54 protein-coding genes, 3 tRNA genes, 1 other RNA gene and 1 other annotated feature (1 of these 59 running past the window's edge) are annotated in these 57097 nt (G+C 54.4%); of the genes, 33 read left to right on the plus strand and 25 right to left on the minus strand.

What is annotated here, in order from left to right; genetic code table 11:
* Nucleotides 1-695: 695 nt before the first annotated feature.
* The 6 genes from H7K52_RS04130 (at nucleotide 696) to spy (ending at nucleotide 7585) form a co-directional block, all read left to right on the plus strand.
* The gene (locus H7K52_RS04130) at nucleotides 696-1916 is read left to right on the plus strand and encodes an aspartate aminotransferase family protein (RefSeq protein WP_003848361.1); all 1221 of its coding nucleotides are present in this window, start codon (nucleotides 696-698) and stop codon (nucleotides 1914-1916) included.
* On the plus strand, nucleotides 1913-2944 hold the full coding sequence (astA, locus tag H7K52_RS04135; RefSeq protein ID WP_008926171.1) for an arginine N-succinyltransferase: 1032 nt from the start codon (nucleotides 1913-1915) through the stop codon (nucleotides 2942-2944). Before H7K52_RS04130 ends, astA begins: the two co-directional genes overlap by 4 nt.
* The gene (gene astD, locus H7K52_RS04140; RefSeq protein WP_008926172.1) at nucleotides 2941-4410 is read left to right on the plus strand and encodes a succinylglutamate-semialdehyde dehydrogenase; all 1470 of its coding nucleotides are present in this window, start codon (nucleotides 2941-2943) and stop codon (nucleotides 4408-4410) included. Before astA ends, astD begins: the two co-directional genes overlap by 4 nt.
* A complete protein-coding gene (astB, locus tag H7K52_RS04145) occupies nucleotides 4407-5735 on the plus strand; it encodes an N-succinylarginine dihydrolase (protein ID WP_003848358.1) in 1329 nt (442 codons plus the stop codon). The genes astD and astB overlap by 4 nt, the downstream gene beginning before the upstream one ends.
* Nucleotides 5736-5785: 50 nt before the next feature.
* Nucleotides 5786-6781 (plus strand): succinylglutamate desuccinylase, encoded by a 996-nt coding sequence (astE, locus tag H7K52_RS04150; protein ID WP_182629871.1) that lies wholly within the window; start codon nucleotides 5786-5788, stop codon nucleotides 6779-6781.
* Nucleotides 6782-7090: 309 nt separating this feature from the next.
* Nucleotides 7091-7585, plus strand: coding sequence for an ATP-independent periplasmic protein-refolding chaperone Spy (spy, locus tag H7K52_RS04155; RefSeq protein WP_003848356.1), 495 nt, complete (start codon nucleotides 7091-7093; stop codon nucleotides 7583-7585).
* A gap of 74 nt (nucleotides 7586-7659) precedes the next feature.
* Here the strand turns inward: spy and cho are convergent, their stop codons facing one another.
* The 5 genes from cho to H7K52_RS04180 all read right to left on the minus strand — a co-directional run bounded on the left by cho (nucleotide 7660) and on the right by H7K52_RS04180 (nucleotide 11932).
* Nucleotides 7660-8520, minus strand: coding sequence for an excinuclease Cho (gene cho, locus H7K52_RS04160; protein ID WP_039660501.1), 861 nt, complete (start codon nucleotides 8518-8520; stop codon nucleotides 7660-7662).
* Nucleotides 8521-8586: 66 nt separating this feature from the next.
* Entirely contained in the window at nucleotides 8587-9477 is an 891-nt protein-coding gene (yddG, locus tag H7K52_RS04165; RefSeq protein ID WP_008926175.1) for an aromatic amino acid DMT transporter YddG, read from the minus strand.
* Between the two features lie 60 nt (nucleotides 9478-9537).
* Complete coding sequence (gene nadE / locus H7K52_RS04170; protein ID WP_182629749.1) at nucleotides 9538-10362, minus strand: ammonia-dependent NAD(+) synthetase; 825 nt, start codon at nucleotides 10360-10362, stop codon at nucleotides 9538-9540.
* A gap of 133 nt (nucleotides 10363-10495) precedes the next feature.
* Nucleotides 10496-11683, minus strand: coding sequence for a multidrug effflux MFS transporter (locus H7K52_RS04175; RefSeq protein ID WP_182629750.1), 1188 nt, complete (start codon nucleotides 11681-11683; stop codon nucleotides 10496-10498).
* A gap of 75 nt (nucleotides 11684-11758) precedes the next feature.
* Nucleotides 11759-11932 (minus strand): hypothetical protein, encoded by a 174-nt coding sequence (locus H7K52_RS04180; RefSeq protein WP_008926177.1) that lies wholly within the window; start codon nucleotides 11930-11932, stop codon nucleotides 11759-11761.
* 49 nt (nucleotides 11933-11981) lie between these two features.
* Between H7K52_RS04180 and osmE the strand changes: the two genes are divergently transcribed.
* Nucleotides 11982-12317: an osmotically-inducible lipoprotein OsmE gene (gene osmE / locus H7K52_RS04185; RefSeq protein WP_003848350.1), complete on the plus strand. Its 336-nt coding sequence runs from the start codon at nucleotides 11982-11984 to the stop codon at nucleotides 12315-12317.
* A 65-nt stretch (nucleotides 12318-12382) separates the two neighbouring features.
* Here osmE and H7K52_RS04190 read toward each other — a convergent pair whose 3' ends face one another.
* From H7K52_RS04190 to hxpB, 6 genes are all read right to left on the minus strand, one after another.
* A complete protein-coding gene (locus tag H7K52_RS04190) occupies nucleotides 12383-12790 on the minus strand; it encodes a DUF6515 family protein (protein ID WP_039660377.1) in 408 nt (135 codons plus the stop codon).
* Nucleotides 12791-12978: 188 nt separating this feature from the next.
* Nucleotides 12979-14370, minus strand: a complete 1392-nt coding sequence (locus tag H7K52_RS04195) for an L-cystine transporter (protein WP_003848346.1) — start codon at nucleotides 14368-14370, stop codon at nucleotides 12979-12981.
* A gap of 150 nt (nucleotides 14371-14520) precedes the next feature.
* The gene (locus H7K52_RS04200; protein ID WP_003848345.1) at nucleotides 14521-15111 is read right to left on the minus strand and encodes a metal-dependent hydrolase; all 591 of its coding nucleotides are present in this window, start codon (nucleotides 15109-15111) and stop codon (nucleotides 14521-14523) included.
* Nucleotides 15112-15251: 140 nt separating this feature from the next.
* Nucleotides 15252-16013, minus strand: a complete 762-nt coding sequence (kduD, locus tag H7K52_RS04205) for a 2-dehydro-3-deoxy-D-gluconate 5-dehydrogenase KduD (protein WP_003848343.1) — start codon at nucleotides 16011-16013, stop codon at nucleotides 15252-15254.
* A gap of 16 nt (nucleotides 16014-16029) precedes the next feature.
* Nucleotides 16030-16866 (minus strand): 5-dehydro-4-deoxy-D-glucuronate isomerase, encoded by an 837-nt coding sequence (gene kduI, locus H7K52_RS04210; RefSeq protein ID WP_182629751.1) that lies wholly within the window; start codon nucleotides 16864-16866, stop codon nucleotides 16030-16032.
* A 174-nt stretch (nucleotides 16867-17040) separates the two neighbouring features.
* On the minus strand, nucleotides 17041-17709 hold the full coding sequence (gene hxpB / locus H7K52_RS04215; protein WP_182629752.1) for a hexitol phosphatase HxpB: 669 nt from the start codon (nucleotides 17707-17709) through the stop codon (nucleotides 17041-17043).
* Between the two features lie 145 nt (nucleotides 17710-17854).
* Here hxpB and H7K52_RS04220 point away from each other — a divergent pair, with 145 nt between their 5' ends.
* Nucleotides 17855-18391 (plus strand): YniB family protein, encoded by a 537-nt coding sequence (locus tag H7K52_RS04220; RefSeq protein ID WP_003848337.1) that lies wholly within the window; start codon nucleotides 17855-17857, stop codon nucleotides 18389-18391.
* A gap of 12 nt (nucleotides 18392-18403) precedes the next feature.
* On the opposite strand, the gene H7K52_RS04225 is transcribed toward H7K52_RS04220, so the two are convergent.
* Together H7K52_RS04225 and ghoS are read right to left on the minus strand one after the other, a co-directional pair.
* Nucleotides 18404-19297, minus strand: a complete 894-nt coding sequence (locus tag H7K52_RS04225) for a fructosamine kinase family protein (RefSeq protein WP_008926180.1) — start codon at nucleotides 19295-19297, stop codon at nucleotides 18404-18406.
* A 78-nt stretch (nucleotides 19298-19375) separates the two neighbouring features.
* A complete protein-coding gene (gene ghoS, locus H7K52_RS04230) occupies nucleotides 19376-19696 on the minus strand; it encodes a type V toxin-antitoxin system endoribonuclease antitoxin GhoS (protein WP_003848334.1) in 321 nt (106 codons plus the stop codon).
* 351 nt (nucleotides 19697-20047) lie between these two features.
* On the opposite strand from ghoS, the gene H7K52_RS04235 reads away from it, so the two are divergent.
* From H7K52_RS04235 to H7K52_RS04305, 15 genes are all read left to right on the plus strand, one after another.
* Entirely contained in the window at nucleotides 20048-20809 is a 762-nt protein-coding gene (locus H7K52_RS04235) for a DUF481 domain-containing protein (protein ID WP_003848331.1), read from the plus strand.
* Nucleotides 20810-21055: 246 nt separating this feature from the next.
* Complete coding sequence (thrS, locus tag H7K52_RS04240; RefSeq protein WP_078804353.1) at nucleotides 21056-22984, plus strand: threonine--tRNA ligase; 1929 nt, start codon at nucleotides 21056-21058, stop codon at nucleotides 22982-22984.
* Between the two features lie 3 nt (nucleotides 22985-22987).
* Nucleotides 22988-23539, plus strand: coding sequence for a translation initiation factor IF-3 (gene infC, locus H7K52_RS04245; protein ID WP_033732471.1), 552 nt, complete (start codon nucleotides 22988-22990; stop codon nucleotides 23537-23539).
* 99 nt (nucleotides 23540-23638) lie between these two features.
* Nucleotides 23639-23836, plus strand: coding sequence for a 50S ribosomal protein L35 (gene rpmI / locus H7K52_RS04250; RefSeq protein WP_182629753.1), 198 nt, complete (start codon nucleotides 23639-23641; stop codon nucleotides 23834-23836).
* Between the two features lie 44 nt (nucleotides 23837-23880).
* On the plus strand, nucleotides 23881-24237 hold the full coding sequence (gene rplT, locus H7K52_RS04255; protein ID WP_003853267.1) for a 50S ribosomal protein L20: 357 nt from the start codon (nucleotides 23881-23883) through the stop codon (nucleotides 24235-24237).
* Nucleotides 24238-24354: 117 nt separating this feature from the next.
* Nucleotides 24355-24480 (plus strand) — a sequence feature (Phe leader region).
* Nucleotides 24360-24404 (plus strand): pheST operon leader peptide PheM, encoded by a 45-nt coding sequence (pheM, locus tag H7K52_RS04260; RefSeq protein ID WP_106120997.1) that lies wholly within the window; start codon nucleotides 24360-24362, stop codon nucleotides 24402-24404. (Overlaps the previous feature by 45 nt.)
* Before the next feature lie 71 nt (nucleotides 24481-24551).
* On the plus strand, nucleotides 24552-25535 hold the full coding sequence (gene pheS, locus H7K52_RS04265; protein ID WP_003853264.1) for a phenylalanine--tRNA ligase subunit alpha: 984 nt from the start codon (nucleotides 24552-24554) through the stop codon (nucleotides 25533-25535).
* A gap of 14 nt (nucleotides 25536-25549) precedes the next feature.
* The gene (gene pheT / locus H7K52_RS04270) at nucleotides 25550-27937 is read left to right on the plus strand and encodes a phenylalanine--tRNA ligase subunit beta (protein ID WP_105099235.1); all 2388 of its coding nucleotides are present in this window, start codon (nucleotides 25550-25552) and stop codon (nucleotides 27935-27937) included.
* Nucleotides 27938-27941: 4 nt separating this feature from the next.
* Nucleotides 27942-28244: an integration host factor subunit alpha gene (ihfA, locus tag H7K52_RS04275; protein ID WP_003853259.1), complete on the plus strand. Its 303-nt coding sequence runs from the start codon at nucleotides 27942-27944 to the stop codon at nucleotides 28242-28244.
* A gap of 178 nt (nucleotides 28245-28422) precedes the next feature.
* A complete protein-coding gene (gene btuC, locus H7K52_RS04280; RefSeq protein ID WP_039660368.1) occupies nucleotides 28423-29406 on the plus strand; it encodes a vitamin B12 ABC transporter permease BtuC in 984 nt (327 codons plus the stop codon).
* 49 nt (nucleotides 29407-29455) lie between these two features.
* Entirely contained in the window at nucleotides 29456-30001 is a 546-nt protein-coding gene (locus H7K52_RS04285) for a glutathione peroxidase (RefSeq protein ID WP_003853255.1), read from the plus strand.
* On the plus strand, nucleotides 30002-30751 hold the full coding sequence (gene btuD / locus H7K52_RS04290) for a vitamin B12 ABC transporter ATP-binding protein BtuD (RefSeq protein ID WP_003853253.1): 750 nt from the start codon (nucleotides 30002-30004) through the stop codon (nucleotides 30749-30751). It begins immediately after the preceding gene.
* A gap of 68 nt (nucleotides 30752-30819) precedes the next feature.
* Nucleotides 30820-31278 carry a C40 family peptidase gene (locus H7K52_RS04295; protein ID WP_105099232.1) on the plus strand — a complete coding sequence of 153 codons (459 nt, stop codon included), beginning with the start codon at nucleotides 30820-30822 and terminating at the stop codon, nucleotides 31276-31278.
* 294 nt (nucleotides 31279-31572) lie between these two features.
* The gene (locus tag H7K52_RS04300; protein WP_182629754.1) at nucleotides 31573-32319 is read left to right on the plus strand and encodes an EAL domain-containing protein; all 747 of its coding nucleotides are present in this window, start codon (nucleotides 31573-31575) and stop codon (nucleotides 32317-32319) included.
* A gap of 79 nt (nucleotides 32320-32398) precedes the next feature.
* A complete protein-coding gene (locus H7K52_RS04305) occupies nucleotides 32399-33850 on the plus strand; it encodes a protein adenylyltransferase SelO (RefSeq protein WP_033762892.1) in 1452 nt (483 codons plus the stop codon).
* Nucleotides 33851-33857: 7 nt separating this feature from the next.
* Here the strand turns inward: H7K52_RS04305 and H7K52_RS04310 are convergent, their stop codons facing one another.
* Both H7K52_RS04310 and ppsR read right to left on the minus strand, forming a co-directional pair.
* Nucleotides 33858-34904 (minus strand): 3-deoxy-7-phosphoheptulonate synthase, encoded by a 1047-nt coding sequence (locus H7K52_RS04310; RefSeq protein WP_008926188.1) that lies wholly within the window; start codon nucleotides 34902-34904, stop codon nucleotides 33858-33860.
* Between the two features lie 152 nt (nucleotides 34905-35056).
* A complete protein-coding gene (gene ppsR, locus H7K52_RS04315; RefSeq protein ID WP_003853242.1) occupies nucleotides 35057-35884 on the minus strand; it encodes a posphoenolpyruvate synthetase regulatory kinase/phosphorylase PpsR in 828 nt (275 codons plus the stop codon).
* Between the two features lie 437 nt (nucleotides 35885-36321).
* Between ppsR and ppsA the strand changes: the two genes are divergently transcribed.
* Entirely contained in the window at nucleotides 36322-38706 is a 2385-nt protein-coding gene (ppsA, locus tag H7K52_RS04320; RefSeq protein WP_182629755.1) for a phosphoenolpyruvate synthase, read from the plus strand.
* A gap of 68 nt (nucleotides 38707-38774) precedes the next feature.
* On the opposite strand, the gene rprA is transcribed toward ppsA, so the two are convergent.
* An RNA gene (gene rprA, locus H7K52_RS04325) (antisense sRNA RprA) lies at nucleotides 38775-38882 on the minus strand.
* 292 nt (nucleotides 38883-39174) lie between these two features.
* Nucleotides 39175-40293 carry an AI-2E family transporter YdiK gene (ydiK, locus tag H7K52_RS04330; protein ID WP_003853236.1) on the minus strand — a complete coding sequence of 373 codons (1119 nt, stop codon included), beginning with the start codon at nucleotides 40291-40293 and terminating at the stop codon, nucleotides 39175-39177.
* Between the two features lie 205 nt (nucleotides 40294-40498).
* On the opposite strand from ydiK, the gene ydiJ reads away from it, so the two are divergent.
* Nucleotides 40499-43552: a D-2-hydroxyglutarate dehydrogenase YdiJ gene (gene ydiJ / locus H7K52_RS04335; RefSeq protein WP_182629756.1), complete on the plus strand. Its 3054-nt coding sequence runs from the start codon at nucleotides 40499-40501 to the stop codon at nucleotides 43550-43552.
* A gap of 33 nt (nucleotides 43553-43585) precedes the next feature.
* On the opposite strand, the gene H7K52_RS04340 is transcribed toward ydiJ, so the two are convergent.
* Nucleotides 43586-43990 (minus strand): hypothetical protein, encoded by a 405-nt coding sequence (locus H7K52_RS04340; RefSeq protein ID WP_033743294.1) that lies wholly within the window; start codon nucleotides 43988-43990, stop codon nucleotides 43586-43588.
* A gap of 388 nt (nucleotides 43991-44378) precedes the next feature.
* Here H7K52_RS04340 and sufA point away from each other — a divergent pair, with 388 nt between their 5' ends.
* Genes sufA through H7K52_RS04375 form a run of 7 tightly spaced genes read left to right on the plus strand, consistent with a single transcriptional unit; the run spans nucleotide 44379 to nucleotide 51040 of the window.
* Nucleotides 44379-44753 (plus strand): Fe-S cluster assembly scaffold SufA, encoded by a 375-nt coding sequence (gene sufA, locus H7K52_RS04345; RefSeq protein ID WP_003853229.1) that lies wholly within the window; start codon nucleotides 44379-44381, stop codon nucleotides 44751-44753.
* 7 nt (nucleotides 44754-44760) lie between these two features.
* Entirely contained in the window at nucleotides 44761-46254 is a 1494-nt protein-coding gene (gene sufB / locus H7K52_RS04350; protein ID WP_003853227.1) for a Fe-S cluster assembly protein SufB, read from the plus strand.
* Nucleotides 46255-46296: 42 nt separating this feature from the next.
* On the plus strand, nucleotides 46297-47043 hold the full coding sequence (sufC, locus tag H7K52_RS04355; RefSeq protein WP_003853225.1) for a Fe-S cluster assembly ATPase SufC: 747 nt from the start codon (nucleotides 46297-46299) through the stop codon (nucleotides 47041-47043).
* Nucleotides 47018-48298 carry a Fe-S cluster assembly protein SufD gene (sufD, locus tag H7K52_RS04360; RefSeq protein ID WP_182629757.1) on the plus strand — a complete coding sequence of 427 codons (1281 nt, stop codon included), beginning with the start codon at nucleotides 47018-47020 and terminating at the stop codon, nucleotides 48296-48298. The genes sufC and sufD overlap by 26 nt, the downstream gene beginning before the upstream one ends.
* Nucleotides 48298-49521, plus strand: coding sequence for a cysteine desulfurase SufS (gene sufS, locus H7K52_RS04365; RefSeq protein ID WP_182629872.1), 1224 nt, complete (start codon nucleotides 48298-48300; stop codon nucleotides 49519-49521). Before sufD ends, sufS begins: the two co-directional genes overlap by 1 nt.
* Nucleotides 49522-49542: 21 nt before the next feature.
* Nucleotides 49543-49959, plus strand: a complete 417-nt coding sequence (gene sufE / locus H7K52_RS04370) for a cysteine desulfuration protein SufE (protein WP_003853221.1) — start codon at nucleotides 49543-49545, stop codon at nucleotides 49957-49959.
* Nucleotides 49960-50014: 55 nt separating this feature from the next.
* A complete protein-coding gene (locus tag H7K52_RS04375; RefSeq protein WP_039660350.1) occupies nucleotides 50015-51040 on the plus strand; it encodes a L,D-transpeptidase family protein in 1026 nt (341 codons plus the stop codon).
* A gap of 79 nt (nucleotides 51041-51119) precedes the next feature.
* Here the strand turns inward: H7K52_RS04375 and H7K52_RS04380 are convergent, their stop codons facing one another.
* From H7K52_RS04380 to H7K52_RS04405, 6 genes are all read right to left on the minus strand, one after another.
* Entirely contained in the window at nucleotides 51120-51356 is a 237-nt protein-coding gene (locus H7K52_RS04380) for a major outer membrane lipoprotein (RefSeq protein ID WP_003853216.1), read from the minus strand.
* A 303-nt stretch (nucleotides 51357-51659) separates the two neighbouring features.
* On the minus strand, nucleotides 51660-53072 hold the full coding sequence (gene pykF / locus H7K52_RS04385; RefSeq protein WP_003853214.1) for a pyruvate kinase PykF: 1413 nt from the start codon (nucleotides 53070-53072) through the stop codon (nucleotides 51660-51662).
* Between the two features lie 345 nt (nucleotides 53073-53417).
* Nucleotides 53418-53494, minus strand: a tRNA-Val gene (locus tag H7K52_RS04390).
* Between the two features lie 11 nt (nucleotides 53495-53505).
* Nucleotides 53506-53582: transfer RNA gene (locus H7K52_RS04395), tRNA-Val, on the minus strand.
* A 3-nt stretch (nucleotides 53583-53585) separates the two neighbouring features.
* Nucleotides 53586-53662: transfer RNA gene (locus tag H7K52_RS04400), tRNA-Val, on the minus strand.
* A 152-nt stretch (nucleotides 53663-53814) separates the two neighbouring features.
* Nucleotides 53815-55188, minus strand: coding sequence for an MATE family efflux transporter (locus H7K52_RS04405; protein WP_003850300.1), 1374 nt, complete (start codon nucleotides 55186-55188; stop codon nucleotides 53815-53817).
* Nucleotides 55189-55391: 203 nt separating this feature from the next.
* Here H7K52_RS04405 and H7K52_RS04410 point away from each other — a divergent pair, with 203 nt between their 5' ends.
* Complete coding sequence (locus H7K52_RS04410) at nucleotides 55392-56051, plus strand: riboflavin synthase subunit alpha (RefSeq protein WP_105099225.1); 660 nt, start codon at nucleotides 55392-55394, stop codon at nucleotides 56049-56051.
* Nucleotides 56052-56271: 220 nt separating this feature from the next.
* Here H7K52_RS04410 and cfa read toward each other — a convergent pair whose 3' ends face one another.
* Nucleotides 56272-57097: the 3' portion of a cyclopropane fatty acyl phospholipid synthase gene (gene cfa, locus H7K52_RS04415; protein ID WP_003850297.1), read on the minus strand. The gene runs 323 nt beyond the window's last position; 826 of the gene's 1149 nt are visible here — the last part of the coding sequence; its start codon lies off the right edge, out of view; the stop codon is at nucleotides 56272-56274.

The raw sequence follows: 57097 nt of genomic DNA on the forward strand, positions 1-57097 counted from the left end.
TTGTTCCAGGGTGACATTAACAAATCCCGTCTGTTCATTTTTAAATCAACGCGTTCAATGCATTAATTATGAGTAACAGGTGTAGAAGAATAAAATTGTAATGTTTTTATTCTAACCATTAGCGTGCATATTAATATCTGAACATATTTTAATGAATAATATTTTTATTCCATATAATCACGCCAGAAATAATCTTTCCAGTCACTGATCAAATTATCGTCTGGTTGCTGATTAATTAATCAGGTTCAGATGCACGGATCTCTGCGTCAGTCGCGATAAATGAAATTATTATGTTAAATCTAAACGATCAGCGTCTTTTGGAAGGATGACTCATCGATCCCGCGCTGCACCAGTGTGAGGCAAACCGCGCTAAAACAGGGCGCCGGCGGGGGTTTTCTGGAGAGATAATTTATCAGCGATCACAAAAGCGATATTTCATCCCGTGAATGCATAATTCCGCTGTTTAAAACCCGGCTATGCCGCTGCAATCAGACAATTATTCACTATATATGCAAATTAAGTGAATATTGATTGGTTGTAAGTTATTGATATTACGTTGTGAAGACCATTTTATGCATTAATTCTCTGGCTGGCACGTTAACTGCACTCTACAGTAGGGCAGCATTACAACATCTTTTAACAATTTTAAAACATAAGCTTTACCCAGCCGGTAAAGTCACGCAGGAGAATGGGTTATGGCACTGCACGTTTCACGTCACGATTTCGATCAATGGATGATGCCGGTTTATGCACCTGCGACCTTTATACCGGTTCGCGCGGAAGGCTCCACCGTCTGGGATCAAAACGGCAAGGATTATATCGACTTTGCTGGTGGCATTGCCGTCAATGCGTTAGGACATGCGCATCCGGCTTTACAACAGGCGTTGCAGGACCAGGCCGCACGGTTATGGCACACCGGGAATGGCTACACCAACGAACCGATCCTGCGGCTGGCGAAACAGTTAATTGACGCCACTTTTGCTGACCGTGTGTTCTTCTGTAACTCCGGCGCGGAAGCGAACGAAGCAGCCCTGAAACTGGCGCGTAAAGTGGCGCATGACCGGGTCGGGCCGCATAAAAGTGGTATCGTGGCGTTCAAAAATGCGTTTCACGGACGCACCCTGTTTACTGTGTCAGCCGGAGGGCAGCCCGCTTACTCAAAAGATTTTGCACCGCTGCCGCCAGAGATTCAGCATGCGCCATTTAACGATCTGGCCGCTGCGGCTGAACTGATTAATGACCACACCTGCGCGGTGATTGTTGAACCGATTCAGGGTGAGGGCGGCGTGTTGCCTGCCGATCCGGCGTTTCTGCGCGGACTGCGTGAACTTTGTGATAAGCATCAGGCCGTGCTGATTTTTGATGAGGTGCAGAGCGGCGTTGGCCGCACCGGCTCGCTTTACGCCTACATGCATTATGGTGTCACGCCGGATGTACTCACCAGCGCTAAAGCGCTGGGCGGCGGCTTCCCGATTGGTGCGATGCTGACCCGCGAAGATCTCGCAATGGTGATGGGCGTTGGCACCCACGGCACCACTTATGGCGGCAATCCGCTGGCGGGTGCGGTGGCCGGTAAAGTGATGGAGCTGATCAATCAGCCTGAGATGATGACCGGTGTCACACAACGTCACGCGTGGATTGTTGCGGCACTGGATGAGATCAACCAGCGTCTGCATCTGTTTAAAGAAGTGCGCGGTCTGGGGCTGCTGATTGGTGCCGTACTGAGCGACAACTTTGCCGGTAAAGCCAAAGAGATCAACCTGGCCGCCGCTGAGATGGGCGTGATGGTGCTGATTGCCGGTGCCAACGTGGTGCGTTTTGCCCCGGCACTGAATATCAGTGAGCAGGAAGTGAAGCTGGGCATGGCTCGCTTTGCCGAGGTGTGTGAGCGTCTGGTCCGAGGGTCCGCATCATGATGGTAATCCGTCCCGTTGAACGCGATGACTTAAGTCAGCTGATGGCACTGGCCGGCAAAACCGGTGGCGGGCTGACCTCGCTGCCCGTCGATAGCGCAACGTTACAGGCGCGTATTGATCGATCGCTGCAGACCTGGGAGGGTACGCTGCCCCGCGCTGAACAGGGCTATGTCTTTGTGCTGGCGGACAGCGAAGATAACCGCGCCGTCGGCATCTGTGCCATTGAAGTGGCTGTCGGCCTGCAGGAGCCCTGGTATAACTTTCGTGTCGGCACGCAGGTGCATGCCTCAAAAGAACTGAATGTCTATGCCGCGCTGCCAACCCTGTCACTGAGTAACGATCACACTGGCAGCAGTGAACTCTGCACGCTATTTCTCGATCCCGATTACCGTGACGGCAAAAATGGCTACCTGTTGTCGAAATCCCGCTTCCTCTTTATGGCTAATTTCCGTGAGCACTTCACGAATCGGGTTGTAGCTGAGATGCGTGGCGTCAGCGATGAGCAGGGGCATTCGCCATTCTGGGAGAGCGTGGGCAGCCGCTTCTTCTCAATGGAATTCAGCAAAGCCGATTTCCTCAGCGGCACCGGCCAGAAATCCTTTATTGCTGAGCTGATGCCGAAGCATCCGCTCTATATTGATTACCTGACGCCAGAGGCGCAGGCGGTCATCGGACAGGTGCATCCACAAACGGCACCTGCCCGTGCCGTGCTGGAGGCGGAGGGCTTCCGCTACCTTAACTATGTCGACATTTTTGATGGCGGCCCGACGCTGGAGTGCGATATCGACCACATCCGCGCCGTGCGTAAAAGTCGTCTGCGCAGCGCTGAACGGGGTGAAAATCCGGCGGATGCGCCACTCTGTCTGGTTGCTAATAACAATTACCGCCAGTTCCGTGTGGTGCTGATCCCGGCCCATGCCGACAGCGACAGCGTGCAACTGACGGATGAACAGATGCGGGCGCTCCACTGTCAGCCGGGCGACAGCCTGCGCGTAGTGACGCTCTGCAAAGAGGAGAAAACAGCATGACGCACCTGATAAAGGGAGAATGGGTAGACGGTGACGCGGAGGTCCTGACGAAAGCGGATCCGGTCAGCGGCGAGACGTTATGGCAGGGCAAGGCGGCATCAGTCGCACAGGTCACGGCAGCCTGTGACGCGGCGCGCGCTGCCTTTCCGGGCTGGGCCAGACGCCCGCTGGCGGAACGGCAGGCGATTATTGAGAAATTTGCGGCCGGGCTTGAGGTTCACAAAACAGACCTGGCAGAAACCATTGCCCGTGAAACCGGCAAGCCACGCTGGGAAGCACTGACCGAAGTCGGTGCGATGATCAACAAAATCGGCTTTTCGGTGAAGGCGTACCATAGCCGCACCGGTGAGCAGCATGAGGGCGAAAGCTCGCTGCGCCATCGTCCGCACGGCGTGCTGGCGGTATTTGGCCCTTACAACTTCCCCGGCCATCTGCCAAACGGTCATATTGTTCCGGCGCTGCTGGCGGGCAACTGCGTGGTCTTTAAACCCAGTGAACTGACGCCGCTGACCGCCGAAAAAACGGTTGAGATCTGGCTGGCTGCGGGTTTGCCTGCAGGTGTACTGGCGCTGTTACAGGGTGGTCGGGAGACCGGTCAGGCGCTGGCAACCTGCAGCCAGATCGATGGCCTGCTGTTTACCGGCAGCGCCCATACCGGCTATCAGCTGCATCGCCAGTTTGCCGGTCAGCCTGAGAAGATGCTGGCGCTGGAAATGGGCGGGAACAACGCCCTGATAGTGGAAGATCCGGCTGACCTGGATGCCGCCGTCAATATTACCGTGCAGTCAGCCTTTATTACTGCGGGTCAGCGCTGCACCTGCGCCCGGCGTCTGCTGGTTAAACGTGGTGATGCGGGCGATGCCTTTCTGCAGCGGCTGACAGAGGTGGCGGGGCGACTGCAGCCGGCCGCCTGGAATGCTGAACCGCAACCCTTTATGGGAAGCGTGATCTCTACCGGCGCGGCAGAGAAGATTATAGGTGAGTGGCAACGGCGGGTTGATGCGGGTGGCGAGGTGCTGCTGGCGATGCGCTGGCCGGATCGTCACAGTGCCATTCTTACACCGGGCATTATCGATTTAACCGGTGTGCAGGGCATTCCGGATGAAGAGGTCTTTGGCCCGCTGCTCGGCGTAATCCGCTATGACACCTTTGACGAGGCGATAGCACTGGCGAACCAGACCCGTTACGGCCTGTCGTGTGGTTTAATCTCGCCTTCACGTCAGCAGTTCGATCAGCTGCTGCTGGAAGCCCGTGCCGGTATCGTCAACTGGAACAAACCGCTGACCGGCGCAGCCAGCACCGCGCCATTTGGTGGCATCGGCGCTTCGGGCAACCATCGCGCCAGTGCCTGGTATGCGGCGGATTACTGTGCCTGGCCAATGGCCTCACTGGAGACGCCGGACCTGACGCTGCCCGCCACATTGTCGCCGGGACTCGATTTCTCCGCGCCGGAGAAGCGCTCATGAAGGCAACCGAAGCCAACTTTGATGGGCTGGTAGGATTAACGCACCACTATGCCGGGCTCTCTTTTGGGAACGAAGCCTCGACCCGCAACCAGCTGCAGCCGTCGAATCCCCGTCTGGCGGCAAAGCAGGGGTTGCTGAAGATGAAAGCGCTGGCTGATATGGGCTACGTGCAGGGCGTGATCCCGCCGCACGAGCGACCCAACATTGCGGTGCTGCGTCAGCTCGGCTTCAGCGGCAGCGATGAGCAGGTGCTGGCGTCAGCCGGGAAAACCGCGCCGGGATTACTCTCCGCCGCCAGCTCCGCGTCGGCGATGTGGGTGGCCAATGCCGCTACGGTTTCGCCGTCCGCAGACAGTCTGGATGGCCGGGTTCACCTGACGGTGGCGAACCTGAACAACAAGTTTCATCGGGCGATAGAAGCGCCAGAAACCGCCTGGCTGCTGCGTTCCATCTTCCGCGACGATCGCCATTTTGCCGTGCACGATGCGCTGCCGCAGGTGGCTATGTTTGGTGATGAAGGGGCGGCTAACCACAACCGTCTCGGCGGTGCCTATGGCGAGCGCGGCGTGCAGCTGTTTGTGTATGGCCGCGACAGCAGCCACGAAGGCAAAGCGCCGCAGCGCTATCCGGCGCGGCAAACCCGTGAGGCCAGCGAGGCGATTGCCCGCCTTCATCAGCTCTCACCCGAAAGCGTACTGTTCGCCCAACAGAATCCTGCGGTGATCGATCAGGGCGTATTTCATAATGATGTGATTGCGGTCAGCAACCAGCAGATGCTGTTCTGTCATCAGCACGCCTTTGTTGATCAGCCTGAACTGCTCGCGCAACTTCGGGCGCGCATCCCCGGCTTTGTCGCTCTGGAAGTGCCGGCAGACCGTGTCTCGGTGAAAGATGCGGTAGAGACTTATCTGTTTAACAGCCAGCTGCTGAGCCGTCCCGACGGCACGATGATGCTGGTATTGCCGGAAGAGTCACGCCAGCATCCGGGTGTGTGGCGCTACCTGTGTGAACAGGTCGAGGCGGATACACCACTGAAATCACTGAAGGTGTTTGATCTACGCGAAAGCATGTATAACGGAGGGGGGCCAGCCTGCCTGCGTTTGCGGGTCGTGCTGACGCCAGAGGAGCAGCAGGCAGTAAATCCGGCGGTGCTGATGAACGATAACCTCTTCAGCACACTGAATAGCTGGGTTGACCGTCATTACCGTGATCGCCTGACCCAGGCCGATCTGGTCGACCCACAGTTGCTGCGTGAGGGACGTGACGCGCTGGATGAACTGACGAAGCTGCTAGACTTAGGAAATGTTTACGCATTTCAGCAGTGAAGCAGGAGGCAGCACAGTCTGCCGTCTGCTCAGGGCGCAAAGGAGGAATGATGCAGGACTTTTTACAGCAAACGCTTTCCGGCGAGGTGCCGCGTAAGCGTAGTGGTGAAACGGCGCATCTTCGCTGGCAGTGGTTGTATCACGGCATACTGTTGATGGAGCCGACGGTGCCGGTTAAACAGGCGCTGGTGCTCTCTGCCGGGATCCACGGCAATGAAACGGCCCCGGTAGAAATCGTAAACCAGCTGGTTAACCCGCTGTTGCGAGGCGAAAAGCCGTTACAGCAGCGCATGCTGGTCATTCTGGGTAATCCCTCAGCGCTGCGCGCCGGTAAGCGCTATGTGCGTTATGACATCAACCGGCTATTTGGCGGACGCTGGCAGCAGATTGATGACGGTGATGAGGCCCGCCGCGTGTTGCGGCTGGAGCAGGCGCTGGAAACCTTCTGGCAGTTGGGTGAGTGCGATGAGACGCGCTGGCACCTCGACATGCACACCGCCATTCGCGGCTCTTATCACCCTCAGTTCGGGGTGATGCCGCATAACGAGCGTCCCTGGCCGCCTGCATTTTTGGACTGGCTGGCCGCTGCCGGGCTGGAAGCGCTGGTGTTTCATCGCTCGCCGGGCGGTACCTTTACCCATTTCAGCTGCGAGCACTTCGGTGCGGCCAGCTGCACGCTTGAACTGGGCAAGGCGCTGCCGTTCGGCGAGAACGATCTCAGCCAGTTCAGCGCGGCGCAGCAGGCGCTGGCTTCTCTGCTCTATGGCGAAGCGATGCCTGTCGCGAGGGTGAAACCGCGTCACTATCGGGTTGCGCAGCAGATCACCCGACTGAGTGAGCACTTTACGCTGCATATGTCGCCGGAAACGCTGAACTTTACCGCGTTTCCTCAAGGGACGTTGCTGGCGGAAGATGGTAATACGCGCTATTACGTGCAGCAGGCGCGGGAATATGTGCTGTTCCCCAATCCCAACGTGGCCGCCGGGCTGCGTGCCGGACTGATGCTGATTGAAGAGGGTGAACAGACTCAGGCGCTGGCGGTGTGATAACCGTTCTTACTGTTGCAGTTCATCGGCGCTAAAAAAATCGACACGAAAAGCGGGAGATCGCCTTCCGCTTTCCAGTCGTAACCATTACGCTCCTCCATGATTTCTGCCAAATTCGCTTTAAATTCATAAACTTTTTCAATTCCTCACGCCTTTCTTCTTATTCTCTTCATGATTGCCCGTTTTTTATCTTTTATGCTTTCACGGCTTTACTCAGGCTCTGAGTAGTTGACGTTCAGCGTCGTATGCTTGTTTCCGAAGACGCGACAGAGTGCTGTCGTCATTATCATGAATTATAAGGACACTATTATGCGCAAACTGACTTCCCTTTTACTGGCTTCTTCGCTGGCGTTTGGTGCAGCCAGCGCCGTCCATGCAGCAGCAGATAACCTGACTCCACCGCCAGCGGGCAGCGAAAAGGCGATGCACAAACCGCCAATGCGCCACGGCATGGAGATGATGTTTAAAGGTCTGAACCTGACCGATGCGCAGAAAACCCAGATGCGCGACATCATGAAAGAGAGCCACAAAGAGATGAAACGTCCGTCACTGGACGAGCGCCGCGCGGCTCACAGCATTATTGCGTCTGACAGCTTTGACCAGAGCAAAGCCGAAGCGCAGGCAGAGAAGATGTCCGCCAACGCGAAAGAGCATGCGCTGAAGATGCTGGAAACCCAGAACAAGCTCTATAACGTGCTGACGCCGGAGCAGAAGAAACAGTACAACGCGAACTTTGAAAAGCGTCTGACTGAGAAAGCCCCGCACGACGGCAAAATGGCGCCGCCAGCAGAACCGGCTGAATAATATTCGTTAAGCGAACGGTCTGAGACCGCCGACGCTGTCCACTGAACGTGAGTGGGCAGCGTCGGCGGTTTTTTTTATAGCGGAAGAATAGGGTAGACACCCGACAGAATCGGGCGGCAGAGGATTTTATAGCCGTCGTGATCAAAACCGCCTTTGGGCCGCTGCAGTTTTCTGGCCTCATCCATGCTGCTCACCGAACCGAGATAGAACCAGTGATCGATAACATGGATCTGCGTCATCTCTTTGCCTTCCTCCACCAGACCTACGGCACCCTGCCACGGCCAGCAGAAAACCCGCACATTTTCCAGTGCCTCCAGCAGCCGATCCTGATGGTCGCTGACCGGCTCTTTACCGCAACAGGCTCCGGCGCAGCGGCGCAGAGCCGAGCGGAAGCAGCCGCGTCCCGCACTCAGTGCTTCCAGACCCAGCAGCCCGTGACAGAGCTGATACTCATCCGCCAGTTGCTTGAGCCGTTCCAGCGCCGCAAAGCGGCTGCGATAAAGTCCAAACAGGTTGGGTGACTGACTGAAATCGAGATCTTTTGCGTAAACCACATTCGGTTTGCCGTCGGTAATCTGCAGCGAACAGAGCTGGCGATTTTTGCGCAGTCGCTTATTGAACAGCGGCTGCTGGGTTTTGATCATCTGCGCTTCCAGCAGCAGCGCACCGAGATCGCCGGCTGTGGGGATCCAGCTTACGCGCCGTGACTGGCGCAGCATTTTCGCCTCGTCCGGCGTGCGGAAATGGGACATCACCCGCGAACGCAGATTGACACTTTTACCGATATAAAGCGGAAGTGACTCACTTTCGCCATGAAAGGTGTAGACGCCAGGATGATTCGGCAGGCCTTCCAGCCATTCACGCAGGTGTTCGGGATATTGATAAATTGTATTCGCGTCGGGTTCGGGGCGAAGAATGGCAGCACGTCTGACCAAAATGGACTCCATTTACTGGTTGTCCATACAGCATAACAGGCAGGTGAAATGATCGCCAGCTGTCTGTTAAAGACGCCGTGTCGCCAGCCAGCAAATCAGCGAGCCCAGTGTAATCATCGCAACGCCCTGCCAGAAAGCCAGCGGCGGCGTCAGACCCAGCCACAGCGATCCCAGCAGAGCCGACAGCACTGGCGTGAAGTAGGACGCGGTGGCCAGCAGCGTCAGATTGCCCTGCTGAATCCCATGATTCCAGGCGGAATAGGCGATAGCAGTGGAGAGGCCGACAAACAGCACCTCCATTATCGGTATCAGATCGAACGTTAACGGCACAGGACGATCGCTGAAGGCATATTTCAGCCACAGCGCCAGCGCGGTCAGGATAAAAAACAGCGTGACGCCGTTCGAGCCGCGGGCAAAACGGCGGGTAAGGTTGTTGTAGACCGCCCATGTCAGGGCGGCGATAAAGGCGAGTGCATAGGCGACAGGGTTGCGCAGTATATTCTGCCACAGTAGCGCGGGCGAGCTGCTGCCACTGCCTTTCATCACCCAGACGATCCCCAGCAGCGACAGCAGCAATCCGGGCCAGAGCCAGACACGGAAGCGCTGCTGATTAAACGGAATCGCCAGCACGATGGTCAGGCAGGGCCAGAGATAATTGATCATTCCCAGCTCCAGCGACTGGGTGCGATCGCTGGCCAGCCCGATAGCCAGCGCCAGGCAGATCTCGTAACCGACAAAGAGGGCACCGCCCAGCCAAAGGTAGAGCGCGGGCAGCGCGCCAGGTCTGGGCAAACCGCGGGTCAGGCAAAGCAGGATCGCCGTGGTGGTGTAGATCAGCGCCGCGCCGCCAGTGGCACCGAAGGCTTCACTGACGCTGCGCAGCAGGCCCACGGTGGTGCTCCAGAGCAAAATGGCGATAAGCCCGATGAGGGTAGCGCGCGAGACGGTGGGAGGCATGCAGCGTTCAACAATTTAAATGAGTGAAGCCTCCTTTGCCGGAGCAAAGGAGGCGCAGGATTACTTCCAGAAGTCGTCGAACACAGTGATCGGCGGACGACGTTTGTGCTCAGTTTTCAGATACCAGCCTTCGATAATACGGGCGCTGTCAGGAGCAATGCTTTTGCCTTCCAGATAGTCATCAATCATCTCGTAGGTGACACCCAGCGCCACTTCATCCTGCAGGCCTGGACGATCATCTTCCAGATCGGCAGTCGGTTTCTTCAGATAAAGATGTTCCGGGCAGCCAAGATGCTTCAGCAGCTGTTTGCCCTGACGCTTATTCAGGCGGAAAAGGGGATTGATGTCAGTACCGCCATCGCCATATTTGGTAAAGAATCCGGTGACCGCTTCAGCGGCATGGTCGGTGCCGACCACCACCCCTTTGGTCATGCCGGCGATGCTGTATTGCGCCTTCATTCGCTCGCGCGCTTTTTCATTGCCGCGCACGAAATCAGACAACGTGATACCGGCATCTTTCAACGCGCGCTCACTGGCCAGCACGGACTCTTTGATGTTCACCGCCAGCGAACGGTCGGGCTGAATAAAGGCCAGCGCGTCCTGACAATCCTGCTCATCCGCCTGCACGCCATACGGCAGACGCACCGCAATAAAGGTGTAGTCGTTATCGCCGCTCTCCTGACGCAGCTCGCTGATCGCCGTTTGCGCCAGCTTGCCCGCAAGGGTTGAATCCTGACCGCCGCTAATCCCCAGCACCAGCGTTTTCAGTCCGCTGTGACGTTTCAGATAGGCTTTAAGAAAATCGACGCTGACACGCACTTCCTGGTCGGCGTCGATAACGGGCTTTACACCCAGTGCTTCAATAATTTCCTGCTGCAGTGACATGAACTTCTCCTCAGGTCAGTGGCCAGTCGGCACGATGCGAACGTTTTAGTAAAGCTAACGTGCCGAAGCGAAAACAACAAGCTTAAGCGGCAACTGATTGCGGCTAAACGTTGCGAAATCAGTGAGTTTTTAATTACGACAGCGGTTTTTTCGCCAGCACGTTAAACATCAGAATCGCCATCATAAAGCAGCCAAAAATGGTGGCGCACATGCTCAGTACCGACGTGCCGCCAATGCCGGTGAGCGGCAAGGTAATCGCACCCAGCGTGAACATGGTGACGCCAATGACTGCAGAGGCGCTGCCAGCACGGTGGCCCTGACTCTGCATCGCCAGTGACGAGGCAGTGGTAGCGATCACGCCGTTGCTGGCGATGGTAAAGAACAGCGCCAGCAGCAGCAGCGCTAACGGTGCGTGTAGTAGCGCGGCCAGCAGCAGCAGGCTAGAGGCGACAAAAGCCAGTGTCAGACCGCCTTTCAGCACCCGATATTCGCCCCACAACGGACAGAGGCGAGCGCTGGTCTGCGAAGCAATGATCAGGCCAAACCCGTTGGCCGCAAAGCAGAAGCTAAAGGCCTGGGGCGACAGGCCATAGAGCTGTTGCAGCACAAACGGCGAGGCACCGATATAGGCGAACATGCCGGACATCATAAAGCCCTGGGTCAGACAGAAGCCCATAAAGGGTCGATGAATGACCACCTGACCGAGTGCCGCGTAGGCGGAGAAAATAGAGCCCTGGTTGCGGCGGGCTTCAGGCAAGGTTTCATGCAGCTTCCAGCGCGCCAGCAGGATCAGCAGAATGGCAATGCCGCCCAGTACCATGAAGATGCCGCGCCAGTCGACTATCGTCATCAGCACACCACCCAGTACCGGCGCGCCGACTGGAGCCAGACCGTTAACCAGCATCAGTAGCGCGAAGAAGCGCGTCAGCTCATGACCACTGTACATATCGCGTGCAATCGCCCGCGACAATACCGCGCCGCCCGCCCCCGCTAATCCTTCAAACAGACGCGCCACCAGCAGTTGGTGGATGTCCTGCGCCAGCGCACAGCCGATTGAGGCGATAAACAGCAGTATCAGTGACAGGGTTAGCGGACGCAGGCGGCCGAATTTGTCACTCATCGGGCCAAACAGCAACTGCCCAAAGCCCAGGCCCAACAGACCGGCGGTCAGACTCAACTGCGCGGTCGCAGTTTCGGTGTGCAGATCCTGCGCCATTTGTGGCAGGGCTGGCAGATAAAGGTCGATACAGAGCGGGCCCAGTGCGGCCAGCAGGCCCAGTGTAATCGCATAAACCAGGCGGTCAGAGTGAGCAGGGGTCATTGTTCCTCGGGATAGTCAGCGATGGGTGAACAGAAGCGGGCATGACAAGCGAACAGCGTCCGAAGGGCGATAATCTCACCGCTCTGCGCGGATACCCATGAGGCAGAGGGTGTCTGAATCGGCGGGGCTATCCAAAACCTGTTTTGGCGGAAAGTATACGGCCGCATTGACAACAAAACAGCCTTCTTTACGAAATCCTGACATTTGATGTACCACTAATTGTTCCTCATAAACTTGATAAATCAGCATTTATGTTCCAGGCTTGTTTCCACATGGACAATAAATGAGGAACAACAAGATGAATAAAGTGATGGGATGTATCGCTGCGGCGCTGACACTGGCTGCACTGTCTGGTTGTACGACTTACGATCGTGCGGAAAGCTACGTGACTAAGCCAGTGGTAAAGGATGTTAAAAAGGGTATGACACGTGATCAGGTTCGTCAGATCGCGGGTGCACCTTCTACTGAAATCACCATGGTCCACGCGCGCGGCACCTGCCAGACTTATGTTCTGGGTCAGCGCGACGGTAAAGCACAGACTTATTTCGTGAGCTACAACGACACGGGCCGTGTGATGAACTACGGCTTCCAGAGCTGTGCGGAATATGACACCGACCCGCAGGTTCAGCAGTAAGTTTTCGTCTCTCTGAATAGTTAACGGCCCGTCATTTGACGGGCCGTTTTTCGTTGTGGCGCTGACTACAATCCTGCCGGGCGCGGCACCTCAACATAATCACCATCTATCTGCCGCTGGTAGAAATGACCTGCCTGCACATAGAAGCGTTTGCCGTTAAAGTCGAGTACCCGCATCTCACTGCTGACCCGCGACTCTGCTGGCGGCTCTACCACCACATATTCATCGCCGTGGCGCTGATAGTAACTGCCATTGAGCAGGTAGTAGGTCAGTCCGCCGATCAGCACCGCCGTTGCGGCTTCAGGCAGAAAGCGAATCGGTCCAGGTCCGCCCCAGTGATGTCCGGGACCGACCCAGTGTGGATCGGGTCCGCCATGTCGACCCCATCCCGGGCCCCAGTCGCCAGGATGGGCGAAAGCCAGAGCGGGTGTCAGAAGCGTCAGCGTCAGAAGCGAGGCGATTATCTTTTTCATCAGGTGTTCTCCTCATAAGACTGGATGCAGAATTCGCCTTTTACCGGGCAAAGACAAGCACTAAAGCGCGGATTTTTCGCCTGTTTACCATGCTTAACGCTTTCTTAACGGCGTCGCCATCAATGGGAGAGATTATGGAGAAGAGAGACGGAAAAAACCTGGCGCGGGCGCGCCAGGTTTAAGGCAGATTAACGGTGCGCCAGCTCGGCGTTGTCGTCACTTTCCAGTACGCGTTTATCGGTCATGCCTAACCAGCGGCTGGTCAGGGAACCTGCGGTCATCGAACCATTGACGTTCAGCGCTGTACGGCCCATATCAATCAGCGGCTCAATGGAGATCAGCAGCGCCACCAGGGTCACCGGCAGGCCCATCGCAGGCAGGACAATCAGTGCAGCAAACGTTGCACCTCCACCAACACCGGCCACACCGGCTGAGCTCAGCGTGACTATCCCAACCAGCGTGGCAATCCACAGTGGATCAAACGGGTTAATCCCGACGGTTGGCGCAACCATCACGGCCAGCATGGTCGGATAAAGACCGGCACAGCCATTCTGGCCGATTGTGGCACCAAAGGATGCCGCGAAGCTGGCAATCGACTCCGGCACGCCAAGACGACGGGTCTGGGTTTCAACGCTCAACGGAATGCTGGCTGCGCTGGAACGGCTGGTGAAGGCGAAGGTGATAACCGGCCACACTTTACGGAAGAAGCGCATTGGGTTGATACCATTAACCGACAGCAGCAGGGCGTGGACACCAAACATGATGGCCAGACCGAGGTATGAGGCGACCACAAAGCTGCCCAGTTTGATGATGTCCTGCAGGTTTGAACCGGCAACCACTTTAGTCATCAGCGCCAGCACACCATACGGCGTCAGCTTCATCACTAAACGCACCAGCTTCATGACCCACGACTGCAGCGTATCGATCGCCACCAGCACGCGCTGACCTTTCACTTCATCATCTTTAAGCAACTGCAGTGCAGCCACACCCAGGAACGCGGCAAAGATCACGACGCTGATGATTGAGGTCGGACTGGCGCCTGTCAGATCGGCAAACGGGTTTTTCGGGATAAAGGAGAGCACCAGCTGCGGCACGGTCAGGTCAGCCACTTTGCCGACATAGTTGCTCTGGATCGCACTGAGACGCGCGGTCTCCTGCACGCCCTGTACCAGACCTTCTGCGCTCAGACCAAACAGGCCGGTGACGAAGACGCCGACCAGTGCTGAGATGGCGGTGGTAAACAGCAGAACGCCGATGGTCAGTACGCTGATTTTTCCCAGCGAAGAGGCATTATGCAGACGGGCGACCGCACTCAGAATGGAAACGAACACCAGCGGCATGACGACCATCTGCAGCAACTGGACATAGCCATTACCGACGATGTTAAACCAGCTAATCGACTCTTTAACCACTGCGCTGTTTTCGCCGTAGATCAACTGCAACACCAGGCCGAACAGTACGCCGATCACCAGACCGGTCAGCACTTTTTTCGACAGGCTCCAGTTATGACGGCTGAAGCGGGAGAGCAATACCAGCAGCACCACAAAGGCCACGATATTAAGCGTAAGAGGAAGGTCCATGCTGAAACTCCAGAGTAATGCGGCCTTCCGTCATGGGAAGGCCGCATAATGTTAATCACGAATTAAGACAGCAGGAATGGTAACAGCAGGTGCAGAGGGTGCCTTATATCCAAATGGCATGGTTTATAACCAAATGGCGTTTTGCGCGGTTTATTGCGCAGTATGACTGGAAATTAATCGCCCGACACCATTTTGTAGCGTATCGAACAGCTGAGATGGCCAGCCGTTTGCACCAAAAGATGGCATCCCTACCGGGAACCACAGCGCATAGCCTACCAGTCCCAGACACAATGCCCGCTCCAGCTGATTGCCCTTCTGGCTGCGCAGAATCGGCAGGCGGAAGCGCCAGCGGCAGGGCCACAGCAGCGGAACCCCGGCGGGCGTCAGCATATCGGCCACTATATGGCTCAGGTAGCCGAGCGTCAGACCCTGCAGCACATCCGGTGGAATCGGTGACGACTGGGGCAGGTTAATCTGAAAAAGCCATAAACCGGCGGCAATCGCCAGCAGACTGTGGGTAAATCCCCGATGGCCGAACGCCCGTGCAATAGGATGAGAGAGCCAGCTGAGTCGCTGTCCCAGCAGAGATTTAGGATGATCGATGTCGGGCAGCAGACAGGTCAGCAGGGCTGAGGGAACAAGATGCCACCAGTCGGCCTGTGCCAGCACGGGTGTCAGCTCAGCACGCTTGGCAAAAATAGCGCTGGCAATGGCAAAAATGATGTGGCCTTCGCCCGTCATGATAGAACCTGGTTACAAAGAAAACTGTCGATGCATCCAGTATAGGGATTTATCCAGTAAATGAGAACATGTGACGCTGTAACGAAGCGTGAATTTTATTAATAAAATGGACAGTGCCAGGACACTGCCCGTTGGGGAAATTAACGCGCCAGCCAGCCGCCATCGACGGCCAGGGTGTAGCCGTTGACATAATCAGACGCAGCAGAAGCCATGAAGACTATCGGGCCCATCATGTCATCAGGCACGCCCCAGCGTCCGGCCGGTATCCGGCCCAGGATCTCTTCGCTGCGGGACGCGTCATTTCTCAACTGCTCGGTATTGTTGGTCGCCATATAGCCGGGTGCGATGGCATTGACGTTAATGCCATGCTTTGCCCACTCGTTTGCCATGAGACGGGTCAGGCCCATCACGGCACTTTTCGAGGCGGTATAAGAGGGCACCCGAATTCCGCCCTGGAAGGAGAGCATGGACGCGATATTGATAATCTTGCCGCCGTGTCCCTGCGCGATAAATTGACGGGCAACCTGCTGAGACAGGAAAAACAGGCTCTTGCTATTGATATTCATCACGTCATCCCAGTCCTGCTCGCTGAAGTCCAGGGCGTCTTCCCGGCGAATAATACCGGCATTATTGACCAGAATGTCAATTTTACCTGCAGCGGCCAGCGCCTGCTCAACCACAGAGGCTACTACGCTGGTCTGCAACAGATCGGCCTGCACCGGCCAGAAGCGGCGACCCAGCGCCTCCACCTTGCTTTGGGTGTCATCCGGGCCGTTACGGTTAACGCCGACAATATCGCAGCCCGCCTGTGCCAGACCCAGCGCCATGCCCTGACCTAAACCGGTGTTGCAGCCGGTTACCATTGCCACTTTACCTTCCAGGCTAAACGTATTCAGTACCATAGTATTTCTCCTCTGCTTAGCGCAGTTCACTGATTTTGACGTGATCCATGTCATCAAAGACCTGATTCTCACCCACCATGCCCCAGATAAAGGTGTAACGCTGGGTACCGACACCGGCGTGAATTGACCAGCTGGGTGAGATCACCGCCTGCTCGTTATGTACCAGCAGATGACGGGTCTGCTGCGGTTGCCCCATCATGTGGAAGACGGCGCTCTCTTCGCTCATATCGAAGTAGAAATAGACTTCCATGCGACGTTCGTGGGTGTGGCAGGGCATGGTGTTCCACAGACTGCCTTCATCCAGTTTGGTCAAGCCCATGGTGAGCTGACAGGTGGGCAGCACATCCGGCACGATGAATTTATGAATGGTTCGGCGGTTCGAGGTCGCGGCATCGCCCAGCGTGGCGGTAGCCGCCTCCTGCAGCGTGATTTTCCTGTCCGGGAAGGTGCTGTGTGCGGGTGCACTGTTGAAATAGAATTTGGCGGGCTGAGACGGATTCAGACTGCGGAACAGCAGGTTGCGGGCACCTTTGCCGATGTAAAGCGCCTCTTCGTGACCGATTTCCCACGCTTTACCGTCCACTTCCACACGCCCCGGTCCGCCAATATTGATCATGCCCAGCTCGCGGCGCTCGAGGAAATAGCTGACGCCCAGCTGTTTTCCCATTTCATCACCCATCGTCACGGGCGCGTTTACCGGCATGACGCCGCCAATGATGATGCGGTCGATGTGGCTGTAAGTCAGGGTGTAGTCATCGGCAGTGAAAATCGTTTCAATCAGGAACTCACGGCGCAACGCATCGGTGTCGAGTTGTTTAGCGTGATCGCTGTGAATGCTTTGACGAATGTCCATCTCAGGCCTCTCTGCAGGTCAGGTTTTTATGCCCCGAATGGGGACGCTTCGGGCATCTTAGGCAGAGTGGTACTGGAATTCAATAAAAATGAAACGTTGTTTTATTTTATTGCGAGTGAGATCAAGTGAGAAGATTGCCAGGCAAAAAAAAGCCCGCATCAGGCGGGCGGTTCTTCATCCCTGCAGATGCTGCAGGCTGAGCTGTGTCAGAGTATCCAGCCGGACATCCGCCAGCGCCCAGCGAGGGTCGTCACGGTATTCAGCGGCGGGTACCACAATTGACCGCATACGCGCCGCTTTGGTGGCGATCATGCCGTTAAAGGAATCTTCCAGCGTGACACAGTTAAGCGGATCGATTGCCAGGCTGTCGGCTGCGTTGAGATAGACCTGCGGATGAGGCTTACTGTAGGGCAGGGCTTCTGCGGAAGAGAGCACATCGAAATAGTGGCGCAGATTGAACATCTCCAGCACCTGCTCAAGCATCCTGAGCGGTGAGGCTGAGGCAAGGCCGATTTTCAGTCCCTGTTCGCGGCACAGTTGCAGCGCCGTTTCCACGCCTGGCAGCAGGGGCCGCGTCTGATCCACCAGCGTCATCGCACGGGCAATAATACGGTCAGTAACCTCCTGCTGCGAAGGACCCTGCCAGGGCAGTGTTTCGTACCACATCCGTACAGTCTGATCGATGCGCAGACCCAGAGTGTCGGGCATTTCACTGCGACGTGACAGGTCAACATCCAGCGTTGAAAAGATATCCAGCTCAGCCTGATCCCACAGCGGCTCAGAATCGATCAGTAAACCATCCATATCAAACAGGGCGGCGAGGACAGGGCGGTGATACGGCATCAGAGTTCTCCTTACAAAGTCGGCTTTACCTTAACATCATTCTCTGCGGGCGCACTCTCTGCCCGATCGACCACGCTTTATTTGGGAAATTTCACCGTTGGCAGGTAGACTGACGGCAAATTGGATTCCAGGTTCAGGAGATATCATGACCTATCAACAGGCTGGCCGTATCGCCATCCTTAAGCGCGTGGCGGGCTGGGTGCTCTTTTTAGTGGCGCTGATGTCGACCATTATTTCTGTGCTGAGCTTTATGTTTAAGCACAGCGAAAAGCAGCCCGGCATTGATGCCGTTATGCTTGATTTCGTTCATGTCATTGTCGATATGCTGCGCTTCAATACGCCGTTCCTGAACGTTTTCTGGCATAACTCGCCGGTACCCGAATTTAACGGTCAGATGAACCTGGGCTTCTGGCTGATCTACATTCTGATTTTTGTCGGGCTGGCGCTGGAGTCGTCAGGCGCGCGGATGGGACGTCAGGCGCGTCACGTTAAAGAGGGCATTGAGGACCAGATGATTCTGGAACAGGCAAAGGGCCCGGAAGGGCGCACCCGTCAGCAACTGGAAGAGAAGGTGCGCGTCCCCCGCCACACCATCTTCCTGCAGATTTTCCCGCTTTATGTGCTGCCAGTGGTGATTGCGATAGCCGGTTATTTTGCACTGTCGCTGCTGGGTTTTATCTGACGGTAAACCTCGTCAGGCCGGCCTGGCCTGACTGTTGCCGAGTGCATCTTCATCCAGCAACTCGCCAATAGCGAACTGTGCATCGCCAGGCCAGTGCCCGCCAAACACGTTAGCCCGGTTCAGCAGATAGTAAAGCTGATAAACGGGCAGGCGCTGTGAAAACCCATCGGGTAACGGCCACACCGACTGATAACCGTCGTAAATCTGGCGGGGCAGGTCGGGGTACCAGCTTAGCATCGCTAAATCACATTCACGGTCACCCCAGTAGCAGGCGGGATCGAACAGCCAGGGGCCCTGGTCGCTGCTGGCGCAGTTAGCGGGCCAGAGATCGCCATGCAGCAGCGACGGTTGCGGATGATGGGACGCGAGCACCCGCTGCACGGAGGCGATAATCAACTCCGTATCGCCGTACTGAATGCCTTTTTCCGCCGCCAGCTGCAATTGCCAGCCAATGCGCTGTTCGGCAAAAAACACCGACCAGCGCCGCAGCCAGCTGTTAGGTTGTGGCGTGGTGGTAATATTATTGTCGAAATCCAGTCCGAACTGGGTCTGCTCGCTCCACTGGTGCAGGCGAGCCAGTTGCTGTCCCAACTGAAACGCGCTCTGTTCATCCAGCGGCTGTGGCCGGATATATTCCAGCAGCAGAAAGCTCTCCTCACGGTGATGACCCACACCATAGACTTTAGGCACCCGAACTGTGCCGGTGCGCGCCAGCAAGGCCAGCTGATCGGCTTCCCAGGTAAAAAGCGAAAGCATATCGCGGCTGTTACTTTTGACAAAGACGTCATGTTCACCGTAGCGGATATGCCAGGCAGGATGGATATCACCACCCGCAAGGGCGTGACGTTGAGTGATTTCGGCGTTGCCTAACTGCTCGCTTAACAGACGACTAATGGCTGACCACATTGGGCTATCCTCGTTATTCGCTGCGTAAGAACGATTGTATTGCCTAAATATTCACCAAAACGCGCACGATTGCACCTCTTATTCTGGCGCGGAGGTGGCGGGGCGAGAATCCGCCGTGTTGCGCAGATACTCTTCAACGGTCATGACAGTCACTTCAGGTTTCTGACCCAACGCGCTTTCACCGGCCGCCGTAACCTGTTGTCGCAGATCTTCAGCCTCCAGTGAACTGACAATGCCATAGCTGTTCGTTCCCAGCTCATGGGGGTGACCGTCGTTGTCAGTCAGCGTGGTGGTAAAACCGGCGGCGGTCATTGCGCTGGTCAGTTCCAGGATGTCACTCAATCCCGACTCCTGATAATGAAAGGTCACAATGTAGCGGGTTAAATCATTGCTGCTCATGCGGTACCTCCAGGGGAAAAGAAACTGAACTGAGCGTAGACCATGGCGAAAAATCAGGCGAATTATGAAGGAGATGCCGGGTATCGGACGTGACGCACAGCGTAAATCTGTGTAAGGAGCCAGGAGGATGATGAAAAATTCTTCTGCCGTTACGTCTGGCTTTTCATTTGTGCAGCACTATAATGCGCGACGTTAATAAGATGAGTCCCAATTAACAGGGGTTGTCAGGGCAATTCCAGGCATTTTGTGTAAGTTAATAATTTTTTACAAAACTTACCGTAAATTGCATTGAATGCCTGGCAAAACGCTTCAGACTCTCCGTTTTTTAAACAGTCGCACGGATCACATTTAATGAAAGCCTATAACAAGCTGTCTGCTGTTCTTTTGCTCTCCGCCGGAGCTTTTTGTCACCAGGCACTGGCCGATAACGCCGTATTTACATCAATGGATGACCCTTCTACCGCTAAAAAGCCATTTGAAGGTTCTGCTGCTGCGGGATACCTGGCGCAAACCGGTAACACGACCAGCTCATCCACAACGGCCCAGACCAATATGACCTGGTATCAGTCATCTATGGCATACAGCTTGTGGGGTAACGCAGCTAATACCTCTTCAAATGATGAGCGCTCTTCTGAGACCTACAACATTGGTGGTCGTTCACGTTACAACCTTAACTCGTATGACTACCTGTTTGGACAGGCGAGCTGGTTAAGCGATCGTTTCAACGGTTACGATTCACGCGACGTCCTGACTGCCGGTTACGGTCGTCAGATTCTGAATGGCCCGGTACACTCGCTGCGTGCGGAATTCGGTCCGGGCGTACGTTATGATGATTACCACGCCGGTGGCCATGAGACCAAGGCGCTGGGCTATGGCGCAGTCAGCTATCAGTGGCAGCTGACCGATACCACTAAATTCATTCAGGGTGTCTCCGTGCTGAGTACCTTCGGAGAAGACACCACGGTGAACTCCGAAACCGGTCTGCAGGTAGCGATCAACAGCCATTTCGCGCTGAAACTGGCTTACAACGTGAGCTGGAACAACCATCCGGCTGAATCTGCGCCGGATCGTACGGATACCAAAACCTCAATCATGCTCTCTTACGCCATGTAAGCGCATTTTTGCCTGGGTGTATCCGGCGGCCTGACAGTGTGTCAGGCCGCTTTTTTTTGTCCTCTCCATGGCTTAGGGAAAAGGGGATGGGTTTTTCTCAACGGGGAAAACTGCTATTATCTGCCCCGCACTAAAATCCTGGCGACATTCCGACAATGTGGGTCTGATATCACGCCAGGTCACTCATTCTACATTACATTGCATGTAGGCTTTCGTGTGGCTTACCACTGCAAATAAGGATATGAAATGCCTGTAATTACGCTTCCTGATGGCAGCCAGCGTGTCTTTGACCGCCCCGTCAGTGTGATGGATATTGCGCTGGACATCGGTCCGGGTCTGGCAAAAGCCTGCATCGCTGGCCGCGTTAACGGTGAACTGGTTGATGCTGTCGATCCCATTACCGAAGATGCTGCTGTTGCGATTATTACCGCTAAAGATGAAGCGGGCCTGGAAATCATCCGTCACTCCTGTGCGCACCTGTTAGGGCATGCGATTAAACAGCTGTGGCCGGATACCAAAATGGCGATCGGTCCGGTCATTGATAACGGCTTCTATTATGATGTCGACATCGATCGTACCCTGACTCAGGAAGATATCGACCTGCTGGAAAAACGCATGCATCAGTTGGCTGAAACCAACTACGATGTGGTGAAGAAAAAGGTCAGCTGGCAGGAAGCACGTGACGTCTTTGCGGCGCGTGGCGAAATTTACAAGACCACCATACTTGATGAAAACATCAGCCATGACGATAAACCTGGCCTGTATCATCACGAAGAATATGTCGACATGTGCCGCGGTCCGCACGTGCCGAACATGCGGTTCTGCCATCATTTTAAACTGCAGAAGATCTCCGGTGCCTACTGGCGCGGCGACAGCAGCAACAAAATGCTGCAGCGTATTTATGGCACCGCATGGGCAGACAAAAAGCAGCTGGCAGCCTATCTGCAGCGTCTGGAAGAGGCGGCGAAGCGTGACCATCGTAAGATTGGTAAGCAGCTGGATCTCTACCATATGCAGGAAGAAGCACCAGGCATGGTCTTCTGGCATAATGACGGCTGGACCATCTTCCGCGAACTGGAAGTGTTTGTCCGCAGCAAATTAAAAGAGTACCAGTACCAGGAAGTGAAAGGTCCCTTCATGATGGACCGCGTCCTGTGGGAAAAAACCGGGCACTGGGAAAACTACAAAGAAGCGATGTTCACGACCTCGTCTGAGAACCGTGAATATTGCATCAAACCGATGAACTGTCCTGGGCATGTTCAGATCTTCAATCAGGGTCTGAAATCTTACCGTGACCTGCCATTGCGTATGGCGGAGTTCGGTAGCTGTCACCGTAATGAACCATCAGGTGCGCTGCACGGTCTGATGCGTGTACGTGGCTTTACCCAGGATGACGCGCACGTCTTCTGTACTGAAGAGCAGGTACGTGACGAAGTAAACAGCTGTATCCGCATGGTTTATGACATGTACAGCACCTTCGGCTTTGAAAAGATCGTGGTGAAGTTATCCACCCGTCCTGAGAAGCGCATCGGTACAGATGAAATGTGGGATCGTGCCGAGGAAGACCTGGCTGCCGCGCTGAACGAAAACAATATTGAGTTTGAGTTCCAGCCTGGCGAAGGTGCGTTCTACGGTCCTAAAATTGAGTTCACGTTGTATGATTGCCTTGATCGCGCCTGGCAGTGCGGCACAGTTCAGCTAGACTTCTCCCTGCCAAAACGCCTTGAAGCAACGTATGTGGGTGAAAACAATGATCGTCAGACGCCAGTGATGATTCACCGTGCGATTCTGGGATCAATGGAGCGTTTCATCGGTATTCTTACCGAAGAATTTGCCGGTTTCTTCCCAACCTGGCTGGCACCGCTGCAAGTCGTGGTAATGAATATTACCGATGGACAAGCGGAATATGTTGAGTCTTTGACGCGTAAGCTGCAGAATGCTGGCATTCGTGTGAAAGCAGACTTGAGAAATGAGAAGATAGGCTTTAAAATCCGCGAGCACACATTACGTCGCGTCCCTTATATGTTGGTCTGCGGTGATAAAGAGGTGGAAGCTGGCAAAGTTGCCGTTCGCACCCGCCGTGGTAAAGACCTTGGGTCGATGGATGTCGATGTGTTTGTTGCAAAATTGCAACAAGAGGTTCGCAGCCGAAATCTTCAACAATTGGAGGAATAAAGTATTAAAGGCGGAAAACGAGTACTACCTACGCGTCCGAACAAGATTAACAGTGAAATTCGCGCAACTGAAGTGCGCTTAACAGGCATGGATGGCGAGCCGATTGGCATTGTCACATTACGCGAAGCTTTGGAAAAAGCTGAGGAAGCGGGCGGCGATTTAGTCGAAATCAGCCCGAATGCCGAACCGCCGGTCTGCCGTATTATGGATTACGGCAAGTTCCTCTATGAAAAAAGCAAATCTTCTAAGGAACAGAAGAAGAAGCAGAAAGTTATTCAGGTTAAGGAAATCAAATTCCGTCCTGGAACCGATGATGGCGACTATCAGGTCAAACTACGCAACCTGATTCGCTTTCTGGAAGATGGCGATAAAGCCAAAATCACGCTGCGTTTCCGCGGTCGTGAGATGGCGCACCAGCAGATCGGTATGGAAGTGCTTAACCGCGTCCGTAAAGACCTGTGTGAAGATCTGGATTTGGCCATTGTCGAATCCTTCCCTTCGAAGATCGAAGGCCGCCAGATGATCATGGTGCTCGCTCCTAAGAAGAAACAGTAGGCTTTCAAGTAGCAGTAATCGCGCAACGCTTGCGTTGTGCGATTGTCTGTTCGCCTGTCTGGGTCATGTTATTAACAATGCGAAGTGGATATTTTTAAAATGCCAAAGATTAAAACTGTACGTGGCGCGGCTAAGCGCTTCAAGAAGACCGCTTCTGGCGGCTTCAAGCGTAAACACGCAAACCTGCGTCATATTCTGACTAAAAAATCTACTAAGCGTAAACGTCACCTGCGTCCGAAATGCATGGTGTCTAAAGGCGATCTGGGTCTGGTTATTGCCTGCCTGCCGTACGCATAAGTAAATTTTTTTCTTTAATTCAGAATATTAAACAGGAGAGCTAAATGGCTCGTGTAAAACGTGGTGTAGTTGCTCGCGCACGTCACAAAAAAATCTTAAAACAAGCTAAAGGCTATTACGGTGCACGTTCACGTGTTTACCGTGTTGCTTTCCAGGCTGTTATCAAAGCTGGTCAGTATGCTTACCGTGACCGTCGTCAGCGTAAGCGTCAGTTCCGTCAGCTGTGGATCGCGCGTATTAACGCAGCGGCACGTCAGAACGGCATGTCATACAGCCGTTTCATCAATGGTCTGAAGAAAGCAGCCATTGAGATTGACCGTAAGATCCTGGCCGACATCGCTGTATTCGACAAAGTGGCATTCTCTGCACTGGTCGAAAAAGCGAAATCAGCCCTGGCGTAAGTCAGATGGAAAAGGGAGCTTGCTCCCTTTTTTATTGCCTGTAACTTACGCAAATGATTGACATTTTAGTCGCTGAGCATTTCAATAGTACCCCTGTATAGCATCACAAGGTAACCGCAAGCATGAATGCTGCTATTTTCCGTTTCTTTTTTTACTTTAGCGCCTGACATTCGGGGGCTTTTGCGCATAAGAGAAGAAACGAAAAATCGCGCTGAAAGCCTCCCTCGTGGAGGCTTTTTTGTTTCTGGCGCTAGCATATTGGACCGGCAGGTCCCAACGAGAACTGACCAGCCTGACTGGAAAAAGAGGAAATTATGTCCCAACTCGCAGAACTGGTGGCCAGCGCCACGGCGGCCATCGACGGGGCGACGGATATCGCCGCCCTTGACGCGGTGCGCGTCGAATACCTCGGTAAGAAAGGACATCTGACACTGCAGATGACCACATTACGCGAGCTGCCAGCCGAAGAGCGTCCTGCAGCGGGTGCTGTTATCAACGAAGCGAAACAGCAGGTCACCGAGCGTCTCAATGCACGCAAAGATGCGCTGGAATCCGCAGTGCTGAACGCCCGTCTTGCGGAAGAGACCATTGATGTTTCTCTGCCGGGCCGTCGTATTGAGAATGGCGGTCTGCATCCTGTGACCCGCACCATGGATCGCATTGAGACTTTCTTCGGTGAGTTAGGCTTTGCTGTCGTGACCGGACCAGAAATTGAAGATGATTATCATAACTTCGATGCGCTGAATATTCCTGCCCATCATCCGGCGCGTGCCGATCATGATACCTTCTGGTTCGACGCTACCCGCCTGCTGCGCACCCAGACCTCTGGCGTACAGATCCGTACTATGCAGGCTCAGCAGCCGCCAATCCGCATTATTGCACCAGGCCGCGTCTACCGTAACGATTACGACCAGACGCATACGCCGATGTTCCATCAGATGGAAGGGCTGATTGTTGATAAAAACATCAGCTTTACCAATCTGAAAGGGACGCTGCACGATTTCCTTAACAACTTCTTCGAAGAAGATTTGCAGATCCGTTTCCGTCCTTCTTACTTCCCGTTTACTGAGCCGTCCGCAGAAGTGGACGTGATGGGTAAAAACGGTAAATGGCTCGAAGTGCTGGGTTGCGGCATGGTACATCCAAACGTGCTGCGTAATGTCGGCATCGATCCGGAAGTCTATTCCGGCTTCGCCTTTGGTATGGGCATGGAGCGTCTGACCATGTTGCGCTACGGCGTGACCGATCTGCGTGCTTTCTTCGAAAATGATTTACGTTTCCTCAAACAATTTAAGTAAGGGCAGGATATCCAATGAAATTCAGTGAACTCTGGTTACGCGAATGGGTAAATCCAGCCCTGGACAGCGCTGCGCTGTCTGAACAAATCACCATGGCTGGCCTGGAAGTGGACGGCGTTGAGCCGGTTGCGGGTGCGTTTCATGGCGTCGTGGTCGGTGAAGTGGTGGAGTGCGGTCAGCACCCCAATGCCGACAAGCTGCGTGTGACCAAAATCAATGTGGGCGGCGAGCGTCTGCTGGATATCGTCTGTGGCGCGCCGAACTGCCGTCAGGGACTGAAAGTCGCCGTCGCGACCGTGGGTGCCGTGCTGCCAGGTGATTTCAAAATCAAAGCGGCCAAACTGCGTGGCGAGCCGTCTGAAGGTATGCTCTGCTCGTTCTCCGAGCTGGGCATTTCCGACGACCACAACGGCATTATCGAACTGCCTGCCGATGCGCCCATTGGCACCGACATCCGCACATACCTGCAGCTGGATGACAACACCATTGAAATCAGCGTCACGCCTAACCGCGCCGACTGCCTGGGTCTGATCGGTATCGCCCGTGATGTCGCTGTGCTGAACGGTTTACCGCTGAACAAGCCGCAGATGCAGCCGGTCACGGCTACGCTCAACGAGACATTCCCGATCCAGGTTGACGCAACAGAAGCCTGTCCGCGCTATCTGGGCCGCGTAGTGAAAGGGATTAACGTTGCGGCGGCGACGCCACTGTGGATGAAAGAGAAGCTGCGTCGCTGCGGCATTCGCTCAATCGATCCGGTTGTAGACATCACTAACTACGTTCTGCTGGAACTGGGTCAGCCGATGCACGCCTTCGACCTCGACCGCATTGACGGCGGTATCGTGGTGCGCATGGCGAAAGAGGGCGAAAAGCTGACACTGCTGGATGGCACTGAAGCCAGTCTGCAAAGTGATACCTTAGTGATCGCCGATCACCAGAAAGCGCTGGCCATGGCCGGTATTTTTGGTGGCGAACATTCAGGTGTGAACGGCGAAACGCAAAACATCCTGTTCGAGTGCGCATACTTTGACCCGCTTTCTATCACCGGTCGCGCACGTCGTCACGGTCTGCATACCGACGCGTCACATCGCTACGAGCGTGGCGTTGACCCGGCGCTGCAACACACCGCGCTGGAGCGTGCGACCGAGCTGCTGCTGTCAATCTGCGGCGGTGAAGCGGGCCCAGTCATCGATCAGACCCATCAGACAGCCCTGCCTGTACCGGCGACGATCACCCTGCGCCGTGAAAAACTGGACCGTCTGATTGGCCACGTCATTGCGGATGATCAGGTCACTGACATCCTGACCCGCCTGGGCTGTGAAGTCACTGTGGGTGAAGGGCAGTGGCAGGCTGTGGCCCCGAGCTGGCGTTTCGATATGGCGATCGAAGAAGACCTGGTCGAAGAAGTGGCGCGTATTTACGGCTATAACAACATTCCGGATGTGCCAGTACAGGCCGGGCTGGTAATGACCCAGCACCGCGAAGCGAACCTGTCGCTGAAGCGCGCTAAAAACATGCTGGTGGATAAAGGTTATCAGGAAGCGATTACCTACAGCTTCGTTGATCCAAAAATCCAGCAGCTGCTTCATCCGGGTGAAGAGGCGCTGCTACTGCCAAGCCCGATCTCCAGCGACATGTCGACGATGCGTCTGTCACTCTGGACTGGCCTGCTCAGTGCAGTGGTTTACAACCAGAACCGTCAGCAGAGCCGCGTACGCCTGTTCGAGAGCGGCTTACGTTTTGTGCCCGATAGCCAGGCGGATTTAGGTATCCGTCAGGATCTTATGCTGGCTGGCGTGATCAGTGGCAACCGCGTTGAAGAGCACTGGGATCTGGCGCGTCAGACCGTTGACTTCTATGATTTGAAAGGCGATTTAGAGTCGCTGCTCGATTTAACCGGCAAACTGGATAACATCAGCTTCCGTGCTGAAGTGAATCCGGCGTTGCATCCAGGACAGAGCGCGGCGATTTATTTGCATGATGAACATATCGGTTTTATCGGCGTGGTTCATCCTGAGCTGGAACGTAAGCTTGATCTTAATGGCCGCACCTTAGTCTTTGAACTGCTTTGGAATAAGGTCGCAGACCGCGTCCTGCCTGACGCGCGCGAGATTTCTCGCTTCCCGGCGAACCGTCGTGATATTGCTGTTGTGGTGGCTGAAAACGTCCCTGCAGCAGATATCATCGCAGAGTGTAAGAAAGTTGGCGTAAATCAGGTAGTTGGCGTAAACTTGTTTGACGTGTACCGCGGTAAGGGCGTTTCTGAGGGCTACAAGAGCCTCGCAATCAGCCTGATTTTGCAGGATACCAGCCGGACACTCGAAGAAGAGGAGATTGCCGCGACCGTTGGCAAATGCGTTGCGGCATTAAAAGAGCGATTCCAGGCAACCTTGAGGGATTGAACCTATGGCGCTTACAAAAGCTGAGATGTCAGAGTACCTGTTTGAGAAACTCGGGTTAAGCAAACGCGATGCCAAAGAGTTAGTGGAGCTGTTTTTCGAAGAGGTTCGCCGCGCTTTGGAAAATGGAGAACAGGTTAAACTGTCTGGGTTTGGTAATTTCGACCTGCGTGACAAAAACCAGCGTCCTGGCAGAAACCCGAAAACGGGTGAAGATATTCCGATTACTGCGCGTCGCGTAGTAACGTTCCGCCCAGGACAGAAGCTGAAAAGCCGCGTAGAGAACGCTACACCCAAAGAGACTGACTGAATTTCAGCGTTTCAAAAAGGCCGCGAAAGCGGCCTTTTTTCATGGTTCCGGCACACAACATCACCGCTCCCCGCGCCGTTAATCGCCACGGCAGGCCTGCGCAAACCGCCTCATCAGCCTTTCTTTTTTCTGCAATCTCTCTACAATCAAATCACTGTTTTCTCAGCTAATCCTGCTTATGTCTCTGCTCGACACGTTCGCGCGCCAGTCCGACCAGCGCGGCCAGAAATGGCTGATTGCGCTGGCTCTTACGCTCTGTGCACTGCTCTGTCTCAGCCTCTGTGCCGGAGACAGCTGGATCGCGCCCGCAGCGTGGTTCACCGAGAGCGGCAGACTCTTTGTCTGGCAGTTGCGGTTGCCCCGCAGCCTGGCGGTGGTGCTGGTGGGGGCGTCTCTGGCGATATGCGGTGTGGTGATGCAGGCGCTGTTTACCAATCCGCTGGCAGAGCCTGGCCTCCTTGGCGTCTCGAACGGCGCCGGTATTGGCCTGGTGCTCGGCGTGCTGCTGGGCAGCGGCTCGCTGTGGAGCCTCGGGCTGGCGGCGATGGCCGGTGCGTTGATTATTACGCTAATTCTGCTGCATTTTGCGCATCGTCAGCTTTCGGTCACCCGGCTGTTGCTGACCGGTGTGGCGCTGGGGATTATTTGCAGCGCCATCATGACCTGGGCGGTCTACTTCAGCACCAGTCTCGATCTGCGTCAGTTGATGTACTGGATGATGGGGGGATTCAGCGGAATTGACTGGCGCTATGGCTGGATGATGCTGGCGCTGCTGCCGGTGATGCTGGCCCTGGGAGCGACCGGGCCCATCCTCAATCTGCTGGCGCTGGGCGAGACATCCGCCCGTCAGCTCGGACTGTCCCTCTTTTACTGGCGTAACCTGCTGGTGCTGGCGATGGGCTGGCTGGTGGGTATCAGCGTCGCGATGGCCGGTGCCATTGGTTTTGTCGGGCTGGTCATCCCGCATCTCCTGCGCCTGAGCGGTATCAGTGACCACCGTTATCTGCTGCCGGCCTCGGCGCTGGCGGGCGCGGCGGTGCTTCTGGCCGCCGATATCGTGGCACGTCTGGCGCTGACCTCGGCGGAATTGCCGATAGGTGTCGTGACCGCGACACTGGGCGCGCCGCTGTTTATTATTTTACTGGTGAAATCTTCGCGCTAGCTTCGGCTGGTTATTCTGGATCCACAACAGCATCCACAAAGGAAATAGCATGAACATTTATGATACTGAACTGGTTACGCTCGATGGGGAAAAAACCACGCTGTCACAGTGGCAGGGCAAGGTTCTGCTGGTGGTCAATGTGGCCTCTAAATGTGGTCTGACGCCGCAATATGAAGAGCTGGAAAACCTGCAGAAAGCCTGGCAGGATCAGGGCTTCAGCGTACTCGGTTTCCCCTGCAATCAGTTTCTGGAGCAGGAGCCGGGCAGCAGTGAGGAGATCAAAACCTTCTGCAGCACGACCTATGGCGTCACGTTCCCGATGTTTGCCAAAACCGAGGTCAACGGCGAAGGTCGTCATCCACTCTATGCGCAGATGATCGCGGCCCGTCCTGACGCGGTGCGTCCGGAAGGCAGCGGCTTTTACGAGCGTATGGAGAGTAAAGGCCGCGCGCCGAAAGCGCAGGGCGACATTCTGTGGAATTTCGAAAAATTCCTGATTGGCCGTGACGGCAGCGTGATCCAGCGTTTTGCACCTGATATGACGCCGGAAGATCCAATCATTCTGGAAACCATTAAGCAGGCGCTGGCAAAATAGATGCTGTTACGCCTGCATCAGGCTGCTGTTCCCGGGCGGCTGCTGCCAATGAACGGTGAACTTGCCGCCGGTCAGCTGCTGCACGTGGCAGGACCGAATGGCGCAGGTAAAAGCACCTTACTGAGTGTGATTGCGGGTCTGCAACCCGCCTCAGGGAGGGTGCTGCTGGATGAAAAGCCGCTGATTGACTGGCGCGGCGCGGCGCTCTCCAGGGTTCGGGGCTGGCTGCCCCAGCAGCAGGCGCCGCTGAGCCAGATGCCGGTCTGGCACTATTTACGTCTGCATCTGAAGCAGGCGGGGTCGCAGTCCGATGTCCGGCTCAGTACGCTGCTGCAACAGCTGCAGCTGCAGGATAAATTAACCCGTTCCCTGACCAGACTCTCCGGCGGTGAATGGCAGCGCGTCAGGCTGGCGGCAGTCTGCGCGCAGATTGATCCTCTCATCAATCCCCACGGGCGATTGTTAATTCTCGATGAGCCAATGACGGCGCTGGATATCGGCCAGCAGAAAGCGGCAGACGATCTGATTGCGGCGCTGTGCGCGGCAGGTATCAGCGTTATCGCCAGTAGTCACGACCTCAACCACAGCCTCCAACACGCCGATCGGGTCTGGCTGATGAACAGGGGACAGGTGGTTGCGCAGGGCGAACCGGCAAAGGTCCTGACGCCGCAGCGCCTGACTCCCCTTTACCAGATAACTTTCCGGCAGATTCAACTCGAAGGACGCACGCTACTGACCGTCCTGCCCTGACACTTGCTACATGGCGGGCTTTACCGCTACATTAAGCCGGTTGTAACTTCTGATAAGGACATTTGGCGATGCGCCTGGGTTTGCTGATTTTAGTTCTGCTGCTGTCGGGATGCAGTCATCACGCTCCGCCGATTAATGGCCGTCTTTCCGATTCGATCACTGTGATAGCGGAACTGAACGATCAGCTCGGTCACTGGCGTGGCACGCCTTATCGCTATGGCGGCATGAGTCGTAACGGCGTTGACTGCTCTGGCTTTGTCTATCTGACCTTCCGCGACAAATTTTCGCTACAGCTGCCGCGCACCACCTCAGCCCAAAGCGATATTGGCACCCGAATCAGTAAAGATGAACTGCTGCCAGGCGATCTGGTTTTTTTCAAAACCGGGCGTGGCGAAAATGGCCTGCATGTGGGTATTTATGACACCGATAATGCCTTCATCCACGCGTCAACCAGCCAGGGCGTAGTCCGCTCTTCGCTCGACAATGTCTACTGGCGGAAAGTGTTCTGGCAGGCGCGCCGTATTTAAACGCCGTTCGCCAAATCTGACTTAAGTCCAGTTTTAAATAGAGCCGAAACAGAGAGTAAAAGCTTTATTTTAAATGACAGTTATTGACTGTGGGTTTTAATAACCAGAATAAATGCTTTTTTAATTCCACTAATAAGCGGTATTTTATCGCTATTATTTGGCTTAAGCGTGACTGCCTGTTGTCAAACGGCGGTGGAAGGGCAAAGAAGTTCGTCTCTTCAATGATTTGGCACTATTGCCTGTACCCAACCATTACTATACGATATCTCCATCGCCGCTTATTCTGGCATCAAAATGAAAATTCATCTCTCGGCCGACTATCAGTCGGAAATCTGGTTCTATCCTGTCTGTGATGTTCACGGACGGTTGACCGCTGTCGAGCTGGTAACGCAGTTGGTGCATGAAAGTGCTCCCATCACTCTGCCGCAGGATCTGTTGCTGCCGCAGCTTGATGAGTCGCAGCAGCTGCGCCTTCTGCAAAGTCAGATTGGATTGCTGGAGCAGAATCGCGCGTTATTTGAAGCGCATTCTGTGTCAGCATTTATCCGTATTGATGAAGGGATGGCCCGGACACTGCTGGCCAGTGAATTAGTTATGCGGAAAATAAAGCAGCTGCCGTTCATTCTGTTGAATATTACTGAAACGTTTCCGCAACTGAAACTGGGCAAAAATAATCCCTTACTGGCTGACCTGCACGCAGAATTTAATTTAGCACTTTCACATTTCGGCGCGGGTAAGACACCCTCTAATGCAGTCTACGATAATTTATTCAGTTGTATCTGTCTGGATAAAGAGTTTATTCATTCGCTGACAAAACGCGCGTCATTCGTGCCGTTTATTCAGAGCATTATCGATAATTTTCGCGCCCATTGTGACCGACTCATTATTTGTGGCATTGACGATGAAGTGTTGTTCGATAAAGTCAGCCAGCTGAACGGTGTCGACTTCCAGGGTGCGCTCTTCCCGGTAGTAAAATCGGATGCACTGCGTTCACTGCTCTGCGCCGATGATCGTATGCCATCTTCTCAGCATCCTGGTTGATACCCTCTTTTAATCCCCGCTATCAGCGTTACACTAGAGGACTCATCTACGTACCGCTGAGCAGCGCATGGGAGAAATAATGTCTTCTGGTAAGGCCACTTTTGACAACACCTGGTTTCGGGAACTGACAGGGTGTTACACCGCGCTAAACCCCACACCGCTGACTGGCGGACGCCTGCTGTATCACAACGCACCGCTTGCAACCTCAATGGGTCTGGATCCCGAACTCTTTGCCGGTAACGGTCATGACGTCTGGCACGGCGCAGCCCTGTTACCCGGCATGCAGCCGCTGGCGCAGGTCTACAGTGGCCATCAGTTTGGCGTCTGGGCGGGCCAGCTTGGTGACGGGCGCGGCATTCTGCTGGGTGAACAGCGCCTTGATGATGGCAGTAAACTTGACTGGCATCTCAAGGGCGCAGGCCTGACGCCTTACTCAAGGATGGGGGATGGTCGCGCTGTAATCCGTTCCAGCGTGCGAGAGTTCCTCGCCTCAGAGGCGCTGCACCATCTTGGCATTCCCACCACGCGAGCATTGACCCTGTCGATAGGCGATGAGCCGGTCTACCGCGAAACCACCGAACGTGGCGCAATGCTGATGCGTATCTCACCGAGCCATCTGCGGTTCGGGCATTTCGAGCATTTCTTTTATAGTCAGCAGCAGGAGAAAGTGCAGCAGCTGGCCGACTACGCGATTCGTCATCACTGGCCGCATCTGGAAGCGGAAGCGGACCGCTATCAGCAATGGTTTACCGACATTGTGTTACGTACCGCGCGGCTGATTGCCCTGTGGCAGAGCGTGGGCTTTGCGCATGGGGTGATGAACACCGACAACATGTCGATTCTTGGCCTGACCATCGACTATGGCCCCTTTGGTTTTCTGGATGATTATCAGCCTGACTTCATCTGCAATCACAGCGACTATCAGGGTCGCTACAGCTTTGAAAATCAGCCGATGATTGGCCTGTGGAATCTTAACCGGCTGGCGCACGCGCTTTCGGGTCTGCTGACCACGGAGCAGTTGCGGACGGCACTGAGCGCCTATGAACCTGAACTGATGCGGGTCTGGGGCGAGCGGATGCGGGCGAAGCTCGGTCTGTTGACACAGCAGAGCAACGATAATGAGATTCTGACCGATCTGCTGGCCCTGATGACCCAGGAGCACAGCGATTACACGCTGACGTTCCGGCTGCTAAGTGAGACTCAACAGGCTGAAAGCCGCTCACCGTTGCGCGATGAGTTTATCGATCGTGAGGCGTTTGATGGCTGGTATCAGCGCTATCGCAGCCGTCTGATGGACGAGCAGGTCAGTGATACGGAACGTCAGGCAGTGATGAAGGCCGCTAATCCGGCGGTGATTCTGCGCAACTATCTGGCACAGCAGGCGATTGAAGAGGCGGAGCGGGGCGAGCAGGGTGCGCTGGCACGCCTGCATCAGGCGTTACAGCAGCCCTTTAGCGATGAGACGGCCGCTGAATATCGTCAGCGGCCGCCAGACTGGGGCAAAACGTTAGAGGTGAGCTGCTCCAGCTAACTGAAAATCAGAGGCGATGAGAAACCGCCTCGGCCAGCAGGGCGAGCACTTTTTCGCTCTCCTGCCAGCCGAGGCAGGGATCGGTAATCGACTTGCCGTAAACCAGCGGTTCGCCGCTCACCACTTTCTGATTACCCTCTTCCAGGAAGCTCTCAATCATCACACCGGCAACAGCCCGCGATCCTGCTTTAATCTGCTCCGCTACCTCTGCCGCCACATCCATCTGACGACGATGCTGCTTCAGGCAGTTGCCGTGACTGAAGTCGATTACCAGCTGCTCTGGCAGATTAAAGGCAGACAGACTCTCCGCCGCGGCAGCGACATCACTGGCATGATAGTTAGGCTGCTTGCCACCACGCAGGATCACATGTCCATGCGGGTTGCCGCTGGTCTGATAGATCGTCATCTGCCCCAGCTTGTCCGGCGACAGGAACATATGGCTGGCGCGTGCGGCGCGAATCGCATCCACGGCAATCTGAACGTTACCGTCGGTGCCGTTTTTAAAGCCGACCGGGCAGGAGAGGGCCGACGCCATTTCACGGTGGATCTGGCTTTCGGTGGTGCGTGCGCCAATCGCTCCCCAGCTGATCAGGTCGGCAATAAACTGGCCGATCACCATATCCAGAAATTCTGTGGCGGTAGGCAATCCCAGCGTGTTGATATCAATCAGCAGTTTGCGGGCGATACCAATGCCCCGGTTTACATCGTAGCTGCCATCCAGGTTCGGATCAGAGATTAAGCCTTTCCAGCCCACCACGGTGCGCGGCTTCTCGAAGTAGGCGCGCATCACAATCTCCAGCCGATCGTCATAGCGGCTGCGCAATGCGTTCAGACGCTCTGCATACTCCAGGGCTGCTTTCGGGTCGTGCAGTGAGCAGGGGCCAATCACCACCAGCAGGCGGGGATCTTCACCGGTCAGAATACGGGCTATACGTTTACGGGCAGCCGTGACATTGTCGGCAATGGCCGGGGAAACGGGATGGTCAGCCGCCAGGCTGGCGGGAGTAATCAGACTACCAATGCGTGCGGTACGCAGTTCGTCGGTTTTGTTCATGAGTTTCTCGAAAACGGTTCTTCGCAGCGGTGAAATACCGGGAAGTGATGGTGGTCACAATAAACCATTAGCCTGCGAATTCAACCCGGGATTTGATAATGAAATCAAAAGCGACGGCAGCATCGCTTTACAACTCAGCATCGATAACACTCTCAGTACATGCGGCGCGTCAGACCCATGATGTCGAGAATTTTGGTGGCAATCTCTTCCACCGAGTAGTTGGTGCTGTTGAGATAGCGGATCTGATGGGTGCGAAACAGCGCTTCTACTTCGCCCACTTCCAGTCGGCACTGACGCATTGAGGCGTAACGGGTATTTTCCGCCCGCTCCTGACGTATCGCCGCCAGGCGTTCCGGATCGATAGTCAGCCCGAACAGTTTATTCTGATGCGCGCGCAGCGCGGGCGGCAGTTTGAGGTTATCCATGTCATCTGCGATGAACGGGTAGTTGGCGGCGCGCACACCAAATTGCATCGCCAGATAGAGGCTGGTGGGAGTTTTACCACAGCGCGAGACACCCAACAGAATAACCTGCGCATCCTCGAGTCCGCGCAGCGAGATACCGTCATCATGCGCCAGTGCGTAATCGATCGCCGCAATACGCGCATCATATTTACCCAGATTACTGGCATCCAGTCCGTGAGTACGGTGAGCAACCGGTGCGGGGGACAAACCCAGCTCCTGCTGCAGCGGTGCCACCAGCGCCTGCACGATATCCTGACAAAAGCCGTCGCTCTGCACGATGATGTCGCGCACTTCCGGGGTGACGATCGAGAAAAACACCAGTGGCCGCACACCGCTCTGCTGATAAAGGGCGTTAATCTGGGCTTTAACCGCCAGCGCACGCTGGACATTTTCTACGAAGGGCAGCGTCAGACTGGTGATATTAACCGGAAATTGTGACAGCACCGCATGACCCAGTACTTCAGCCGTAATGGCCGTACCATCGGAGATATAAAAAACGCTTCTGTCAGTTGTCATAACGTAATCAGCCTCAGACAAGAGTGAGCCGTTAGCATGAGCCATGCGCTTAAATAATTCATCTCTGATTTTAGTTTCTGTAATGCCTGTCCGGATTTTTTGTCTGCTGTTTCATCAGGATAATTAAAAACTAACCGCGGTTTCGCTTCACCGGGATGCTTTAAACCCTTATTACGCTGCAAATAGTCACGCAACTGTTGCGCAACAAAACAGAGGGATTAAATGGCTGAAAATCTGTCATTTCCTGCTGCATCAATCATTTAGCGAAAAATAGCGTCATTGCGCAACAGCAAAAAATTTCGCTCACAATTCCGAAACTGTTGCTGAAATTCTGCTTTAACGATTCAACACATCGTTATTGAGGGGGGTGATATGCCAGGCTGAAAAGAGATAACTCCCTGTGTCCATTCATTGTTAATTGATAAAGGATAAGCGCAATGTCCATTAATGGCGAACAGCCACTCGTGCTCTGGTATAACCAGCTTGGTATGCATGATGTTGATCGGGTAGGCGGTAAGAATGCCTCTCTGGGTGAAATGATTACTAATCTCTCTTCGCTGGGTGTTTCTGTACCCAATGGATTCGCGACGACATCCTATGCCTTTAACCTGTTTCTTGATCAAAGCGGGCTCAATCAGCGAATTTACGCGCTGCTGGACGAGACCGATATTGATGATGTGAATGCGCTGGCATCAGCGGGTAAGCAGATTCGTCAGTGGGTGGTGGAGACCCCTTTTCTGCCGGAACTGGAGTCCGTCATTCTGGATGCCTATCAGCAACTTTCTGCCGATGATGAGGCCGCGTCGTTTGCTGTCCGCTCCTCGGCCACCGCGGAAGATATGCCCGATGCCTCCTTTGCTGGTCAGCAGGAAACCTTCCTGAATGTGCAGGGTATCGACGCCGTGATGGTGGCGGTGAAGCATGTCTTTGCTTCGCTGTTTAATGACCGCGCTATCTCTTACCGCGTGCACCAGGGCTATGATCACCGTGGCGTGGCGCTCTCTGCGGGTATTCAGCGTATGGTGCGCTCTGACCTGGCCTCTTCAGGTGTGATGTTCACCATTGATACGGAGTCTGGCTTTGATCAGGTGGTCTTTATTACTGCTGCGCTGGGACTGGGTGAAATGGTGGTGCAGGGTGCCGTTAACCCGGACGAATTCTACGTCCACAAGCCCACGCTGGCAGCGGATCGTCCCGCTATCGTGCGCCGCAATATGGGGTCGAAAAAGGTTCGCATGGTCTATGCCGATTCTCAGGCGCATGGCGAGCAGGTTCAGATCGAAGATGTGCCTGAAGCCGAACGCGATCGTTTTTGCTTAAGTGATGAGGAAGTGCAGGCCCTGGCTAAACAGGCTGTCTTAATTGAACAGCATTATCAGCGTCCGATGGATATTGAGTGGGCCAAAGATGGGCACACCGGTAAGTTGTTCATCGTTCAGGCGCGTCCTGAAACTGTGCGCTCAAATGGTCAGGTCATGGAACGTTATACGCTGCAGGGTCAGGGCAGCGTGGTGGTGGAAGGCCGTGCTATCGGTCATCGTATTGGCGCAGGCGTGGTGAAGGTCATCCACGATATCAGCGAAATGCACCGCATTGAAAAAGGTGATGTGCTGGTGACGGATATGACCGATCCGGACTGGGAACCGATCATGAAAAAGGCGTCAGCGATTGTCACTAACCGTGGCGGACGAACCTGTCATGCGGCAATCATCGCGCGTGAACTGGGTATCCCTGCTGTCGTTGGCTGTGGCGATGCAACCGATCGTTTGAAGGAGGGTCATCAGGTCACGGTTTCCTGTGCTGAGGGCGACACCGGCTACGTCTACGATCAGCTGCTTGATTTTGATGTCACCAGTTCTCAGGTCGATTCGCTGCCTGAACTGCCGCTGAAAATTATGATGAATGTGGGCAACCCCGATCGTGCCTTTGATTTCGCCTGTCTGCCTAACGAAGGTGTCGGTCTGGCGCGTCTGGAATTTATCATTAACCGTATGATTGGCGTCCACCCTAAAGCGCTACTGGAATTCGATCAACAGACACCGGAACTGCAGCAGCAGATCCGTAAAATGATGAAAGGATTTGATAATCCGGTCGAGTTTTACATTGGCCGCCTGACTGAAGGAATTGCCACACTTGGCGCGGCATTTGCACCGAAACGTGTAATTGTCCGACTTTCCGACTTCAAAACGAACGAATATGCCAATCTCGTGGGCGGTGAGCGCTACGAGCCTGAAGAAGAAAACCCGATGCTGGGATTCCGTGGGGCCGGCCGCTACGTAGCGGACAGCTTCCGGGATTGTTTCGCGCTTGAGTGTGAAGCGGTGAAGCGTGTTCGCAATGAGATGGGCCTTACGAACGTTGAGATCATGGTTCCGTTTGTCCGTACCGTGGATCAGGCGCAGGCGGTGGTGGAAGAGCTGGCACGTCAGGGACTGAAGCGCGGCGAAAACGGACTGAAAATCATTATGATGTGCGAGATTCCGTCCAATGCGCTACTGGCGGATCAGTTCCTGCAGCACTTTGATGGCTTCTCAATTGGATCTAACGACATGACCCAGCTGACGCTGGGGCTGGACCGCGACTCCGGCGTTGTCTCTGCACTGTTTGACGAGCGTAATGAAGCCGTGAAAGCGCTGCTTTCCATGGCGATCAAAGCGGCCAAAAAACAGGGTAAATATGTCGGAATCTGTGGGCAGGGACCGTCCGACCATCAGGATTTTGCCGCATGGCTGATGGAAGAGGGCATCGACAGCCTGTCGCTGAACCCGGATACCGTAGTGGAAACCTGGGTGAGTCTGGCGCAGTTAAATAAAACCGCCTGATCCCCGGTTGTAGCAAGCATAAAGGCCCGCATTGCGGGCCTTTTCTATTTATAGCTGGCTTATTTCAGGCAAAAAAAAGCCCATCACAGGGGATGGGCAAAGACTACACACAGCAATTCTTTACTCTACTCAGGGGAATAAGTTTGTCTGAAAATCATCAGGTTGATTTCGAACATAGGAAACATGTTATTCATACGGCTGGCTGTCGTCTTTAAGAATCCTCTTATTAGTTTAAAGCCGATAATCTTTTGTCATCTTTACCTGGTCATTTGGCTTAAGAAACAGTGCAGAAAGTAATCTTTTTTAGCCCTGAATGGTCGTTTTTAGGTCAAAGATGGCTTTTTTATTAAAAATCGCTAATGAAAAACAGAATTTATCTGAATGATGAAGAGAGGTGCGGTTAATCATCATTAACCGCACTAATCAATGTACATCAGGGGGATTGGCGCAAAGTGCCATTGCACCGCATTATACAGCTGGTGGGGTACCCTCGTGATCGGCCAGTGCATCAGCCGAGGCCATCGGGTCTTTATCCGGGGCGGGCGCTTCATGTACCCAGACCGAAACCAGACGGTAGGAAACCGCCAGAACCACCGGGCCGATAAACAGACCAATCATGCCGAACGCGAACAGGCCACCAATCACGCCTGAGAGGATCAGAATCATCGGCAGGTCTGCACCCATACGGATTAACATCGGGCGCAGAACGTTATCCATCGTGCCGACCACACAGCTCCAGACCAGCAGCACGGTGCCCCAGGTGGTATCGCCGCTCCAGTAGAGATAGATGATGGCAGGAACCAGCACCAGCAGTGGACCGAGCTGTACCAGGCAGCAGAGGATCATCAGTACCGTTAACAGCGTGGCATAAGGAATACCGGAAATCGCCAGACCGATGCCGCCCAGCACACCCTGCACCAGCGCCGTCACCACCACACCCAGCGCTACGGCACGAATGGACTGTGCCGCCAGCAGCACCGCAGCATCACCGCGTCGTCCCGCCATACGAAACGCGAAGTGACGGATGCCCTGGGCAGCCTGTTCGCCACGCCAGTAAAGCAGCACGCTGAACAGTAACATCACGCCCAGATGGATCATAAAGCGCCCGAAATGACCGGCCTGAGCCACAAAAAAGCCTGTGGTGCGGCCGATGTAAGGCTGTATTTTCGCCATCACGCCGGCACCGCCACTCGCCACCAGCGTGTCATAACTGACATACAGCTTTTTACCCACCATCGGGATTTCCCTGAGCCACGTCAGTTTCGGCATCGTGTGGCCCTGGGTCACCCAGGCAATCACAGGCGCACTGTTATCGATCAGGCTGCTGACCAGCAGGGCAATAGGAATAATAAACAGCAAGAGCAGCAGCAGTGTCATGACGATCACCGCGAGTGAACGGCGTCCCCATAACAGTCGCTGGAATTTCAGCATCAATGGCCAGGTGGCAATCACTACCATGCTGGCCCAGGCAAAGCCCAGAATAAACGGCTGCACCACCCATAAACAGGCGACGATCAGCAGCAGAATGAACATCAGGGTGAAGAGTATTTGCGGTAAATCCATATCCCGGTACTGGCTTTTCATCATTGACTCATAACCTCGTCTTAATCCTTCATTTTCGGGCATTCGGATGCCCGTTTTTATCATGATCTATTTGCCAGGGATTAAACAGCGTCGTGGTGAAAGGTTTTTGCCTTTTCTGAAAAAAGGGCAGACGCAGGAAAAATATGATAAAACGAGAAATCGCTAACGTATAAACGCAAACGTTTACAACACCTTCGGTCAGACAATCATGATCCCACAGATTTCGCAGGCGCCGGGCCTCGTTCAACTGGTGCTGACGTTCCTTGAGTCACTGAAAGAGCAGGGTTTTACCGGTGACATGGCAACCAGCTATGCCGATCGTCTTTCACTCTCTACCGATAACAGCATCTATCAGTTGCTGCCCGACGCGGCGCTCTTTCCACGTTCAACCGCCGATGTTGCACTGCTCGCCCGCGTGGCCGGCGAAGCGCGCTTTGCCAGTCTGGTCTTTACCCCACGTGGCGGCGGCACTGGCACCAACGGGCAGTCGCTGAATCAGGGGATCGTGGTGGATATGTCGCGCTACATGAACCGCATCCTGGAGATTAATACGGATGAGGGCTGGGTTCGGGTTGAAGCCGGGGTGATTAAAGATCAGCTGAATGCCTGGCTGAAACCATTTGGCTTTTTCTTCTCGCCAGAATTATCGACCAGTAACCGTGCGACACTGGGCGGAATGATCAATACCGATGCGTCTGGTCAGGGCTCGCTGGTTTACGGCAAAACGTCGGATCACGTTCTGGGCTTGCGGGCTGTGTTGCTGGGCGGCGATATGCTTGATACGCGGCCCATGGCGACGGCGCTGGCAGAAACACTGGCACAGACGGCCACCCCGGAAGGGCGGATCTATCAGCAGGTGCTGACGCGTTGCCGCGAGCATCGTGCGCTGATTCTGGAAAAGTTTCCAAAGCTGAATCGGTTCCTGACCGGCTATGATCTGCGCCACGTTTTCAGTGACGATATGCAGACCTTTGACCTGACACGCCTGTTGTGCGGCGCTGAAGGAACGCTGGCCTTTATCACCGAAGCGCGACTCGATATCACCCCGCTGCCAAAAGTGCGGCGGCTGGTGAACATTAAATATGACTCTTTTGACTCGGCCCTGCGCAACGCGCCATTGATGGTGGAAGCGCAGGCGCTCTCAGTCGAGACTGTTGACTCTAAAGTACTGAATCTGGCACGTGAAGATATCGTCTGGCACTCGGTGAGTGAATTAATTACTGACGTACCCGACAAAGCGATGCTGGGTCTCAATATTGTTGAATTCGCCGGTGACAACGCAGCGCTGATCGATCAGCAGATTGAACAACTTTGCGACCGCCTTGACGCGCTGATGGCGCAGCAGCAGGGAGGCGTCATTGGCTATCAGTTGTGTAACGATCTGGATGGCATTGAGCGCATTTATAACATGCGTAAAAAAGCGGTGGGTCTGCTGGGGAATGCCAAAGGCCGCGCTAAGCCGATTCCGTTTGTGGAAGACACTGCCGTTCCGCCGGAAAAACTGGCGGACTATATTGTCGAATTTCGCGCCCTGCTGGATAGCCACGGTTTGAGTTACGGCATGTTTGGTCACGTCGATGCAGGCGTCCTGCACGTGCGTCCGGCGCTGGATATGTGCGATCCGCAGCAGGAGATGATGATGAAGCAGATCTCCGACGATGTGGTGGCGCTGACTGCGCGCTACGGCGGCCTGCTGTGGGGCGAACATGGCAAAGGTTTCCGCGTCCAGTATAGTCCGGCATTCTTTGGCGAAACATTGTTTAACGAACTGCGCCGCATCAAAGCCGCCTTTGACCCGTTAAACCGTCTTAACCCAGGTAAAATCTGCACGCCCTTTAACCGCAACGACGAGATGATGCAGGTGGATGCAGTGAAGCGCGGCACCTTTGATCGGCAGATTCCGGTCACGGTGCGGGATGAATGGCGTGGGGCGATGGAGTGTAACGGCAACGGGTTGTGTTTTAACTTTGATGCCCGCAGCCCGATGTGTCCTTCCATGAAGATTACCCGCAACCGCATTCACTCTCCTAAGGGACGGGCGACGCTGACGCGGGAATGGCTGCGGCTGCTGGCTGAACAGGGTGTCGATCCCCTTGTACTGGAAAAGCAGCTGCCGGAAAACACGCTGTCGCTGCGCGGCTTGATTACCCGCACACGCAACAGCTGGCACGCCAGCAAAGGGGAGTATGACTTCTCTCACGAGGTAAAGGAGGCGATGTCGGGCTGTCTGGCCTGTAAGGCCTGCTCGACCCAGTGTCCGATCAAAATTGACGTACCCGCGTTCCGTTCGCGCTTCCTCCAGCTTTACCACACCCGCTATCTGCGGCCGGTCAGCGATCATCTGGTGGCGGCGGTTGAAAGCTATGCACCACTGATGGCGAAAGCGCCGAAGGTGTTCAATTTCTTCCTGCGTCAGCCCTGGGTGAAAGAGTTAAGTAAAACGCATATCGGCATGGTCGATCTGCCTCTGCTCTCGGCGCCAAATCTGAAACAGCAGCTCAGCGGTCATCCCGCCATGAACATGACGCTGGAACAGCTGGAAGCGTTGCCAGCTGCCGATCGCGCAAACTGTGTGCTGGTGGTGCAGGATCCGTTTACCAGCTTTTATGAAGCCCAGTTAGTAAATGATTTTGTCAGGCTGATTGAGAAGCTGGGCTACCGTCCGGTACTGCTGCCATTCTCGCCTAACGGCAAAGCGCAGCATGTGAAAGGTTTCCTGCAGCGTTTTGCACGCACGGCAGCTCGCACCGCCGATTTTCTTAATCGGGTAGCAAAACTGGAACTGCCTATGGTGGGTGTGGATCCCGCTACCGTGCTCTGCTATCGCGATGAGTATCGTCAGACGCTGGGTGAGTCGCGCGGCGACTTCAGCGTATTGCTGGTACATGAGTGGTTAGCGCGTGCGCTGGCAGAACGTGACGTGCAGGCAACAGGCGGGGAATCCTGGTATCTCTTCGCGCACTGCACTGAGGTGACCGCGCAGCCTTCCACACCGAATGAGTGGCAGGGTATCTTTGCCCGGTTTGGTGCAAAGCTGGAAAACATCAATGTCGGCTGCTGCGGCATGGCGGGCACCTACGGACACGAAAGTAAAAACCTCGAAAATTCGCTGGGAATCTATGCACTCTCCTGGCATCCACAGCTTCAGCGACTGCCTCGTCAGCGCTGCCTGGCCACGGGTTATTCATGCCGTAGTCAGGTCAAGCGTGTAGAAGGCAATGGCATGCGCCATCCGCTTCAGGCATTGTTAGAGATAATGTAAAAAAATTGTGCGCGACGTCACGCCGTGGCTGGATTAGAATATCCAGCCTGCGTGACGCATAAAGTCACTTTGCAGCACGGTGGCTTTGTTCCATTCTCCGACCATGGCCAGTTGATGGCAGAGTCGGGTCAGGGACAATCGCGCCAGTTGATAAGCCTGAAGGCGAAACAGGCGATCGCGATCGTTGTTTCCCATCTCCTGCAGCAGTCGGTGATGCAGTTTACCCATGGCGTGCAGGTAACTCTGATCGTCACCGTTCATCTGGCAGATTTCTGCCATATCCTGACAGGCATCATTGAACTGACGTAGCTGATGGATCGTGCAGTCGGCCCGGTCAAGTTTTGCCTGTGCCATATAAAAGTCGACGGTGATATCCCGCATCGAAAACTGGTATTCGTCGATTTTATGCTGCAGCCAGGCTGAGACAGAAAGGGTCATCGCGTCGCCCTGAATGTTAATGATAATAATTATCGTATTCATTCCGGCCGTGATTGCAACGGGTGGGCAGAAAAATTTATCGATTTATCCTGCCTGTCGGTATAATCGGAAATAACAATCTGTTTACATCAAAGAAAGGTGTAACCTATCAATAAGCACTTTGATCAAAAATGGTTTTTTTAAAAAGAGTGATTTATTAATAGGTTATCACCCGCTTATTGACGCTGATTCTCTTACCGCAGGGTGAGCGGGAGCAGCTATGCTTAATAAATAAGCAGATAAAACAGCACTAGATGATTATCCCTGCAAAACAAGAGGTTGAAGTGATTGTACAGATCACTACCATAGGGGGATAGCCTGAAAAGGTCCGGACTCAAGAGGTATCAACATGGCATCCGTTAATACAGACTCTTTCTCACCCGACGATTTTGTCTGGAAAGGGTTGACGCTGACTGAAACCGCAGCACAACAAATTCTCAATCTGGCGGCTCAGGATCCTGAAGTCAAGGGTCTGCGGCTTGGCGTGAAACAATCCGGTTGCGCCGGGTTTGGCTACGTCATGGATCTGGTTAAAGAGCCTGTCGAAGACGATTTGCAGTTCTCATTCCACGGCGCAACGCTGTTTGTGCCGCTTCAGGCGATGCCATTCGTTGATGGCACCGAGCTGGATTACGTTCGCGAAGGCCTGAATCAGATTTTTAAATTCAATAACCCTAAAGCTCAGCACGCCTGCGGGTGCGGTGAAAGCTTTGGCGTCGAGTAAGTGAAATATGTCACGACACAGCGAAACATCTGACGATGTACAAATCTGGGAAGGCAAGCTCAACTATAAAGAGGGCTTCTTTACCCAACTGCAGACCGAAGAATTTGCCAACGGCATCAATGAAGATGTGGTGAGGGCGATCTCGGCCAAGCGTAACGAGCCAGAGTGGATGCTGGAGTTTCGTCTTAAGGCTTTTCGTGCCTGGCTTGAAATGGAAGAGCCACACTGGCTGAAAGCCCACTACGAAAAACTCGACTACCAGGATTACAGCTACTACTCCGCGCCCTCCTGCGGCAACTGCGACGACAGCTGTGCTTCCGAGCCGGGTGCCATGCAGGCTTCAGGCAGCGCGCCAGCCAGCGACTATCTGACGCAGGAAGTGGAAAATGCGTTTAATCAGCTGGGTGTACCGGTACGTGAAGGCCGTGAAGTGGCGGTTGACGCCATTTTCGACTCCGTGTCGGTCGCGACCACCTATCGTGGCAAGCTGGCGGAGCAGGGGATTATCTTCTGTTCATTCGGCGAAGCCATTCAGGAACATCCTGAGCTGGTGAAGCAGTACCTCGGCACGGTGGTTCCGGCGAATGATAACTTCTTTGCTGCGCTGAACTCAGCGGTCGCCTCAGACGGCACCTTCGTCTACATCCCGAAAGGGGTGCGTTGCCCGATGGAGCTGTCGACCTATTTCCGTATTAACGCGGCGAAAACCGGTCAGTTCGAGCGCACCATCCTCATTGCCGATGAAGACAGCTACGTCAGCTACATTGAAGGCTGTTCCGCGCCAGTACGTGATACTTACCAGCTGCACGCGGCCGTGGTGGAAGTGATTATCCATAAAAATGCTGAAGTGAAATATTCGACCGTTCAGAACTGGTTCCCTGGCGGCGAAGGTGAGGGCGGTATCCTTAACTTCGTGACCAAGCGTGCGCTGTGTGAAGGTGACCACAGCAAAATGTCCTGGACGCAGTCTGAAACCGGTTCTGCTATCACCTGGAAGTATCCGAGCTGCATTCTGCGCGGGGACTACTCGGTAGGCGAATTCTATTCAGTGGCATTGACCAGCGGTCGTCAGCAGGCCGACACCGGCACCAAGATGATCCACATTGGTAAAAACACCAAATCGACCATTATCTCTAAGGGGATCTCGGCCGGTAAAAGTCAGAACACCTATCGCGGGCTGGTGAAGATCATGCCAACCGCCACCAATGCCCGTAACTTTACGCAGTGTGACTCGATGCTGATCGGTCCGGATTGCGGTGCGCATACTTTCCCGTATGTCGAAACCCGCAACAATACCGCCCAGCTGGAGCATGAAGCTACTACCTCACGTATCGGCGAAGATCAGATGTTCTACTGTCTGCAACGCGGTATCAGTGAAGAAGATGCGATCTCGATGATCGTGAACGGCTTCTGTAAAGACGTATTCTCGGAGTTGCCACTGGAATTTGCCGTGGAAGCCCAGAAATTGTTAGCCATCAGCCTTGAGCACAGTGTGGGCTGATGCCGTCACACGCCTTGCCGGAAGCAATGTGAAGGAATAAGAATGTTAAGCATTAAAGATTTGCAGGTCAGTGTTGAAGATAAAGCCATTCTGCGTGGCCTGAATCTCGAAATTAAACCAGGCGAAGTGCATGCCATCATGGGCCCGAACGGCTCAGGTAAAAGTACGCTGTCGGCTACGCTGGCAGGCCGCGAAGATTATGAAGTCACGGGCGGTTCGGTGACCTTCAAAGGCAAAGATTTGCTGGAACTGGCGCCTGAAGAGCGTGCCGGTGAAGGTATCTTTATGGCCTTCCAGTATCCGGTCGAAATTCCAGGCGTCAGCAACCAGTTTTTCCTGCAAACCTCGGTGAACGCGGTGCGCAAATATCGTCAGCAGGAAGAGCTGGATCGCTTCGATTTCCAGGACTTCATTGAAGAGAAAATTCAGCTGCTGAAGATGCCGGAAGATCTGCTGACCCGTTCAGTTAACGTCGGCTTCTCCGGTGGTGAGAAGAAGCGTAACGATATTCTGCAGATGGCTGCGCTGGAACCTGAGCTCTGCATCCTGGATGAGACCGACTCCGGTCTGGATATTGATGCCCTGAAAATTGTTGCGAATGGCGTGAACAGCCTGCGCGACGAGAAGCGCGCCTTTATCATCGTGACGCACTACCAGCGTATTCTGGACTACATCAAGCCAGACTTCGTTCATGTGCTGTATCAAGGCAAAATCGTGAAATCTGGCGACTTCTCGCTGGTGAAACAGCTGGAGGAGCAAGGTTATGGCTGGCTTACCGACGAAGAGTGATTCTGCGCTGCAACAGTGGCATCACCTGTTTGAATCACGCGGCGACGTGCGTTCTCTGCAGGCTCAGCAGCACTGGCAGCAACTGATGCGCGTTGGCCTGCCAACCCGCAAGCATGAAAACTGGAAGTACACGCCGCTGGATACGCTGCTGTCTCAGCAGTTTGTGCTGCCCGATGCGCCTCAGACCCTGAGCGCTGAACAGGTTGATGCGCTGGCACTGCCGCTGGATGCGATCCGTCTGGTGTATGTTGACGGTCAGTTTCAGCCTGAATTCAGCAGCCGTGATGTCGAACTGTTTGAGGTTCAGCACTGCGTGGCCTCAGAGCGTCGTCCGCTGCCCGCTGCGGTTCAGCCGGAAATTTTCCTGCATCTGACAGAAAGTCTGGCGGAAGAGGTCACGACCCTGCGTCTGGCACGCGGTAAATCCGCTGCGCGTCCGATCTACCTGCTGCATATCACCAGCGGCCAGCAGACGGGCATGAATACGGTTCACTATCGTCATCACCTGCAGCTTGAAGAGAGTGCAGAAGCGGAAGTCATTGAGCACTACGTTTCCCTGGATGAGCGCGCCCATTTCACTGGCACGCGCTTTACCTTTGCGGTCGGCGACAATGCAAAGCTGACCCACACTAAGCTGGCCTTTGAAAGCAGTGCCAGCTACCACTTCGCGCACAACGATCTGGTGATTGGTAACGATGGCCAGGTCAGCAGCACCAGCTTCCTGCTGGGTGCCGGCCTGTCGCGTCACAACACCAGTACGCAGCTGAACGGCGAAAATACCACGCTGGCGATTAACAGCCTGGTGCTGCCGGTGAAACAGGAAGTGGCGGACACCCGCACCTACCTGGAGCACAATAAAGGCCACTGTATGAGCCGCCAGATGCATAAAACCATCGTGCGTGATAAAGGCCGCGCGGTGTTTAATGGTCACATCAAAGTGGCTCAGCATGCGCTGAAAACTGACGGGCAGATGACCAACAACAACCTGTTGCTGGGCAAACTCTCTGAAGTCGATACCAAACCGCAGCTGGAAATTTATGCGGATGACGTGAAATGCAGTCACGGTGCCACCATTGGTCGCATCGATGATGAGCAGATGTTCTACCTGCGTTCGCGCGGTATTGAACAGGATGCGGCGCAGACCATGATCATTCATGCATTTGCCGCAGAACTGACAGAAACGCTGGAAAACAGTGTGATGCGTCAGGCCGTGCTGCAGCGTATTGCTGAACGCTTTCCCGGAGGCGACGTATGATGAACTTCGATCTCGAACGCATCAGGGCTGATTTTCCTATCCTGAAGCGTGAGGTCAACGGTCATCCGCTGGCCTATCTTGACAGTGCAGCCAGCGCACAGCGTCCACTCTCGGTGATTAACGCCGAGAGTCATTTCTACCAGCATGGCTGTGCGGCCGTGCATCGCGGCATTCATACGCTGAGCCAGCAGGCAACCAGCGACATGGAGAATGTGCGCGAACAGGCTGCCCGTTTCATCAATGCGCAGTCGCAGGAAGAGATCGTCTTTGTCAAAGGCACCACCGAAGGTATCAATCTGGTGGCGAACACCTGGGGTAGCAGTAACCTCCAGGCGGGCGACAACCTGATCATCACCGAGATGGAGCATCACGCCAATATCGTTCCCTGGCAAATGCTGGCACAGCGTACGGGTGCAGAAGTGCGCGTGCTGCCATTAAATGACAATGGTGAGCTGGCGCTGGAGCATCTGGCGAGTCTGATTGACAGCCGCACCCGGTTACTGGCCGTCACGCACGTTTCAAACGTACTCGGCACCGTTAACCCGGTTAAAGCGATTGTTGCCCAGGCCAAAGCCGCTGGCGTCGTCACACTGGTGGATGGCGCACAGGCGGTGATGCATGACAAGGTCGACATGCAGGATATCGGCTGCGACTTCTATGTCTTCTCCAGCCATAAACTCTATGGCCCGAACGGCGTGGGTATTCTTTACGGCCGCAAAGCGCTGCTGGATGAGATGCCACCGTGGGAAGGCGGCGGTTCGATGATTGGTCAGGTCATGCTGCCCACCGGCACCACCTGGAACAGTGCGCCGTGGCGTTTTGAAGCGGGTACGCCGAATACCGGCGGTATCATCGGCTTTGGTGCGGCACTGGACTATGTACAGGCGCTGGGGCTGGACACCATTCATCAGCGTGAAACTGCACTGATGAACTACGCGCTCGATAAGCTGGGCACCGTACCCGATATTCAGATTTACGGCCCGCAGTCACGTGCCGGTGTGATTGCCTTTAATCTGGGCAAACATCACGCCTACGACGTCGGCAGCTTCCTGGATCAATATGGTATTGCGATTCGCACCGGACATCACTGTGCGATGCCGCTGATGCAGCACTACAATGTTCCGGCGATGTGCCGTGCCTCCTTCACCTTCTATAACAGTGAAGAGGAAGTGGATCGTCTGGCTGCCGGTCTGACGCGCATTCATCGTCTGCTGGGCGGCTGAACAGTTTTAACGGAGTGAGTGATGGCGACTTTGCCTGAAAAAGAGAAACTGGTTCGCAACTTTAATCGTTGCGCCAACTGGGAAGAGAAGTACCTCTACATTATCGAACTGGGTTCAAAGCTTCCGGAATCTTCTGAAACCTTACACCAGCCGGAAAACGTGATTTCGGGTTGTCAGAGTCAGGTGTGGATCAGAATGACCCCGCAGGAAGATGGTTCGATTGCGTTTGAAGGCGACAGCGATGCCGCTATCGTTAAAGGACTGATTGCTATCGTATTTAGTCTTTATCAGAACCTTCAGCCCGCCGACATTCTGGCGCTGGATGTGCGCCACTGGTTTGGCGAACTGGCCCTGATGCAGCACCTGACGCCCACCCGGTCGCAGGGGCTGGAGGCGATGATTCGGTCTATTCGCCATACCGCTCAGAACCTCAGCTAAGTTACACTCCACAGACGCCATCCGGCGTCTGTTTTTTATCTGACGAGAAAATTGCATGAAACCTGCTTTACGTTTAGCCGGTGCATTGCTGCTGACCTGTTTTGGGCTCTCTGCACCCGCGTTCGCCACCGAATATCCGCTGCCACCGCCTGACAGTCGCCTGATTGGCGAGAACGTCCTGACACAGGTTCCCGATGATAAACAACCCCTGGAATCGATCGCGTCCCGTTACCAGGTCGGCCTGCTGGGTCTGCTGGAGGCAAATCCCGGAACCGATCCCTGGCTGCCCAAAGCGGGCACCCAGCTGACGGTGCCGCTGCAGATGATCCTGCCCGATACGCCGCGCGAAGGGATTGTGGTGAATCTCGCCGAGCTTCGCCTCTACTACTATCCCAAAGGGGAAGATAAAGTCATCGTCTATCCCATCGGCATTGGCCAGCTGGGCGCAGCAACACCCGTCATGGTGACGCAAATCAGCCAGAAAATCCCGAATCCTACCTGGACGCCCACTCCGAACATCCGCAAGCGTTACGCCAAAGAGGGCATTACGCTACCCGGCGTGGTCCCGGCCGGACCGGATAACCCGATGGGACAGTTTGCCATGCGTCTGGCGCGCGGCACTGGCCAGTACCTGATCCACGGCACCAATGCGAAGTTTGGCATCGGCATGCGCGTCAGTTCAGGCTGCATCCGCCTGCGCTCAGAGGATATTGAAGCGCTGTTTAACGCGGCGCCAAAAGGCACGCGTGTTCAGATCATCAATCAGCCGGTGAAGTACGCCGTGGAGCCGGATGGGAAACGCTACGTGGAAGTACACCAGCCGCTATCCCATAGCGACAAAGACGATCCCCAGACCATGCCGATTGCGATCACCGGTGACCTGAAGAAGTTTATGAAAAGTGAGAAGAGTGATAGCGCGCTGATTAAAGCCAGCTTAACGCGCCGCTCAGGCATGCCTGTGCTGGTGAGCAGTGGAGAGCCGGTACAGAGTGACACCGTGCTGCCTGCGGGGCTGGAGAGTGCCTCTGCGAGCGCGGAGAATCCGGTTTCACAGACTGAAGGTAAAGCGGTTCAACCCTGAAGCAACACGTACCCGAAAGGGTGCTGAATTCAGGCAAAAAAAATGGCGCCATAAAGGCGCCATTTTTAAACCAGAACTCTTACTTACGGTAAGAGTGAGCCTGGTTGTCCAGACGCTGGTTAGCGCGAGCTGCGTCATCTTTAGCAGCCTGAACGTCTGAACGCACTGCGTTCACGTCGTTGCTCAGCTGGTCAACTTTAGCGTTCAGAGTCTGAACGTCTGAAGACAGCTGGTCGATTTTAGCGTTGCTTGAGCAACCAGCCAGCATAGTTGAAGCCAGAACTACCGCGCCCAGTACCAGTTTAGTACGATTCATTATTTATACCCTCTAGATTGAGTTAATCTCCATGTAGCGTTACAAGTATTACACAAAGCTTTTTAAGTTGAGAATAAATTTTTGATGAGAAGATGCTTAAATTTGATCGTTCGCTCAAAGAAGCAGCGGATCACAGAATATGATAAAAAAATTAAGGGAAAACAGAGAGATTTAATCGGATTAACCTTAATATTAAGAGTATTTGAATAGTTATTTTCGATTGGAATTTTCTGGTATTTGGTTTAGGTAGAAATAAAAAAAGCGCCTGACTCAGGCGCTTCAAAATAATGGCTTAAGAAAGTTTTACAGGACGTGAACGGAAGCGGTGTTGGTAGTTCCGCTTGGTACTAATGCACCAGACACCAGAACCACGACATCACCTTTCTGGCCAAAGCCACTTTCCAGCGCCGCTTCTTTACCCAGACGATAGAAATCGTCGGTTGATGCGATCTCAGTCACCAGACGCGTCTCAATGCCTTTACTCAGGATCAGCTGACGTGCAGTGGTCGGATTGGTAGTCAGCGCCAGGATAGTTGCGTTCGGGAAATATTTACGTACAGATTTCGCCGACTTACCGCCTTCGGTAGCCACCACAATCAGAGGCGCTTCCAGCTTCTCAGCGGTCTCAACAGCACCACGGCAGACGGCTTCTGTGATACGCATTTTGCGGTTATCACTCTGGCTGTCGATGCGTGACTTCATCACACGGTCGGTACGTTCGCAGATGGTCGCCATAATGGTGACTGACTCCAGCGGATAACGGCCTTTGGCGCTCTCACCTGACAGCATGACAGCATCAGTCCCATCAAGGATGGCGTTGGCGACGTCACCGGCTTCTGCGCGGGTAGGGCGCGGGTTCTTGATCATGGAATCAAGCATCTGGGTGGCTGTGATAACCACTTTGCGTGCTTTATTACATTTTTTGATCATCATCTTCTGCGCGAAGATCACTTCTTCAACCGGGATCTCAACGCCCAGGTCGCCACGTGCAACCATGATGCCGTCTGACGCTTCGAGGATTTCGTCGAAGTTATTCAGGCCTTCCTGGTTTTCAATTTTGGAGATGATCTGGATGTGTTCGCCACCGTTCTGTTTCAGGTGCTCACGAATTTCCAGCACGTCTGAACGTTTACGGATGAAAGAGGCAGCGACAAAGTCAACGCCCTGCTCACAACCAAAAATCAGATCGCGCTTATCTTTTTCAGCCAGAGCGGGCAGCTGGATAGAAACACCTGGCAGGTTAACGCCTTTGTTCTCACCCAGATCGCCATTGTTCAGGACTTTACACACCACGGTATTTTCAGTGACTTCTGTCACTTCCATGCCGATCAGGCCATCATCGACCAGCACTGTGTTGCCGATTTTCAGGTCAGCCGTGAAGCCTGGATAGGTAACTGCAACGCGTTCGCTGTTACCGATCACGCTCTGATCAGTCGTAAAGGTAAATGTCTGGCCGGCTTTCAACGCTGCATCGTTACCGCCTTCCAGCTTCATGGTGCGGATTTCAGGGCCTTTGGTATCCAGCAGGATCGCGGCCTGACGACCGGTTTTTTGCATAACGGCACGCATATTGGTGATGCGCTGACCATGTTCGGCATAGTCGCCGTGAGAGAAGTTAAGACGCATGACATTCATGCCAGCTTCGAGGAGCTGAGTCAGCATCTCTTCGGATTCGGTTTTCGGGCCGATTGTACAAACGATTTTAGTCTTTTTCATGACGGATTTTCTGTAAGTTGTGATGGATGAATAAGGGCGGAATTCGATGGCAGCGCATCGAAGTGAAATTTCTGATTGAGACTGAAAAGGGCAGTACTGAGTAAGAATAGGTGACGAAGGCCAGGCGTGCAGGGAAGTTGTGCGGTTACGGTTGGTAACCACCACGCTGTTGTTGCGCAAATCATTTGAGTTATCGCAGTAAGCACGTGATCGCTGAAACCTTTCAAGTAAGCAACGCGGGACAGTATAGACGCTAAGTATGCGAAAACCAATCAAAAAGCAGAGGGGAGAAACGATGCAGATCAATAAAAGGAGGCGTTGCGCAAACTGAAGGAATTCTGAAAGTGGTGCGCTCTAATGGACTCGAACCATCGACCCCCACCATGTCAAGGTGGTGCTCTAACCAACTGAGCTAAGAGCGCATACTAAATATTGGTGCGTCCGAGTGGACTCGAACCACCGACCCCCACCATGTCAAGGTGGTGCTCTAACCAACTGAGCTACGGACGCACTTGGTGCGCTCTAATGGACTCGAACCATCGACCCCCACCATGTCAAGGTGGTGCTCTAACCAACTGAGCTAAGAGCGCAACATGCTGTCAGGGCGACAGCGGGGACGAATATTAACGGCAGTGTGTAAGCCTGGCAAGGGGAAAATAGTTTTTTCGCCATGACTGAGCAGCAACTGTGCTAACCGTCGTTTTTTTCGACATTGCGGGCCACGAATGACCCGCGTTTAAAGCTATCGCGCTGCACGTGTCAGGATGATGTCCGCCGGTAACTGCTGTAACCGCCTGATACGCCAGAGCATCATCAAAGCCGCTGAGGTCAGACCGATAATAAAACCGCACCAGAAACCCGCCGGACCCATCCGCGGCACAATCCAGTCGGTCAGTGCCAGCAGGTAGCCCGCGGGCAGTCCCAGCAGCCAGTAAGCAATAAAGGTAATAAAGAAAATCGACCGCGTATCTTTATAGCCGCGCAGGATCCCGCTGCCAATCACCTGTATCGAGTCCGAAAACTGATAAATGGCCGCCAGCAGCATCAGCTGTGCCGCCAGTGTCACCACCTCGGGATTATCGTTATAGAGCAGGGCGATCTGATGACGAAACGTGACGGTAAAAATCGCGGTCAGCGCGGCCATGCTGATGCCCACACCCTGGGCGGTCCAGGCCGCGACCCGTGCCTGCTCGGTGGATCCCTGACCCAGACGATAACCGACGCGAATGGTGGTCGCGACACCCAGCGACAGCGGCAACACAAACATCAGTGAACTGAAGTTCAGCGCAATCTGGTGACCCGCCACATTGACGATACCCAGTGGCGAGACCAGCAGAGCAACAACGGCAAACAAGGTGACCTCAAAAAAGAGTGCCAATGCCACCGGCAATCCCAGCGTCATCAGGCGGCTCAGAATCGGACGCGAAGGAGGCGACCAGCGGCTCTCAAGCCGGATATCACGCATGCTGCCCATCCGGCGCACCCAGAAGCGCATACAGATAAACATCACCCAGTAAACAGAGGCGGTCGCTACACCACAGCCGACACCACCCAGGGCAGGCATGCCGAAGTGCCCATAAATAAAGACATAGTTGAGCGGGATGTTGAACATCAAGCCCAGAAAGCCCAGCACCATGCCGGGTTTGGTTTTCGACAGCCCCTCGCACTGATTGCGCAGCACCTGAAAGAAGAGATAGCCAGGCGCGCCAAACAGCAGGGCATGCAGATAGCCTTCTGCTTTCAGCGCCAGCGCAGGATCGATGTCATGCATCGCCCGGATGAGATAGCCTGCATGCCATAACAGCACCATAATCAGCAGCGAGACGAAGAAAGCGAGCCAGTATCCCTGGCGAATCTGTTCGCCGATGCGTTCGCGGCGACCTGAACCGTTGAGTTGCGCAACGGTGGGCGTCAATGCAAGCAGAAGACCATGACCAAACAGGATGGCCGGAAGCCAGACAGAGGTGCCGACAGCAACGGCGGCCATATCCGTGGCGCTGACTGCACCGGCCATAATGGTATCCACAAATCCCATTGCGGTTTGCGCCACCTGAGCAAGGATGACTGGAATCGCAAGGGCCAGCAATTGACGCGCTTCTGTTAAATACTTCTGCACGTTAACACCTGACTTGTTGAAAGAATTAAAAGGGCAGAAAAGCCCAGGAAATTGCGCGGGCTAGTGTAACTGGCGCAATAGCATTCGCCAATCTTTGTCACACAATGCGTTTTACGCCGTCATTAAAAAGAGGGCGTCGGCTGAAATCTAACACCTGACCTGAGCTGTGATAAACTAGCGCAAACTTCGCAGAGGCAAAGACTATGTTTACCGGTATTGTGCAGGGCACCGCAGAAATCGTGTCCATTGAAGAGAAAGAACTGTTTCGTACCCACACTGTCCGACTGCCGGAAGCGCTTTTACCGGGTCTGGCGCTGGGCGCATCTGTCGCGCACAACGGTTGCTGTTTAACCGTGACGGCAATTGACGGCGACTGCGTCAGTTTTGATTTAATTAAAGAGACCTTGCGGGTAACTAACCTGGGTGATTTACGTCAGGGTGATGTGGTCAATATTGAGCGTGCAGCCCGATTCAGCGATGAAATAGGCGGTCATCTGATGTCAGGTCATATTATGACCACCGCTGAGATCTGCAAGATTATCCAGTCAGAACATAACCGCGAAATCTGGTTTAAAATCCAGGACCCGACGCAGATGAAATATATTCTGCATAAAGGTTTTGTCGGCATCGACGGTATCAGCCTGACAGTCGGCGATGTGACGAAGACCAAATTCTGCGTCTATCTGATCCCGGAAACGCTGGAGCGCACCACGCTGGGCGCGAAGACGTTTGGCGATCGGGTTAATATTGAGATCGATCCACACACGCAGGCAATCGTAGAGACCGTTGAGCGGGTATTAGCACAGCGCGATGCCGCGGCAGCGATGAGCATGCTGACCGGCCAGACTGACGCCGAGAGCTAATAAGCGTCAAAGATTGCTGGGGAGCCCATCCGGGTGAATCTGGCAGCGATATAATAGCCTGAAGCACAGGGAACACAGTCAGAAGAGGAAAGCGTCCCCCGCCACGGATAACGGGTTTGTCTCTTTCAAATCTTTCTGTGTTCCTGTGCTGTTACACGCTCAAAACTGAACAGGCCCCTTTTTAAAGCCTTTAGCGCGGCAGCATCTTCTTAACATGACCCTACCGCGCCACCCGTAATCCGCCCTCAACACCGCGACTGAACACAATCTGCCACAGCTGAATATCACGCGCCCGGAAGGCACCGGCACAGGCATTGAGATAATAAGAGAACATCCGCTTAAAGCGTTCACCATATTTATCAGCCAGTTCTGGCCAGGCCTGCACAAAGCGTTCATGCCAGGCCATCAATGTTTTGTCGTAATCAGCACCAAAGTTATGCCAGTCTTCCAGAATAAAGTGGGGCTCGCTGGCATCCGCTACATGACGCACTGACGGCAGACAACCATTGGGGAAGATATATTTATCGATCCAGGGATCGACGCTCATATCGGTCTTAATTGCACCAATAGTGTGAAGCAGGAAAATACCGTCAGGTTTTAAATTACGATCGACCACATCAAAATAGGTGGCGTAATTTTTTGGCCCGACATGTTCGAACATTCCCACTGAAACAATACGATCAAACTGCTCATTCAGATCGCGATAATCCTGCAACAGAATTGTGACGTCTAATCCGTTACAGCGCTGCTGCGCCAGTTTTTGCTGTTCGGCGGAAATCGTCACGCCATGCACTTTGACGCCGTAATGACGTGCAGCAAATTCCGCGAGTCCGCCCCAGCCACAGCCAATATCCAGCAGCGACATCCCGGGTTCCAGCGCTAATTTCCGGCAGATCATATCCAGCTTGGCTTCCTGTGCTGTCGCCAGCGTCGTGGCCTCTTTCCAGTAGCCACAGGAATATTGCATATAAGGATCAAGCATCAGTGAAAAAAGATCGTTGCCGAGATCGTAATGTTCTTTACCGACAATCCAGGCCCGTTTTTTT

This window comes from Pantoea hericii, from assembly GCF_014155795.1.
GTDB lineage: Bacteria > Pseudomonadota > Gammaproteobacteria > Enterobacterales > Enterobacteriaceae > Pantoea > Pantoea eucalypti.

What these genes read in the sequence shown, in the direction of transcription:
- H7K52_RS04300 (WP_182629754.1), top strand. Translation starts at nt 31,573, where the DNA reads ATGAAAATTCATCTCTCGGCCGACTATCAGTCGGAAATCTGGTTCTAT.
- sufC (WP_003853225.1), top strand. Translation starts at nt 46,297, where the DNA reads ATGTTAAGCATTAAAGATTTGCAGGTCAGTGTTGAAGATAAAGCCATT.
- H7K52_RS04305 (WP_033762892.1), top strand. Translation starts at nt 32,399, where the DNA reads ATGTCTTCTGGTAAGGCCACTTTTGACAACACCTGGTTTCGGGAACTG.
- pheT (WP_105099235.1), top strand. Translation starts at nt 25,550, where the DNA reads ATGAAATTCAGTGAACTCTGGTTACGCGAATGGGTAAATCCAGCCCTG.
- H7K52_RS04195 (WP_003848346.1), bottom strand. Translation starts at nt 14,370, where the DNA reads ATGGACCTTCCTCTTACGCTTAATATCGTGGCCTTTGTGGTGCTGCTG.
- H7K52_RS04340 (WP_033743294.1), bottom strand. Translation starts at nt 43,990, where the DNA reads ATGACCCTTTCTGTCTCAGCCTGGCTGCAGCATAAAATCGACGAATAC.
- H7K52_RS04375 (WP_039660350.1), top strand. Translation starts at nt 50,015, where the DNA reads ATGAAACCTGCTTTACGTTTAGCCGGTGCATTGCTGCTGACCTGTTTT.
- pheS (WP_003853264.1), top strand. Translation starts at nt 24,552, where the DNA reads ATGTCCCAACTCGCAGAACTGGTGGCCAGCGCCACGGCGGCCATCGAC.
- H7K52_RS04220 (WP_003848337.1), top strand. Translation starts at nt 17,855, where the DNA reads ATGACCTATCAACAGGCTGGCCGTATCGCCATCCTTAAGCGCGTGGCG.
- sufD (WP_182629757.1), top strand. Translation starts at nt 47,018, where the DNA reads ATGGCTGGCTTACCGACGAAGAGTGATTCTGCGCTGCAACAGTGGCAT.
- ydiJ (WP_182629756.1), top strand. Translation starts at nt 40,499, where the DNA reads ATGATCCCACAGATTTCGCAGGCGCCGGGCCTCGTTCAACTGGTGCTG.
- rpmI (WP_182629753.1), top strand. Translation starts at nt 23,639, where the DNA reads ATGCCAAAGATTAAAACTGTACGTGGCGCGGCTAAGCGCTTCAAGAAG.
- nadE (WP_182629749.1), bottom strand. Translation starts at nt 10,362, where the DNA reads ATGTCACTGCAGCAGGAAATTATTGAAGCACTGGGTGTAAAGCCCGTT.
- astB (WP_003848358.1), top strand. Translation starts at nt 4,407, where the DNA reads ATGAAGGCAACCGAAGCCAACTTTGATGGGCTGGTAGGATTAACGCAC.
- H7K52_RS04200 (WP_003848345.1), bottom strand. Translation starts at nt 15,111, where the DNA reads ATGACGGGCGAAGGCCACATCATTTTTGCCATTGCCAGCGCTATTTTT.
- ppsA (WP_182629755.1), top strand. Translation starts at nt 36,322, where the DNA reads ATGTCCATTAATGGCGAACAGCCACTCGTGCTCTGGTATAACCAGCTT.
- osmE (WP_003848350.1), top strand. Translation starts at nt 11,982, where the DNA reads ATGAATAAAGTGATGGGATGTATCGCTGCGGCGCTGACACTGGCTGCA.
- H7K52_RS04410 (WP_105099225.1), top strand. Translation starts at nt 55,392, where the DNA reads ATGTTTACCGGTATTGTGCAGGGCACCGCAGAAATCGTGTCCATTGAA.
- spy (WP_003848356.1), top strand. Translation starts at nt 7,091, where the DNA reads ATGCGCAAACTGACTTCCCTTTTACTGGCTTCTTCGCTGGCGTTTGGT.
- pykF (WP_003853214.1), bottom strand. Translation starts at nt 53,072, where the DNA reads ATGAAAAAGACTAAAATCGTTTGTACAATCGGCCCGAAAACCGAATCC.
- H7K52_RS04295 (WP_105099232.1), top strand. Translation starts at nt 30,820, where the DNA reads ATGCGCCTGGGTTTGCTGATTTTAGTTCTGCTGCTGTCGGGATGCAGT.
- H7K52_RS04380 (WP_003853216.1), bottom strand. Translation starts at nt 51,356, where the DNA reads ATGAATCGTACTAAACTGGTACTGGGCGCGGTAGTTCTGGCTTCAACT.
- kduI (WP_182629751.1), bottom strand. Translation starts at nt 16,866, where the DNA reads ATGGACATTCGTCAAAGCATTCACAGCGATCACGCTAAACAACTCGAC.
- ihfA (WP_003853259.1), top strand. Translation starts at nt 27,942, where the DNA reads ATGGCGCTTACAAAAGCTGAGATGTCAGAGTACCTGTTTGAGAAACTC.
- astE (WP_182629871.1), top strand. Translation starts at nt 5,786, where the DNA reads ATGCAGGACTTTTTACAGCAAACGCTTTCCGGCGAGGTGCCGCGTAAG.
- astA (WP_008926171.1), top strand. Translation starts at nt 1,913, where the DNA reads ATGATGGTAATCCGTCCCGTTGAACGCGATGACTTAAGTCAGCTGATG.
- H7K52_RS04225 (WP_008926180.1), bottom strand. Translation starts at nt 19,297, where the DNA reads ATGTGGTCAGCCATTAGTCGTCTGTTAAGCGAGCAGTTAGGCAACGCC.
- rplT (WP_003853267.1), top strand. Translation starts at nt 23,881, where the DNA reads ATGGCTCGTGTAAAACGTGGTGTAGTTGCTCGCGCACGTCACAAAAAA.
- ppsR (WP_003853242.1), bottom strand. Translation starts at nt 35,884, where the DNA reads ATGACAACTGACAGAAGCGTTTTTTATATCTCCGATGGTACGGCCATT.
- H7K52_RS04180 (WP_008926177.1), bottom strand. Translation starts at nt 11,932, where the DNA reads ATGCTGATTTATCAAGTTTATGAGGAACAATTAGTGGTACATCAAATG.
- sufE (WP_003853221.1), top strand. Translation starts at nt 49,543, where the DNA reads ATGGCGACTTTGCCTGAAAAAGAGAAACTGGTTCGCAACTTTAATCGT.
- H7K52_RS04190 (WP_039660377.1), bottom strand. Translation starts at nt 12,790, where the DNA reads ATGAAAAAGATAATCGCCTCGCTTCTGACGCTGACGCTTCTGACACCC.
- thrS (WP_078804353.1), top strand. Translation starts at nt 21,056, where the DNA reads ATGCCTGTAATTACGCTTCCTGATGGCAGCCAGCGTGTCTTTGACCGC.
- sufA (WP_003853229.1), top strand. Translation starts at nt 44,379, where the DNA reads ATGGCATCCGTTAATACAGACTCTTTCTCACCCGACGATTTTGTCTGG.
- ghoS (WP_003848334.1), bottom strand. Translation starts at nt 19,696, where the DNA reads ATGAGCAGCAATGATTTAACCCGCTACATTGTGACCTTTCATTATCAG.
- yddG (WP_008926175.1), bottom strand. Translation starts at nt 9,477, where the DNA reads ATGCCTCCCACCGTCTCGCGCGCTACCCTCATCGGGCTTATCGCCATT.
- sufB (WP_003853227.1), top strand. Translation starts at nt 44,761, where the DNA reads ATGTCACGACACAGCGAAACATCTGACGATGTACAAATCTGGGAAGGC.
- btuC (WP_039660368.1), top strand. Translation starts at nt 28,423, where the DNA reads ATGTCTCTGCTCGACACGTTCGCGCGCCAGTCCGACCAGCGCGGCCAG.
- kduD (WP_003848343.1), bottom strand. Translation starts at nt 16,013, where the DNA reads ATGGTACTGAATACGTTTAGCCTGGAAGGTAAAGTGGCAATGGTAACC.
- H7K52_RS04285 (WP_003853255.1), top strand. Translation starts at nt 29,456, where the DNA reads ATGAACATTTATGATACTGAACTGGTTACGCTCGATGGGGAAAAAACC.
- hxpB (WP_182629752.1), bottom strand. Translation starts at nt 17,709, where the DNA reads ATGCCGTATCACCGCCCTGTCCTCGCCGCCCTGTTTGATATGGATGGT.
- ydiK (WP_003853236.1), bottom strand. Translation starts at nt 40,293, where the DNA reads ATGATGAAAAGCCAGTACCGGGATATGGATTTACCGCAAATACTCTTC.
- H7K52_RS04130 (WP_003848361.1), top strand. Translation starts at nt 696, where the DNA reads ATGGCACTGCACGTTTCACGTCACGATTTCGATCAATGGATGATGCCG.
- sufS (WP_182629872.1), top strand. Translation starts at nt 48,298, where the DNA reads ATGAACTTCGATCTCGAACGCATCAGGGCTGATTTTCCTATCCTGAAG.
- astD (WP_008926172.1), top strand. Translation starts at nt 2,941, where the DNA reads ATGACGCACCTGATAAAGGGAGAATGGGTAGACGGTGACGCGGAGGTC.
- H7K52_RS04175 (WP_182629750.1), bottom strand. Translation starts at nt 11,683, where the DNA reads ATGACCCCTGCTCACTCTGACCGCCTGGTTTATGCGATTACACTGGGC.
- H7K52_RS04310 (WP_008926188.1), bottom strand. Translation starts at nt 34,904, where the DNA reads ATGAACAAAACCGACGAACTGCGTACCGCACGCATTGGTAGTCTGATT.
- btuD (WP_003853253.1), top strand. Translation starts at nt 30,002, where the DNA reads ATGCTGTTACGCCTGCATCAGGCTGCTGTTCCCGGGCGGCTGCTGCCA.
- H7K52_RS04235 (WP_003848331.1), top strand. Translation starts at nt 20,048, where the DNA reads ATGAAAGCCTATAACAAGCTGTCTGCTGTTCTTTTGCTCTCCGCCGGA.